This window comes from Pantoea sp. 22096 (assembly GCF_052045955.1).
In the GTDB taxonomy this organism is placed as follows: domain Bacteria; phylum Pseudomonadota; class Gammaproteobacteria; order Enterobacterales; family Enterobacteriaceae; genus Pantoea; species Pantoea alfalfae.
The window spans coordinates 1-55306 of sequence record NZ_JBQEPW010000006.1; the positions used below are offsets into that span (position 1 = coordinate 1).

General features: G+C 55.7%; 59 protein-coding genes (1 of these 59 cut by a window edge). 21 read left to right on the forward strand and 38 right to left on the reverse strand.

Going from position 1 to position 55306, the window contains the following annotated elements:
* The 9 genes from ACTJKZ_RS17270 to fkpA all read right to left on the reverse strand — a co-directional run.
* The coding region (locus tag ACTJKZ_RS17270) for an elongation factor Tu (protein WP_440829874.1) at nucleotides 1-731 on the reverse strand (731 nt) is incomplete at its 3' end.
* A gap of 68 nt (nucleotides 732-799) precedes the next feature.
* Nucleotides 800-2914 (reverse strand): elongation factor G, encoded by a 2115-nt coding sequence (fusA, locus tag ACTJKZ_RS17275; protein WP_033734130.1) that lies wholly within the window; start codon nucleotides 2912-2914, stop codon nucleotides 800-802.
* 90 nt (nucleotides 2915-3004) lie between these two features.
* Nucleotides 3005-3475, reverse strand: coding sequence for a 30S ribosomal protein S7 (gene rpsG / locus ACTJKZ_RS17280; RefSeq protein WP_009087603.1), 471 nt, complete (start codon nucleotides 3473-3475; stop codon nucleotides 3005-3007).
* Nucleotides 3476-3571: 96 nt separating this feature from the next.
* A complete protein-coding gene (rpsL, locus tag ACTJKZ_RS17285; protein WP_003852912.1) occupies nucleotides 3572-3946 on the reverse strand; it encodes a 30S ribosomal protein S12 in 375 nt (124 codons plus the stop codon).
* A 124-nt stretch (nucleotides 3947-4070) separates the two neighbouring features.
* On the reverse strand, nucleotides 4071-4358 hold the full coding sequence (gene tusB / locus ACTJKZ_RS17290) for a sulfurtransferase complex subunit TusB (RefSeq protein ID WP_161733620.1): 288 nt from the start codon (nucleotides 4356-4358) through the stop codon (nucleotides 4071-4073).
* A 9-nt stretch (nucleotides 4359-4367) separates the two neighbouring features.
* Nucleotides 4368-4727, reverse strand: a complete 360-nt coding sequence (gene tusC, locus ACTJKZ_RS17295) for a sulfurtransferase complex subunit TusC (protein ID WP_161733622.1) — start codon at nucleotides 4725-4727, stop codon at nucleotides 4368-4370.
* Entirely contained in the window at nucleotides 4727-5113 is a 387-nt protein-coding gene (gene tusD / locus ACTJKZ_RS17300; protein ID WP_161733624.1) for a sulfurtransferase complex subunit TusD, read from the reverse strand. The genes tusC and tusD overlap by 1 nt, the downstream gene beginning before the upstream one ends.
* Entirely contained in the window at nucleotides 5113-5835 is a 723-nt protein-coding gene (locus ACTJKZ_RS17305; protein WP_013359249.1) for a helix-turn-helix transcriptional regulator, read from the reverse strand. The genes tusD and ACTJKZ_RS17305 overlap by 1 nt, the downstream gene beginning before the upstream one ends.
* A gap of 166 nt (nucleotides 5836-6001) precedes the next feature.
* A complete protein-coding gene (fkpA, locus tag ACTJKZ_RS17310) occupies nucleotides 6002-6847 on the reverse strand; it encodes an FKBP-type peptidyl-prolyl cis-trans isomerase (RefSeq protein ID WP_061063525.1) in 846 nt (281 codons plus the stop codon).
* 269 nt (nucleotides 6848-7116) lie between these two features.
* On the opposite strand from fkpA, the gene ACTJKZ_RS17315 reads away from it, so the two are divergent.
* Complete coding sequence (locus tag ACTJKZ_RS17315; protein ID WP_161733626.1) at nucleotides 7117-7335, forward strand: SlyX family protein; 219 nt, start codon at nucleotides 7117-7119, stop codon at nucleotides 7333-7335.
* A 94-nt stretch (nucleotides 7336-7429) separates the two neighbouring features.
* Here ACTJKZ_RS17315 and slyD read toward each other — a convergent pair whose 3' ends face one another.
* The 4 genes from slyD to kefG form a co-directional block, all read right to left on the reverse strand.
* A complete protein-coding gene (gene slyD / locus ACTJKZ_RS17320; RefSeq protein WP_440829875.1) occupies nucleotides 7430-7990 on the reverse strand; it encodes a peptidylprolyl isomerase in 561 nt (186 codons plus the stop codon).
* 197 nt (nucleotides 7991-8187) lie between these two features.
* Nucleotides 8188-8382, reverse strand: coding sequence for a YheV family putative zinc ribbon protein (locus ACTJKZ_RS17325; protein WP_161733630.1), 195 nt, complete (start codon nucleotides 8380-8382; stop codon nucleotides 8188-8190).
* 23 nt (nucleotides 8383-8405) lie between these two features.
* Complete coding sequence (kefB, locus tag ACTJKZ_RS17330; RefSeq protein WP_161733632.1) at nucleotides 8406-10214, reverse strand: glutathione-regulated potassium-efflux system protein KefB; 1809 nt, start codon at nucleotides 10212-10214, stop codon at nucleotides 8406-8408.
* On the reverse strand, nucleotides 10215-10766 hold the full coding sequence (gene kefG, locus ACTJKZ_RS17335) for a glutathione-regulated potassium-efflux system ancillary protein KefG (RefSeq protein WP_033784144.1): 552 nt from the start codon (nucleotides 10764-10766) through the stop codon (nucleotides 10215-10217).
* Between the two features lie 112 nt (nucleotides 10767-10878).
* Here kefG and ACTJKZ_RS17340 point away from each other — a divergent pair, with 112 nt between their 5' ends.
* On the forward strand, nucleotides 10879-12783 hold the full coding sequence (locus ACTJKZ_RS17340) for an ABC transporter ATP-binding protein (RefSeq protein WP_161733634.1): 1905 nt from the start codon (nucleotides 10879-10881) through the stop codon (nucleotides 12781-12783).
* A 324-nt stretch (nucleotides 12784-13107) separates the two neighbouring features.
* Here the strand turns inward: ACTJKZ_RS17340 and tauD are convergent, their stop codons facing one another.
* Genes tauD through tauA form a run of 4 tightly spaced genes read right to left on the reverse strand, consistent with a single transcriptional unit; the run spans nucleotide 13108 to nucleotide 16522 of the window.
* Nucleotides 13108-13947, reverse strand: a complete 840-nt coding sequence (tauD, locus tag ACTJKZ_RS17345) for a taurine dioxygenase (protein WP_161733636.1) — start codon at nucleotides 13945-13947, stop codon at nucleotides 13108-13110.
* On the reverse strand, nucleotides 13944-14771 hold the full coding sequence (gene tauC / locus ACTJKZ_RS17350) for a taurine ABC transporter permease TauC (protein ID WP_161733638.1): 828 nt from the start codon (nucleotides 14769-14771) through the stop codon (nucleotides 13944-13946). Before tauC ends, tauD begins: the two co-directional genes overlap by 4 nt.
* The gene (gene tauB, locus ACTJKZ_RS17355; RefSeq protein ID WP_222924921.1) at nucleotides 14768-15535 is read right to left on the reverse strand and encodes a taurine ABC transporter ATP-binding subunit; all 768 of its coding nucleotides are present in this window, start codon (nucleotides 15533-15535) and stop codon (nucleotides 14768-14770) included. Before tauB ends, tauC begins: the two co-directional genes overlap by 4 nt.
* Before the next feature lie 9 nt (nucleotides 15536-15544).
* The gene (tauA, locus tag ACTJKZ_RS17360; protein ID WP_260059395.1) at nucleotides 15545-16522 is read right to left on the reverse strand and encodes a taurine ABC transporter substrate-binding protein; all 978 of its coding nucleotides are present in this window, start codon (nucleotides 16520-16522) and stop codon (nucleotides 15545-15547) included.
* 236 nt (nucleotides 16523-16758) lie between these two features.
* Between tauA and ACTJKZ_RS17365 the strand changes: the two genes are divergently transcribed.
* On the forward strand, nucleotides 16759-17739 hold the full coding sequence (locus ACTJKZ_RS17365; protein WP_161733644.1) for a LacI family DNA-binding transcriptional regulator: 981 nt from the start codon (nucleotides 16759-16761) through the stop codon (nucleotides 17737-17739).
* Nucleotide 17740: 1 nt separating this feature from the next.
* On the opposite strand, the gene ACTJKZ_RS17370 is transcribed toward ACTJKZ_RS17365, so the two are convergent.
* Nucleotides 17741-18343: a LysE family translocator gene (locus ACTJKZ_RS17370; protein WP_161733646.1), complete on the reverse strand. Its 603-nt coding sequence runs from the start codon at nucleotides 18341-18343 to the stop codon at nucleotides 17741-17743.
* A gap of 58 nt (nucleotides 18344-18401) precedes the next feature.
* On the opposite strand from ACTJKZ_RS17370, the gene ACTJKZ_RS17375 reads away from it, so the two are divergent.
* The 3 genes from ACTJKZ_RS17375 (at nucleotide 18402) to ACTJKZ_RS17385 (ending at nucleotide 20572) form a co-directional block, all read left to right on the forward strand.
* Nucleotides 18402-19418: a hydrolase gene (locus ACTJKZ_RS17375; protein WP_161733648.1), complete on the forward strand. Its 1017-nt coding sequence runs from the start codon at nucleotides 18402-18404 to the stop codon at nucleotides 19416-19418.
* A gap of 4 nt (nucleotides 19419-19422) precedes the next feature.
* Nucleotides 19423-19641, forward strand: coding sequence for a YheU family protein (locus ACTJKZ_RS17380; RefSeq protein WP_013359263.1), 219 nt, complete (start codon nucleotides 19423-19425; stop codon nucleotides 19639-19641).
* Between the two features lie 61 nt (nucleotides 19642-19702).
* Nucleotides 19703-20572, forward strand: a complete 870-nt coding sequence (locus tag ACTJKZ_RS17385) for a phosphoribulokinase (RefSeq protein WP_222924918.1) — start codon at nucleotides 19703-19705, stop codon at nucleotides 20570-20572.
* Nucleotides 20573-20939: 367 nt separating this feature from the next.
* Here ACTJKZ_RS17385 and ACTJKZ_RS17390 read toward each other — a convergent pair whose 3' ends face one another.
* Entirely contained in the window at nucleotides 20940-21344 is a 405-nt protein-coding gene (locus ACTJKZ_RS17390; RefSeq protein WP_010253071.1) for an OsmC family protein, read from the reverse strand.
* Nucleotides 21345-21647: 303 nt separating this feature from the next.
* Here ACTJKZ_RS17390 and crp point away from each other — a divergent pair, with 303 nt between their 5' ends.
* Nucleotides 21648-22280: a cAMP-activated global transcriptional regulator CRP gene (gene crp / locus ACTJKZ_RS17395; RefSeq protein WP_003852956.1), complete on the forward strand. Its 633-nt coding sequence runs from the start codon at nucleotides 21648-21650 to the stop codon at nucleotides 22278-22280.
* Between the two features lie 57 nt (nucleotides 22281-22337).
* Nucleotides 22338-24413, forward strand: a complete 2076-nt coding sequence (locus ACTJKZ_RS17400; protein ID WP_440829876.1) for a YccS/YhfK family putative transporter — start codon at nucleotides 22338-22340, stop codon at nucleotides 24411-24413.
* A gap of 1 nt (nucleotide 24414) precedes the next feature.
* On the opposite strand, the gene argD is transcribed toward ACTJKZ_RS17400, so the two are convergent.
* The 5 genes from argD to ppiA form a co-directional block, all read right to left on the reverse strand.
* Nucleotides 24415-25635 (reverse strand): bifunctional acetylornithine/succinyldiaminopimelate transaminase, encoded by a 1221-nt coding sequence (gene argD / locus ACTJKZ_RS17405; RefSeq protein WP_222924915.1) that lies wholly within the window; start codon nucleotides 25633-25635, stop codon nucleotides 24415-24417.
* 81 nt (nucleotides 25636-25716) lie between these two features.
* Nucleotides 25717-26292, reverse strand: coding sequence for an aminodeoxychorismate/anthranilate synthase component II (locus ACTJKZ_RS17410; protein ID WP_440829877.1), 576 nt, complete (start codon nucleotides 26290-26292; stop codon nucleotides 25717-25719).
* A gap of 41 nt (nucleotides 26293-26333) precedes the next feature.
* A complete protein-coding gene (locus tag ACTJKZ_RS17415) occupies nucleotides 26334-26927 on the reverse strand; it encodes a putative adenosine monophosphate-protein transferase Fic (RefSeq protein WP_253420234.1) in 594 nt (197 codons plus the stop codon).
* Entirely contained in the window at nucleotides 26917-27087 is a 171-nt protein-coding gene (locus ACTJKZ_RS17420; protein WP_090966735.1) for a YhfG family protein, read from the reverse strand. The genes ACTJKZ_RS17415 and ACTJKZ_RS17420 overlap by 11 nt, the downstream gene beginning before the upstream one ends.
* Before the next feature lie 99 nt (nucleotides 27088-27186).
* On the reverse strand, nucleotides 27187-27759 hold the full coding sequence (gene ppiA / locus ACTJKZ_RS17425; protein WP_150011056.1) for a peptidylprolyl isomerase A: 573 nt from the start codon (nucleotides 27757-27759) through the stop codon (nucleotides 27187-27189).
* Nucleotides 27760-28020: 261 nt separating this feature from the next.
* Between ppiA and tsgA the strand changes: the two genes are divergently transcribed.
* A complete protein-coding gene (gene tsgA, locus ACTJKZ_RS17430) occupies nucleotides 28021-29199 on the forward strand; it encodes an MFS transporter TsgA (protein ID WP_222924913.1) in 1179 nt (392 codons plus the stop codon).
* A 35-nt stretch (nucleotides 29200-29234) separates the two neighbouring features.
* On the opposite strand, the gene ACTJKZ_RS17435 is transcribed toward tsgA, so the two are convergent.
* Nucleotides 29235-30512 (reverse strand): cytosine deaminase, encoded by a 1278-nt coding sequence (locus ACTJKZ_RS17435; RefSeq protein WP_161733661.1) that lies wholly within the window; start codon nucleotides 30510-30512, stop codon nucleotides 29235-29237.
* A 221-nt stretch (nucleotides 30513-30733) separates the two neighbouring features.
* Between ACTJKZ_RS17435 and nirB the strand changes: the two genes are divergently transcribed.
* From nirB to cysG, 3 genes are read left to right on the forward strand one after another with little or no spacing between them, the layout of a single operon-like run.
* Entirely contained in the window at nucleotides 30734-33274 is a 2541-nt protein-coding gene (nirB, locus tag ACTJKZ_RS17440) for a nitrite reductase large subunit NirB (protein WP_440829878.1), read from the forward strand.
* Entirely contained in the window at nucleotides 33271-33597 is a 327-nt protein-coding gene (gene nirD, locus ACTJKZ_RS17445) for a nitrite reductase small subunit NirD (protein ID WP_159227114.1), read from the forward strand. Before nirB ends, nirD begins: the two co-directional genes overlap by 4 nt.
* Nucleotides 33598-33642: 45 nt before the next feature.
* Nucleotides 33643-35007, forward strand: coding sequence for a siroheme synthase CysG (cysG, locus tag ACTJKZ_RS17450; RefSeq protein ID WP_440829879.1), 1365 nt, complete (start codon nucleotides 33643-33645; stop codon nucleotides 35005-35007).
* A gap of 57 nt (nucleotides 35008-35064) precedes the next feature.
* Here cysG and trpS read toward each other — a convergent pair whose 3' ends face one another.
* The 7 genes from trpS to aroK form a co-directional block, all read right to left on the reverse strand.
* Nucleotides 35065-36066 (reverse strand): tryptophan--tRNA ligase, encoded by a 1002-nt coding sequence (gene trpS / locus ACTJKZ_RS17455; protein WP_013359276.1) that lies wholly within the window; start codon nucleotides 36064-36066, stop codon nucleotides 35065-35067.
* 16 nt (nucleotides 36067-36082) lie between these two features.
* Nucleotides 36083-36760, reverse strand: a complete 678-nt coding sequence (locus tag ACTJKZ_RS17460) for a phosphoglycolate phosphatase (RefSeq protein WP_061063545.1) — start codon at nucleotides 36758-36760, stop codon at nucleotides 36083-36085.
* Nucleotides 36744-37427: a ribulose-phosphate 3-epimerase gene (rpe, locus tag ACTJKZ_RS17465; protein WP_013359278.1), complete on the reverse strand. Its 684-nt coding sequence runs from the start codon at nucleotides 37425-37427 to the stop codon at nucleotides 36744-36746. The genes ACTJKZ_RS17460 and rpe overlap by 17 nt, the downstream gene beginning before the upstream one ends.
* A 67-nt stretch (nucleotides 37428-37494) precedes the next feature.
* On the reverse strand, nucleotides 37495-38310 hold the full coding sequence (dam, locus tag ACTJKZ_RS17470; protein WP_161733667.1) for an adenine-specific DNA-methyltransferase: 816 nt from the start codon (nucleotides 38308-38310) through the stop codon (nucleotides 37495-37497).
* 93 nt (nucleotides 38311-38403) lie between these two features.
* Nucleotides 38404-39456, reverse strand: a complete 1053-nt coding sequence (locus ACTJKZ_RS17475) for an SPOR domain-containing protein (RefSeq protein WP_161733669.1) — start codon at nucleotides 39454-39456, stop codon at nucleotides 38404-38406.
* A 72-nt stretch (nucleotides 39457-39528) separates the two neighbouring features.
* The gene (gene aroB / locus ACTJKZ_RS17480; protein WP_253420243.1) at nucleotides 39529-40617 is read right to left on the reverse strand and encodes a 3-dehydroquinate synthase; all 1089 of its coding nucleotides are present in this window, start codon (nucleotides 40615-40617) and stop codon (nucleotides 39529-39531) included.
* Nucleotides 40618-40655: 38 nt separating this feature from the next.
* On the reverse strand, nucleotides 40656-41177 hold the full coding sequence (aroK, locus tag ACTJKZ_RS17485) for a shikimate kinase AroK (protein WP_003852989.1): 522 nt from the start codon (nucleotides 41175-41177) through the stop codon (nucleotides 40656-40658).
* 97 nt (nucleotides 41178-41274) lie between these two features.
* Here aroK and ACTJKZ_RS17490 point away from each other — a divergent pair, with 97 nt between their 5' ends.
* A complete protein-coding gene (locus tag ACTJKZ_RS17490) occupies nucleotides 41275-41448 on the forward strand; it encodes a hypothetical protein (protein ID WP_223811662.1) in 174 nt (57 codons plus the stop codon).
* A 91-nt stretch (nucleotides 41449-41539) separates the two neighbouring features.
* Here ACTJKZ_RS17490 and hofQ read toward each other — a convergent pair whose 3' ends face one another.
* From hofQ to pilM, 5 genes are read right to left on the reverse strand one after another with little or no spacing between them, the layout of a single operon-like run.
* Nucleotides 41540-42811, reverse strand: coding sequence for a DNA uptake porin HofQ (gene hofQ, locus ACTJKZ_RS17495; RefSeq protein ID WP_222924908.1), 1272 nt, complete (start codon nucleotides 42809-42811; stop codon nucleotides 41540-41542).
* Nucleotides 42750-43133, reverse strand: a complete 384-nt coding sequence (locus ACTJKZ_RS17500; RefSeq protein ID WP_161733675.1) for a HofP DNA utilization family protein — start codon at nucleotides 43131-43133, stop codon at nucleotides 42750-42752. The genes hofQ and ACTJKZ_RS17500 overlap by 62 nt, the downstream gene beginning before the upstream one ends.
* Nucleotides 43123-43620 (reverse strand): HofO family protein, encoded by a 498-nt coding sequence (locus tag ACTJKZ_RS17505; RefSeq protein WP_440829880.1) that lies wholly within the window; start codon nucleotides 43618-43620, stop codon nucleotides 43123-43125. The genes ACTJKZ_RS17500 and ACTJKZ_RS17505 overlap by 11 nt, the downstream gene beginning before the upstream one ends.
* On the reverse strand, nucleotides 43613-44158 hold the full coding sequence (locus ACTJKZ_RS17510; protein WP_440829881.1) for a PilN domain-containing protein: 546 nt from the start codon (nucleotides 44156-44158) through the stop codon (nucleotides 43613-43615). The genes ACTJKZ_RS17505 and ACTJKZ_RS17510 overlap by 8 nt, the downstream gene beginning before the upstream one ends.
* Entirely contained in the window at nucleotides 44155-44961 is an 807-nt protein-coding gene (gene pilM, locus ACTJKZ_RS17515) for a type IV pilus biogenesis protein PilM (RefSeq protein ID WP_440829882.1), read from the reverse strand. Before pilM ends, ACTJKZ_RS17510 begins: the two co-directional genes overlap by 4 nt.
* Before the next feature lie 117 nt (nucleotides 44962-45078).
* On the opposite strand from pilM, the gene mrcA reads away from it, so the two are divergent.
* From mrcA to ACTJKZ_RS17535, 4 genes are all read left to right on the forward strand, one after another.
* A complete protein-coding gene (gene mrcA / locus ACTJKZ_RS17520; RefSeq protein ID WP_161733681.1) occupies nucleotides 45079-47628 on the forward strand; it encodes a peptidoglycan glycosyltransferase/peptidoglycan DD-transpeptidase MrcA in 2550 nt (849 codons plus the stop codon).
* Between the two features lie 486 nt (nucleotides 47629-48114).
* Entirely contained in the window at nucleotides 48115-48525 is a 411-nt protein-coding gene (locus ACTJKZ_RS17525) for a GNAT family N-acetyltransferase (RefSeq protein ID WP_161733683.1), read from the forward strand.
* A gap of 267 nt (nucleotides 48526-48792) precedes the next feature.
* A complete protein-coding gene (locus ACTJKZ_RS17530; protein WP_237566700.1) occupies nucleotides 48793-49239 on the forward strand; it encodes a helix-turn-helix transcriptional regulator in 447 nt (148 codons plus the stop codon).
* A 20-nt stretch (nucleotides 49240-49259) separates the two neighbouring features.
* The gene (locus ACTJKZ_RS17535) at nucleotides 49260-50558 is read left to right on the forward strand and encodes a cytosine permease (protein WP_161733687.1); all 1299 of its coding nucleotides are present in this window, start codon (nucleotides 49260-49262) and stop codon (nucleotides 50556-50558) included.
* Nucleotides 50559-50607: 49 nt separating this feature from the next.
* Here ACTJKZ_RS17535 and nudE read toward each other — a convergent pair whose 3' ends face one another.
* Nucleotides 50608-51171 carry an ADP compounds hydrolase NudE gene (gene nudE / locus ACTJKZ_RS17540; protein WP_440829883.1) on the reverse strand — a complete coding sequence of 188 codons (564 nt, stop codon included), beginning with the start codon at nucleotides 51169-51171 and terminating at the stop codon, nucleotides 50608-50610.
* Nucleotides 51172-51562: 391 nt separating this feature from the next.
* On the opposite strand from nudE, the gene ACTJKZ_RS17545 reads away from it, so the two are divergent.
* The 4 genes in view from ACTJKZ_RS17545 to hslO are tightly spaced (at most 56 nt apart) and all read left to right on the forward strand, a layout consistent with a single transcriptional unit that may run on beyond the window.
* The gene (locus ACTJKZ_RS17545; protein WP_440829884.1) at nucleotides 51563-53698 is read left to right on the forward strand and encodes an intracellular growth attenuator family protein; all 2136 of its coding nucleotides are present in this window, start codon (nucleotides 51563-51565) and stop codon (nucleotides 53696-53698) included.
* A gap of 56 nt (nucleotides 53699-53754) precedes the next feature.
* Complete coding sequence (yrfG, locus tag ACTJKZ_RS17550; RefSeq protein WP_440829885.1) at nucleotides 53755-54402, forward strand: GMP/IMP nucleotidase; 648 nt, start codon at nucleotides 53755-53757, stop codon at nucleotides 54400-54402.
* Nucleotides 54403-54415: 13 nt separating this feature from the next.
* Nucleotides 54416-54817, forward strand: a complete 402-nt coding sequence (gene hslR / locus ACTJKZ_RS17555) for a ribosome-associated heat shock protein Hsp15 (protein ID WP_033734209.1) — start codon at nucleotides 54416-54418, stop codon at nucleotides 54815-54817.
* 49 nt (nucleotides 54818-54866) lie between these two features.
* On the forward strand, nucleotides 54867-55306 hold the 5' portion of the coding sequence (gene hslO / locus ACTJKZ_RS17560) for an Hsp33 family molecular chaperone HslO (RefSeq protein WP_150011098.1). It continues 427 nt past the right edge of the window; the window shows 440 of its 867 coding nt (coding positions 1-440); its start codon is at nucleotides 54867-54869; its stop codon lies off the right edge, out of view.

The window sequence follows — 55306 nt, forward strand, 5'->3', positions numbered from 1 at the left end:
TCAACTTCGTCGCCGACTTTAACGATGCCGCGCTCAACACGACCGGTAACAACAGTACCACGGCCAGAGATTGAGAAGACGTCTTCGATTGGCAGCAGGAACGGCATGTCGATCGCACGCTGTGGTTCTGGGATGTAGTTGTCCAGATGCTCAGCCAGTTCGATGATTTTCGCTTCCCACTCAGCTTCGCCTTCCAACGCTTTCAGCGCAGAACCACGAACGATTGGGGTGTCGTCGCCTGGGAAGTCATATGCTGACAGCAGGTCACGAACTTCCATCTCTACCAGTTCCAGCAGCTCTTCATCATCAACCATGTCACATTTGTTCAGGAACACGATGATGTAAGGAACGCCAACCTGACGACCCAGCAGGATGTGCTCACGGGTCTGTGGCATCGGGCCATCAGTCGCAGCAACAACCAGGATCGCGCCGTCCATCTGCGCAGCACCGGTGATCATGTTTTTCACATAGTCGGCGTGGCCTGGGCAGTCAACGTGTGCGTAGTGACGAGTCGGGGTTTCATACTCAACGTGTGAAGTGTTGATGGTGATACCACGAGCTTTCTCTTCTGGTGCGTTATCGATCTGATCGAATGCACGAGCCTGGCCGCCGTAAGTTTTAGACAGTACGGTGGTAATAGCTGCAGTCAGGGTGGTTTTACCGTGGTCGACGTGACCGATGGTGCCCACGTTTACGTGCAGTTTGTTACGCTGAAATTGCTCTTTCGCCATGGCGATAATTCCTTACGTTGTGCCTTCACCATCTGGGTGAAGGCATCAGTTCAAATTTAAACCGTAGCTTATTTGCTACGAGCTTCAATAACGGCCTGCGCTACGTTGTTCGGCGCATCGTCATACTTCAGGAACTCCATGGAGTAAGAAGCACGACCTTTGGTCAGAGAACGCAGCTGAGTTGCGTATCCGAACATCTCAGACAACGGAACTTCAGCGTGAATCTGAACGCCAGTAGCGTTAGATTCCTGCCCTTTGAGCATACCACGACGACGACTAAGGTCACCGATGACATCGCCCGTGTTCTCTTCTGGCGTTTCAACTTCAACCTTCATGATAGGCTCAAGCAGAACAGGTGTCGCTTGTTTAAAGCCTTGTTTGAAGGCAATAGACGCGGCCAGTTTAAACGCCAGCTCTGAGGAGTCGACATCATGGTAAGAACCGAAGTGCAGACGCACGCCCAGATCCACCACCGGATAACCCGCCAGAGGGCCTGATTTCAGCTGCTCCTGGATACCTTTGTCAACCGCAGGGATGTATTCACCAGGAATCACACCACCTTTGATGTCGTTGACAAATTCATAGCCTTTCGGATTCGAACCTGGCTCCAGTGGGTACATGTCGATAACAACATGACCGTACTGACCACGACCACCAGACTGCTTGGCGTGTTTACCTTCAACATCGGTAACTTTGTTACGAATCGCTTCACGGTAAGCAACCTGTGGTTTACCCACGTTTGCTTCAACGTTGAACTCACGCTTCATGCGGTCAACGATGATGTCGAGGTGCAATTCACCCATACCCGCGATGATGGTCTGGTTAGATTCTTCATCAGTCCATACACGGAATGATGGGTCTTCTTTCGCCAGACGGCCCAGAGCCAGACCCATTTTTTCCTGGTCAGCTTTGGTTTTTGGTTCAACGGCGATAGAGATTACCGGCTCCGGGAATTCCATGCGCTCAAGGATGATGACGTTCTCTGGGTCACACAGGGTGTCACCAGTGGTCACATCTTTCAGGCCGATTGCAGCTGCGATATCACCCGCACGGACTTCTTTGATCTCTTCACGCTTGTTAGCGTGCATCTGAACGATACGGCCCAAACGCTCACGGTTTGACTTAACCGGGTTGAACACGGTGTCACCCGTATTAACAACACCAGAGTAAACGCGGAAGAAGGTCAGGTTACCTACAAACGGGTCAGTAGCGATTTTGAACGCCAGTGCAGCAAACGGCTCGTTGTCGTCTGAGTGACGAACAGCCGGCGTGTCTTTACCGTCGTCCAGCATACCGTTGATCGCGGTTACGTCAGTCGGTGCTGGCAGATATTCAACAACTGCATCCAGCATCGCCTGAACACCTTTGTTCTTAAATGCAGAACCACAGGTTACCAGGATGATTTCGTTGTTCAGAACACGCTTACGCAGAGAGGTTTTGATCTCTTCTTCAGTCAGTTCTTCACCACCGAAGAATTTCTCCATCAGCTCATCAGAGCCTTCAGCAGCGGCTTCAACCAGCTTTGCACGCCATTCTTCAGCCAGTTCCTGCATATCAGCTGGGATATCTTCGTAAACGAAGGTCACACCCTGATCTTCGTCGTTCCAGTTGATTGCTTTCATTTTCACCAGGTCAACAACACCGGTGAATTTCTCTTCTGCGCCAATAGCCAGCTGCAGAGGAACTGGAGTTGCGCCCAGACGAACTTCCATCTGGTTAACAACTTTCAGGAAGTTAGCACCCATGCGGTCCATTTTGTTAACGAACGCAATGCGTGGAACTTTATATTTGTTAGCCTGACGCCATACGGTCTCAGACTGTGGCTGAACGCCACCAACTGCACAGTAAACCATTACCGCGCCATCAAGCACACGCATAGAACGTTCAACTTCGATGGTGAAGTCAACGTGTCCTGGGGTGTCGATGATGTTGATGTGGTGTGGTTCAAACTGCTTGGCCATACCAGACCAGTAACAGGTGGTCGCAGCGGAAGTGATGGTAATACCACGTTCCTGTTCCTGCTCCATCCAGTCCATGGTTGCTGCGCCGTCATGTACTTCACCGATTTTGTGGTTTACACCGGTGTAGAACAGAACGCGTTCGGTAGTGGTAGTCTTACCGGCGTCGATGTGCGCACTGATACCGATGTTACGGTAGCGAGCAATGGGTGTTTTACGAGCCATTTGATTCCTCGGTTTTTCGGACGTTCAAAATTAGTCAACCCCAGCGGGTTGGCCCTCTGGGCGCCCGCTGGTTTAACAACTACGCGACTGTTACCAGCGGTAGTGTGCGAACGCCTTGTTGGCTTCAGCCATACGGTGAACGTCTTCACGTTTCTTAACTGCAGTACCTTTGTTCTCTGCAGCATCAGAAAGTTCGTTCGCCAGGCGAAGAGCCATTGATTTATCACCGCGTTTACGAGCAGCATCTACGATCCAGCGCATTGCCAGGGCATTACGACGAACCGGACGGACTTCAACTGGTACCTGATAAGTAGAACCACCAACGCGACGTGACTTAACTTCGACAGTCGGACGCACGTTTTCCAGCGCTACTTCAAAGGCTTCCAGGGAGTTTTTACCTGAACGCTGAGCCAGGGTCTCAAGCGCGGTATAAACGATTGATTCTGCAGTAGATTTTTTACCATCTACCATCAGGATATTTACAAATTTGGCCAGCAGCTCTGATCCGAACTTAGGATCTGGCAGAATTTTACGCTGACCAATGACGCGACGACGTGGCATGGAAATACTCCGTTGTTAATTCAGGATTGTCCAAAACTCTATGAGTTTATTATGACATTTAATTTAAAACGTTTGGCCTTACTTAACGGAGAACCATTAAGCCTTTGGCTTCTTCACGCCGTACTTGGAGCGAGCCTGCTTACGGTCTTTAACACCTGAGCAGTCCAGCGCGCCACGAACGGTGTGGTAACGCACACCTGGCAGGTCTTTTACACGACCGCCACGGATCAGGATCACGGAGTGTTCCTGCAGGTTATGACCTTCACCGCCGATGTAGGAGGTAACTTCAAAACCGTTGGTCAAACGCACACGGCAGACTTTACGCAGTGCGGAGTTTGGTTTCTTAGGAGTGGTGGTGTACACACGAGTACAAACGCCACGTTTTTGCGGGCAAGCTTCCAGCGCCGGCACGTTGCTCTTTGCAACTTTGCGGACGCGTGGTTTGCGAACCAGCTGGTTAACTGTTGCCATTAAATAGCTCCTGGATTTGCTTTTGCTTCGTAAACACGTAATAAATCGCCTCGTAGAATTACGAGGAGGCAGAATTTTAGGGCTGAGTCAAAGGGGTGTCAAGAAATAACCAGGTTTTAGCCGATTACCAGACCATTTGTTGCTGATGCCTGATCGTTAGCGTGACAAAGCCAGTATAGTCTATTGACTGCACACTGGTCGAAATTTGTCCAGCAAGACCGCGAGCCTGAACATCTTCATCCAGCACCCACAACGTGGCTTCACATTCTGACAGCCGCATCAGTGCGCGACTGCCCGCTAAGGCAGCCAGCACGCCATCCTGCAGCAGCAGCAGGTCATCACCCTCACCCGCGATTAAAAGCAGGGTTTCGAGGTCACAGTATGCGGGTGAATGCATTAAGGTGTGCAGCATTAACGTCTCTTAAAAAGTCAGAATGCGATCGTAGCTGGCCAGCGTCTGCCGCAGCTCCGGCGCGTCCAGTAGCGTAACATCCAGCAACCGGTCAGCGTCAACCGCTAATCCACGCGCTATCAGCGATGCCCGGCAGAGATAGCACTGTTCAATGTCATACAGCGTCAGCACGCCAAAGGTCGCGGCATAGTGACGACTCTTAATCGCCTCAGGCTGCTGGTGCAGATTGAGCTGCAGCACGCCATCACCAATAAAAAACAGGCCGATATCTTCACTGAGTGCACCCGTAGCCAGCGCGGCATCCAGCCCTTCGCGCCCTGCACTGCTGCCATGCGGCGCCTGGGTAAAGACAAATGCGACACGATTCATCAGAACTGCACCACGCGTTCACAGCTTAGCGCCGCTTCCGCCAGCGCACCCAGGCCACTCAGCGTAAAGCCTGGCTGCAGGTTACTGCCCGCCAGCTGGAGTCGGGCCGCTTCCTGCTGATCGCTGACGCCACGCCGCAGCGCAGCCGCTACACAGATGTTCAGTGCCACACCCTGCTCCTGATGTAATGCCTGCCACGCGCGCACCAGATCAAACTCATCACTGGCCGGTGCGGTCAGCTGATTAGCGTTCAACACGCCTTCGCGATAAAAGAAAACGCTGTCAAGCTGATGACCTGCCGTCAGCAGTGCACGGGCAAACAGATATGCACTGGTCGCCTGTTGCGTACCGTAAGCCGGGCCGGTGACCAGCAGGGTATAGCGCATTACCGATCCTGTCCCTGAAAGTCGCCATTTTTAAACTGGCGGATGTAGAGATAAACGGTGTGCTTCGAAATGTTCAGCCGATCGGCCACCTGGTTGATGGCATCTTTGATATCGAAGATTCCCTTCTCATACAGGTTGAGCACAATCTGGCGATTCTTGGCGTTGTTCGACACATTGCGATCAGCGCTGACTTCTTCAATGGTGAACTCCAGAGTCTGCATCACCAGATCATCGACCGAACTGGCAAAGTTGACGTTGGAGTCAACCTGCTGCATCTCGGGCGGCATAAAGGTCGACATGATCTGTGAGAACGGCACATCAAGATTCATGTTGATGCAAAGCAGGCCAATAACCCGTTGCTGACGGTTGCGAATCGCAATGGTGACTGACTTCATCAGCACGCCGCTTTTGGCACGCGTGAAATAGGCACGTGACACGTTGCTGTCCGCGCCATGCATATCATGCAGCATACGCAGGGCCAGGTCGGTAATCGGCGAACCGACTTTACGACCCGTGTGCTCACCATTGGCGATACGCACGGCCGAACACTTCAGATCTTCCAGCGAATGCAGGACGATTTCACAATGCGAGCCGATCAACATCGCCAGGCCATCCACGACAGCCTCGTACGATTTCAGAATATCGTAATCAGTTTCTTCGAACGGGCGCTGCTCCAGAAGATCGAAGTCGCTCAGTTCACCCGGATTGAATGGATTAGACATTGAAGAGTATCACCCTGAATGGCTGGAGCCTGTCACAGCGGCTTATGGGCAGACTCAATATTGGGATAATTAGGCAGGCATTAGTCTGGCAAATGTCGTCGGCTTATGCCAGAGGTTTGTCGTGAAGCTAAAATGAAACCGCCGCCCTGAGGCGGCGGTCAGCAGATTACTGCGCTTTTTCTGCAGCAGCAGGCGCAGGGGCCTGTGCTTTTTCATCTGCTTTAGGCGCGGGTTTGATATCAAGCAGTTCAACATCAAAGACCAGAGTGGAGTTAGCCGGAATGCCCGGAACGCCATTTTTGCCATAAGCCAGATTCGGTGGGATCACCAGCTTGATCTTGCCGCCTTTCTTCACGTGCTTCAGACCTTCAGTCCAGCCTGGGATAACACCGTCCAGACGGAACGAGAGTGGCTCGCCACGGGTATAAGAGTTGTCGAATTCATTACCGTCGATCAGCGTACCTTTGTAGTTCACCACGACAGTGTCGCTGTCTTTAGGTGCGTCGCCGGTACCCTCTTTCTCAACTTTATACAACAGGCCGCTTTCGGTTTTCTTCACGCCGCTCTCTTTAGCAAATTTGGTCGCGAAAGCGTCGCCCTTTTCGGCGTTCTCTTTCGCATCTTTTTCCATTTTCGCTGAGGCTGCGCCTTTCACGCGGCCTTCAAAGGATTGCAGCGTCTGCTCAATCTCTTCGTCAGACAGTTTGCTCTTGCCACCAAACGCATCCTGAACACCCGCAATAAGCTGCTGCTTATCCAGTTTGATGCCCAGTTTTTCCTGTTCCTTCAGGGAGTTGTCCATGTAGCGACCCAGTGAAGCACCCAGTGCGTAGGCAGACTGCTGGTCTTCATCTTTGAAAGCAGCATTCTTAGGTGCCTGAGGCGCGGACTGTGGCGCGGCAGCTGGTGCAGCCTGTGGCGCCGCAGCGGTGTCTGCTGCCATTGCCATTGATGCATTCAGCGCAACAGCCATGGTGGTAGCTAACAATGTGACTTTAAACAGTGATTTCATCCATTCTCCAAAACCGAAGCGTCTAACCTCGGGAAACATTGCGGACTTCAGGGCCCACACTATAACTTTACGTGGCAGTGTCGAACACTCCCACAATGTAATTACCCGGTCTACCTCCGACCTTTATAACATCGGGAAGTTTCATCAGAGATGATGCCGCGCTGGCTTTTTTCAAGCGCAACGCCTCCGGGCGTAAAAAAAACAGGTGATTCCTGGCCTTCAGGTCGTAGAATCACGCCCCGAGTCGCACCTTAACAGAGGAACAGGTCATGCAACAATCTGAGTGGGAACAGCGTCTGGAGACGTTAGAGAGCAAACTGGCCTTTCAGGAGATGACGATAGATCAGCTGAACAGCGCGGTGGTTCAGCATGAGCTGGAGATGAATAAGATGCGTGAGCAGATGCGCATCTTAACCGACAAGCTCAAAGCGAATGCGCCCTCGATCGTCGCCTCACAGTCTGAAGAGATCCCGCCCCCGCACTACTGATCGTGGGCTATCTGGCTCCGGTTAGCCGGTCAGAACCAGAGTGACAGCCAAAAGAAAGGCCACCCGGAGGTGGCCTTTAAAGCTCTGTTGAGAGTTAGTGGCTGCAGCCGCAACCGCCAGTACCACAACCGCCTTTACCGTGGTCGTGGTCGTGATCATGGCTGTGATCGTGGTCATGATGATGACCATCTGCACCGTGAACGTGGCCATGAGCCAGTTCTTCCGGTGTGGCTTCACGGATAGCGACCACTTCAACGTTGAAGTTCAGGTTCTGACCCGCCAGTATGTGGTTACCATCAACCACGACGTGATCGTCTTCCACTTCGGTGATTTCTACCGGTACCGGACCCTGATCGGTCTCTGCCAGGAAGCGCATGCCAACCTGAAGTTCATCAACGCCCATGAAGACGTCTTTAGGCACACGCTGCACCAGGTTGTCATCGTACTGACCGTAAGCATCGTTTGCCGGGATATGCACGTCAAACTTGTCGCCGGCAACGTGATCTTCCAGCGCATTTTCCAGACCAGAAATCAGGGAACCATGACCGTGCAGGTAGTCTAACGGTGCACTCACCGGTGACTCATCAACCAACACGCCGTCTTCTGTACGTACCTGATAGGCCAGGCTTACCACCAGGTCTTTTGCTACTTTCATGATATCTCCTAACCGTTGAGAGCTGAGATCCCGTCTCATTGGTCTATTTTTGCGTGCAATAACACCAACCAGAAAGGTTCGGGGTTGAGTGCAAGAGGGGTTTCACTTTCTCTTGCGACTTCAGCCTTAATGGCGTCAATTGTAACGGAATTCAATCCCGCTGTAAGTTTAAGCGTAAAAAAAGCTGCCCGATTACGCTATTCAGGATGGAAAATGCCGATAACCTGCTCATTGGTCCGAACCTGCTCGCGCGCCTGCTTATCTGCCTCACGCATCTGGTGACCACACTTTACGCACTCCACCACATCGACATTGTTTTCACGCCACATCGCCAGCGTGTCCTTCTCCTGGCAGTGCGGGCATGTCGCACCAGCAATAAAACGTTTACGCATTAGGTTCTGCCTGTTTAAAAAGGTTATTGATCATCGTCCCAGCCGTCGATCTGCCGCTTTTCGCGCTGCATTTCGCGCTGGAAGATATCTTCCAGTTCACGCCGCGCTTCACGGACGCGTGAGGCCTGCGCCGCGCTTTCAGAGAGCGTTGGCACCAGCTCGCGCAGCATCCGCATATCAAGTCGGCGAAAATGCTGCTGAGCACGGTGCGCCTGATGGGGATGCATCCCCAGCGACATCAATGTCTTACGGCCCAGCTCCAGCGCACTGGAGAAGGTCTCACGTGAGAACTGCGTGACGCCTGCCTGTAGCAGCTCATGCGCTTCCACACGGCCCCGGGCGCGCGCCTGAATCTGCAGGTGCGGAAAATGCTGCTGGCACAGATGCACGAGAGTCATCACATCTTCCGGCTCATTACAGGTGATTACAATCGACTGGGCGCTGGCTGCACCGGCGGCACGCAGTAACTCCAGCTCGGTGGCATCACCGTAATAGACCTTGTAGCCATATTTACGCATCAGACTCACCACACTGATATCGCGCTCCAGCACGGTAATGCGTGTGTTGTTCGCCATCAGCAGGCGGCCGATCACCTGACCGAAGCGACCAAAGCCCACCACAATCACCTGCGGCTGATCATCTTCGACAAAGTGTTTCTCTGCATTTTCGTCCGGCTCATTAAAGCGGCGTGCCAGCAGTCGGTCGATACCCTTCATCAGCAACGGCGTGGTCATCATCGACAGCGTCACCGTCACCAGCAGCATCGGCAGTTGATCGCCTGAGAAGAGCTTTGCCGACGAGGCCGCTGAAAAGAGGACAAAGGCAAACTCGCCGCCCTGACTCAGCACGCCCGCGAACTGCTGACGCTCGGAACTGCGCAGGCCATAAATGCGCGCCAGCAGATAGAGCACCAGCGTTTTCACTGCCACCAGCGTCACCACGCCCAGCAGGATGGTCACAATATGGGTATAGAGCACACCGAGGTTGAGCGCCATGCCCACCGAAATAAAGAACAGGCCCAGCAGCAGACCCTTAAACGGGTCGATAGCGACTTCCAGCTCATGCCGGTATTCACTTTCTGCCAGCAGGATCCCGGCAATAAAGGTGCCCAGCGCCATCGACAGCCCGAGCGCATCCATAAACAGCGCGGAACCCAGTACCAGCAGCAGCGACGCTGCGGTAAAGACTTCGCGCACGCCTGATGCCGCGATGTAACGGAAGATCGGCCGCAGCAGATAGCGTCCGCCCACCAGCATGCCGGCAAACGCCAGCACTTTCATGCCGACCTTCATCCAGTCTATGTGACCGCTGTCGGTGCCGGCCAGCAGCGGGATCAGCGCCAGTGCCGGGATGACCGCGATATCCTGAAACAGCAGCACCGAAAAGCCCAGTTGCCCCGCTTCGCTGCGGTTCATGCCCTTATCCATCATCAGCTGCAGCGCCATGGCGGTCGAAGACATCGCCAGACCAATCCCGCCGATGATTGCCGCCTGCCAGCTAAAGTTGGTCAGCCACAATAAGCCGCCCAGAATAGCCGCTGAGAAGATCACCTGCGCCGCGCCGACGCCAAAAATGGAGCGGCGCAGCGCCCACAGCTTTGCCGGGTTCAGCTCCAGCCCGATAATAAACATCAGGAAAACCACGCCGAGCTCAGAGAAGTGGAGAATCTCATCGACGTCGCTGATAAAGCCTAATCCCCACGGGCCGATGGCGATACCTGCCACCAGATAGCCCAGAACTGCACCAATACCGAGGCGAGCCGCCACCGGTACAATCAAGACCGCCGCGACCAGATAAATCACCCCGGCGGTCAGCAGCGTTTGCCCTTCCATCTATACCCCTCCATTCGGCAGCGGTGCTGCCAGCCAGTCGCCATAGGCGCGGGCATAATTTTTCATTAACTCCGGGCTCTGCCGACGCGCCCAGTAGACGATCATCGGTGGCATCCAGTGCATACGGCACATCTGCGCGGTCAGCTCAAAAGGACGCATAATGTCATTGAGCGAATAGCGGTTCAGACCCTGCTGTTTAAAGGCACTTTCCGGTTCCCCGGTCGTCACCACGCTGCGCCAGTACTTGCCTTCCAGCGCATTGCCATCCACACCATTGGCGAAACCGCGTGACAGAACGCGATCCAGCCACTCTTTCAGCAGCGCCGGACAGCTATAGGTATAGAGCGGATGCTGGAAAATGATGACGTCGTGTTCGCGCAGCAGCTGTTGTTCATAGTGAATATCGATAAAAAAATCCGGATAGGTCGCGTACAGATCGTGCACGGTGACGTGTTCCAGTGCCTGAGCCGGCTGTAGCAGAATCCGATTTGCGATCGAATCCTGTGATTCCGGATGAGCATAAAGCAGCAAAACTCTGGGTGGCTGCGACATCCTTTCCCTCCAAAGCGTCGTCATTGGTGCGGTTTTCCGCTACCATGCACGACGCAGCAAAATCTCATTATGTTGCCAGTAAATTAACATATTCTGACGATACGGCGCTTACATGATTGTCTTCTCAGCCTTACAAATTCGCCGCGGCATCCGCGTCCTGCTCGACAATGCCACCGCCACCATTAATCCCGGCCAGAAGGTCGGACTGGTGGGTAAAAACGGCTGTGGGAAATCCACGCTGCTGTCGCTGTTAAAAGGTGAAATCACCAGCGATGCCGGTACCGTCACGTTCCCCACACACTGGGCGCTGGCCTGGGTGAATCAGGAAACCCCTGCGCTGGATAAAGCCGCGCTGGAGTATGTGATTGATGGCGATCGCCAGTATCGCCAGCTTGAAGCAGAACTGGCGGAAGCCAATCTGCGTGACGATGGCAATGCCATTGCGCTGTTGCACGGTCAGTTGGACGCGGTGCAGGCGTGGAGCATCCATGCACGCGCCTCAAGCCTGCTACACGGTCTGGGCTTCAGTCAGGAACAATTGCAGCGTCCGGTCAGCGATTTCTCCGGTGGCTGGCGTATGCGCCTTAACCTGGCACAGGCGCTGATTTGCCGTTCCGATCTGCTGCTGCTGGATGAACCGACCAACCACCTCGATCTCGATGCGGTCATCTGGCTGGAACGCTGGCTGAAGAGTTATGAAGGCACGCTGATCCTGATCTCGCACGATCGTGACTTCCTCGATCCGGTCATCGACAAAATTATCCATATCGAACAGGAGTCGATGTTCGAATACACCGGCAACTACAGCTCCTTCGAGCGGCAGCGTGTCGCCAAACTGGCTCAGCAGCAGGCGCTGTATGAGAGTCAGCAGGAGAAAGTAGCGCATTTACACAGCTATATTGATCGCTTCCGCGCCCAGGCCACCAAAGCCAGGCAGGCGCAGAGCCGCATCAAGATGCTGGAGCGCATGGAGATGATCGCGCCGGCCCATGTCGACAACCCGTTCAGCTTCACCTTCCGCAAGCCGGAGAACCTGCCTAATCCGCTGATGAAAATGGAGAAGGTCACTGCGGGCTATGGCGACCGTATCATTCTCGACGCCATCAAACTCAACCTGGTGCCGGGATCGCGCATCGGCCTGCTGGGACGTAACGGCGCCGGTAAATCGACCCTGATCAAGCTTCTGGCGGGTGAGCTGGAAGCGATGGACGGCAAGATGGGGCTGGCGAAAGGGATCAAGCTCGGTTACTTCGCCCAGCATCAGCTGGAGTACCTGCGGGCTGATGAGTCGCCGCTGCAGCATCTGTCGCGCATAGCACCTAAAGTGCTGGAACAGCAACTGCGTGACTATCTGGGCGGCTTCGATTTCCGCGGCGATAAAGTCACTGAAAACACCGAACGCTTCTCCGGCGGTGAGAAAGCGCGACTGGTGCTGGCGCTGATTGTCTGGCAGCGCCCTAACCTGCTGCTGCTGGATGAACCGACCAACCACCTGGATCTCGATATGCGCCAGGCACTGACCGAAGCACTGATCGACTTCGAAGGTGCGCTGGTCGTGGTCTCGCACGACCGTCACCTGCTGCGCGCCACCACCGACGATCTCTATCTGGTTCATGATGGCAAAGTGGATGTGTTTGAGGGCGACCTTGATGATTATCAGCAGTGGCTGAGCGATCTGCAGAAACAGCAGGCGCAACAGGATGCCGCGCCGAAGCAGGATAACGGCAACAGCGCCCAGGCGCGTAAAGACCAGAAGCGCCGTGATGCCGAACTGCGGACCCAGACGCAGCCGTTACGCAAAGAGATAGAGAAGCTGGAAAAGCAGATGAGCAAATGGCAGAGCCAGCTGGCCGATGCTGAAGCGCAGCTCTCAGACAGTGCGATTTATGATCAGAGCCGTAAAGCGGACCTGACCGCCGCGCTGCAGCGTCAGGCGGAGAGTAAATCTGCGCTGGAAGAGGTTGAGATGGCATGGCTGGAAGCCCAGGAACAGCTCGAACAGATGATGGCCTCATAAAAACAATCTCCCCGTTCGCGAGGAGATTGAGATTGTTGACAAAGTCTGCCCCGGCCAGCGGTGAGATCGAGCATGCGAAGGGAAAACGCGCCGTTCGGAAAGTCGCTTAAACCCTCCATGGCCGCTCGGCCCGCGCGATTACGCACCTCATCCCTGAGGTGCGCCCGTAGCCGGGCCAACGCGTTGCGTTGTTCAAAAACGCCTGGCGTTTTTGTCCCAGGCGCGGGACGCTTGCCTCCTCTGTCCGTTCTCCCTGCGCTTTTAGCTAATGCGTTACTGGCAGGGCAACCCTGACTGGGTTTGTCAGCAGTCTGAGATTCTTATTTAACGGGGTTTATCCCCCAGCACGGTTGCCCGCTGCATGATCCGCCGGGCAGGATAGTAGTCGGCATTGGCGTAATGCTGCGTGACCCTATTATCCCAGATTGCCAGATCGTCTGGCTGCCAGCGCCAGCGCACCTGGAACTCCGGTTTAGTCGCATGCGCAAACAGGAAGCCCAGCAGCGCATCACTCTCCTTCTCGCTTAACTCCACAATCCGCGTGGTAAAACCCTCATTCACAAACAGCGCTTTTTTGCCGCTGACCGGATGCGTACGGATCACCGGATGCTGCACCGGTGGATGCTTAGCCACCGCCTGCTGCCAGCGCTGATGCTCCTCTTCGGTTTTGCGGTACTTGTACTCCTGAAATGACTTTTTGAAATCATGCTCGGCGTTTAACCCGGCCAGCAGTTGCTTAAAAGGTTCCGAAAGCGCCTCGTAAGCCGCAATGCCACTGGTCCAGAGCGTGTCACCGCCCGCTTCCGGCAACACTTTTGAGGCCAGTAAAGCGATAGCCGGTGGCGTGTCGATAAAGGTGACATCGGTGTGCCAGTTGTCGTTATCTGGCGGATTATCCCGATGCGTATCCAGCACGATTATCTCCTCAACGCCTTCTGCGTGGGGATAGACCGGATGGATATGCAGGTCGCCAAAGCGAATCGCCAGTGCGCGGTGCTGCTCCGGCGTCATCTTCTGGTCACGCAGAAACAGCACCTGATGACGCAGCAGGCCATGGTAAAGCTGTTCAAACTGCGCATCACTTAATGGCCGGGAAACATCCAGGTTAGAGACCTGCGCGCCGATATAGGGGCCAAGCGGGGTAAAACTGAGACGTTCATTCATGACTGTTCTCCACTCCAGGGCGTCAGACGGCGCTGTAACGCGCGGAGCCCGAGTTCTAAGCTAAAAGCGATAAAGGCGATCACTGCGATACCCGCCAGTACCACATCGGTGGCGAGAAACTCTCCCGCTGACTGCACCATGAAACCGAGGCCGCGCGTGGCGGCAATCAGCTCCGCTGCCACCAGCGTTGACCAGCCCACTCCCAGCCCGATGCGCAGACCGGTCAGAATCTCTGGCAGCGCGCCCGGCAGGATCACCCAGCGCAGCAGCTGCCAGCGGTTAGCCCCCAGCGAGCGAGCGGCGCGAATCCGTACCTGCTGCGTGTTACGCACCCCGGCCAGGGTAGAGAGTGTTACGGGCGCGAAGATCGCCAGATAGATCAGCAGGATTTTCGACGTCTCACCAATGCCGAACCAGATCACCATCAGCGGCAGATAGGCGAGTGGCGGAATCGGGCGATAGAGCTCGATCAGCGGATCGAGCAGGCCGCGAGCGACCGGGCTGAGGCCCATCAGAATCCCCACCGGAATACCGATAGCGGCAGCAGCCGTCAGCGCAATCAGCATCCGCGTCAGGCTGGCAGCCAGATGCTGCCACAGCGTGGCATCCATAAAGCCCTGCGCGCTGGCAATCACCAGCAGCTTGCTGAACACCTGCTGCGGCGACGGCAGGAACAGCGGAGCAATCAGGCCCAGCGCGGTGACGCCCCACCAGAGCAGTAACAGCAGAGAGAGGCTCAGCACGCTCAGCGTAAAGGCGGTTGAAAATGGCCAGCGCAGCCTGCGGCGCATCGGCAGAGACTTATCGTGGATTAACGCGCTCATGCAAACGCCTCCCGCTGATCAAACACCCGGCTCAGCACATATTCGCGCTGAGCGATAAACTGCGGATCGGATTTGATGCTGCGGCACGACTCTCCGGCGGCAAAACGGCGGCCAAATTCGGGCCGCAGCCGCTCCACGATGCGGCCCGGTCCAGGCGACAGCAGAATCAGTTCGCTGGCGAGGAAAATCGCCTCTTCTATATCGTGTGTAATCAGCAGGATCTGTTTACCGCTGTCGCGCCACAGCGTCAGCAGCAGTGTCTGCATCTGCTCACGGGTAAAAGCATCCAGTGCGCCAAACGGCTCATCCAGCAACAGCAGTTGCGGATCGGTGGCCAGCGCGCGCGCAATACCTACCCGTTGACGCTGACCGCCGGACAACTGCCAGATGGCGCGCTTTTCCGCCCCTTCCAGCCCGACCTGCCTGATAAGTTTCCGCGCTATGACCTCACGTGCCTGGCGCGGCATCCCCGCCAGTTGCAGTCCAAAGGAAACGTTATCCAGTACGTTGCGCCACGGCAGTAACCCTTCATGCTGAAACACCACGCCGCGCTCCGCGCCTGGCCCGATCACCGGCTGGTTATCCAGCGTGATGCTGCCCGACTCCACCGGCAGGAATCCGGCCACCAGATTCAGCAGCGTGGTTTTGCCACAGCCGGAGGGGCCGAGCACGACCAGCAATTCGTGGCTGTCCAGGTGCAGATTGATATCCTGCAACACCGGCTGTCCGGCATAACGGGCATTAAGGTGAGCGATACGCAGCATAGTGCCTCCTTATGGTTTAACTAATGGCGCGACGAAGCGGGAGGTTACATAACTGCTGTAGTCGTTATCTGCCTGCGGCACCCGGCCCTGCGCTTTCAGGAACTGCGCGGTATCGACGATCGCCTTATTGACCGGTTTACCCAGCTGCTCAACCTGCTGCTGCGCCGTCAGGTAGGTATTGCCCTTCACCAGACCGGGAACCTGCGCTTCCGGCACGCCACTGAGGCGTGAAAGTTTGCTGAGGTTATCGGGCTGCTTCAGCCAGCTGTCGGGACTGTTAAGATAGGCCTGCTGCGCATCGATCGCGCTGCGGGCAAAAGCGGTGACGATCTCGGGATGCTGTTCGGCAAAATCTTTGCGTACTACCCAGACGTCCAGCGTCGGCGAACCCCAGCTCCCCACTTCCGCAGAGTCGGTTAACACTTTGCCCTCTTTCTCCAGCTCATTGACTGCAGGGGCCCAGACATAGGCACCATCAATATCGCCACGCTGCCAGGCCGCGATAATCGCTGGCGGCTGCAGGTTTATCAGCTGCACCTGTGACGGCTTAATGCCCCAGTGTTTCAGTGCAGCCAGCAGGCTGTAGTGGGTGGTGGAGATGAACGGCACCGCGATGCGTTTGCCGATAAGATCTTTGGGAGTAGTAATGTTCTTTTTCACCACCAGCGCTTCAGAGTTACCCAGCTGAGAGGCGAGTAAGAATGCTTCAATCGGCAGCTTCTGCGCCGCCGCAACCGCTAACGGGCTGGAACCGATGTTGCCAATCTGCACGTCGCCGGAAGCCAGTGCGCGTAAGACGCCTGCGCCGCTGTCAAACTTACGCCAGTCAACGCTGGCCCCGCTCTCTTTCGCAAAACTGTTGTCAGCCTGCGCCACTTTCGCGGGTTCGGCGGAGGTCTGGTACGCCACGGTGACATTGACCGCATCAGCCTGAAACGCCAGCAGCGCCAGCGCTGCGGCTAAAAAAGTTAAACGTGTTGCTGCCATGATCCTTACCCCACCGTTTTTATCGTGGAGGCAGTGTCTATGGCCCCTATAGTTTCATAAAGGAATTAAAAATTATCCCTAATAGAAATAAGTTCTTAGATCACTATCTGCAAAACTAAGTCAAAAATCGCAAATGCTGAAAATAGCTAAAGTAAGCAAAAATGTCAGGCGCTCACATTGTCCCTGTGCTATTGATATGCGTTACCAATTTTTGCCTGTTAAGGTCTCTGTATCCGATGTCGATCGAGAAAGTCGCTCAGCTGGCTGGCGTCTCCAAAGCCACGGTATCGCGGGTTCTCAACGCGCATCCCGGCGTAAAGCCCGATACGCGTGAGAAAGTTCTGGCGGCAATCTCTGCCTGCGACTATCAGCCCAATCTGCTGGCGCGTCAGCTGCGTACGGCGCAAAGCAACATGCTGCTGGTGCTGATCTCGGATATCACTAACCCCTTCTGTTCACGCGTGGTTCAGGGCATTGAGGCCGAAGCGGAACTGCACGGCTATCATATCCTGCTCTGTAACTCCGCCTCGCAGCTTCAGCGCGAAGCCGCCTATCTGAGTTTGCTGACCGGCAAAGTGGTGGATGGTGTGATTACCATGGATGCGGCCTCCGGCTTACAGGATTTGCAGGCGCTGATCGCCGGAGCCCCCTGGGTGCAGTGCTGTGAATTTAATCCCGACATCCCCGCCTCCTCAGTCAGCATTGATCACCTTGAAGCGGCGCGTGACACCGTCCATTACCTCGCCGGTAAAGGGCGTAAACGCATCGGGCTGGTCAATGGCGACATGCGCTACCTCTACTCGCATCATCGTGAAAAAGGCTACCGGCAGGCGATTGAGGAGCTGGGGTATGCGTGGTCCGGCGTCTCTTATACCTGTGAGATCTCCCCTGAAGCAGGCAGTCAGGGGCTGCGGGAGTTGATGGCGCTGCCGGAACCGCCGGATGCGGTGTTTGCGGTATCAGATGTATTGGCGGTGGGCGTGGTACATGCGGCACTGGAAGCAGGTCTGCGCGTGCCGGAAGATCTGGCGGTCGTCGGGTTCGATGGCGTGCCGTTTACCCGCAGCCTGAATCCGCCGCTGACCACCATCGAGCAACCGATGAACCAGCTGGGCGCGCGCAGCGTGCAGCTGCTGCTGCAGAAGATCCGTAATCCGAATGCGCCGGTCATCCGTGAAGTGCTGCCCTGGACGCGCGTTGAACGCGCATCCAGCTGACTTAATGCCAGATTAACAGCACGCAGGCCGCAGTCAGTAGCCCCATAGCGAGGTTAAAGATTTTCCAGGCACGACGGCTGCGCAGAATGCGGCCGATCATCGCGCCAAATCCCATCCAGATCACGCCCGAGACGAGATTAACCAGAAACATACCGACGCTTATCGCCATCACCGAATGGCGATACGCATCACCGGCCAGACTGAAGCTGGCGACCGCGCCCAGTGCCATCAGCCAGGCCTTTGGATTGATCAGCTGCAGCAGCCCACCCTGCCAGAACGGCATCGGCGCATCCGGCGCCTGGTCAGTTTCCAGCTTTTCATAACTGGCGGTAGCGATTTTCCATGCCAGCCAGAGCAGATAGAGGCTACCGGCGATTTTCAGCACCAGGTGCAACGAAGGATAAAGCAGGATCAGACCGCCTACGCCAAAGGCCACCATCAGCAGCATCACCTGCATACCAATCATGATGCCGATCATCAGCGGAATGGTGCGCATAAAGCCAAAATTAGCGCCTGAGGCGGTGAGTAACATATTATTAGGCCCGGGCGTAATCGCCGCGACCCAAAGAAAGCCCAACATTGATAAAAAAAGACTGAGTTCCATGGCAATCGGGTACTCCTTACCCCTGCAAGAAAAAACTTATCGAAGCTAACAGTGAGATATGGAACAGACAAGCTTTTACCACATGAAATTTACCGGACCGGAAAACGAGCAGTTCACGCCGCCTGACAGCCTGCGTAACGCCCACCTGCAGACAATGCTGCCGCGCCTGCTGCGTCGCCGTGTCACGTTCGCGCCTTACTGGCAGCGACTCGATCTGCCGGATGGCGATTTTGTCGATCTCGCCTGGAGCGAAGATCCCCAACAGGCGCAGAATAAGCCGCGCGTCGTGCTGTTTCATGGGCTGGAGGGCAGCTTTCACAGCCCCTATATTCATGGCCTGATGGCGATCTGCCGCGCGCGCGGCTGGCTGGCGGTAGTGATGCATTTTCGCGGCTGCAGCGGCAAACCCAACCGGCTCAATCGCATCTATCATTCCGGCGAAACGGAAGATGCCCGCTTTTTTCTGCACTGGCTGCGTACCCGCTGGGGCCAGGTGCCGACCGTGGCCGTCGGTTTTTCGCTAGGCGGCAATATGCTGGGCTGCCTGCTGGGCCAGCAGGGCGCAGCTGCCGAAGTGGAGGCAGGCGTCATTGTCTCCGCCCCACTGCTGCTGGAGCCATGTAGCGTAAAACTGGAACATGGCTTTTCACGCTTCTATCAATACTATTTGCTGGCGCAGCTGAAGAAAAATGCCCGCCGCAAACTGCACGCCTGGCCGGATACGCTGCCGGTCAATCTGGCGCAGTTAAAAGCGCTGCGGCGACTGCGCGATTTTGATGATGCGATTACCGCCCGCGCCCACGGTTTTGTCGATGCGGCCGATTACTATCATCGGGCCAGCGCCATGCCCTGGCTCAAACGCGCAGAGAAACCGCTGCTAATCATCCACGCCAAAGACGATCCCTTTATGAGTGATGAGGTGATTCCGCACAGCAGCCAATTATCTGCCACTATTACTTATCAACTGACACCACACGGCGGCCACGTCGGTTTCGTCGGCGGGACGTTACGCCAGCCCGAAATGTGGCTGGAACAGCGCATCCCGCAGTGGATCGCCCCTTTTCTGGATACCTGATCTCGTGATTATTCCCTGGCAACAGGTCTCTCCTGAGACCCTTGAAAATCTGATTGAAACCTTTGTGCTGCGTGAAGGCACTGACTATGGCGAGCATGAACGTAGCCTGCTGGACAAGGTGGCTGATGTGCGACGCCAGCTGGAAACCGGTGAAGTGGTGCTGGTGTGGTCGGAACTGCATGAATCGGTCAATATCATGCCGCGTAAAGAATTTCGTGGCTGATGCACCCGGCACCCTTTCATGATAACAATGCTCATCGTCCGACCTCACAGGGAGCTTTTCTATGTCTGCACGTCATCCCATTATCGCGGTGACCGGTTCCAGCGGCGCAGGAACCACCACCACCAGCCTGGCGTTCCGCAAAATTTTTCAGCAGCTTGACCTGCATGCGGCGGAGCTGGAAGGTGACAGTTTTCACCGCTTTACCCGCCCTGAAATGGATATGGCGATTCGTAAGGCACGCGATCTGGGACGTCATGTCAGCTACTTCGGCCCGGAAGCCAATGACTTTGGCCTGCTGGAGCAGAGCTTTAAAGAGTATGGTCTCAGCGGGGAGGGGCAGTCGCGTAAATATCTGCACACTTACGATGAGGCGGTGCCGTGGAATCAGGTGCCCGGCACTTTTACACCCTGGCAGCCGCTACCGCAGAACACCGATATTCTTTTTTATGAAGGATTGCATGGCGGTGTGGTGACAGCGCAGCACAACGTGGCGGAACAGGTCGATCTGCTGGTGGGCGTGGTACCGATTGTTAACCTGGAGTGGATTCAGAAGCTGGTACGCGACACTGGCGAGCGCGGTCATTCACGTGAAGCCGTAATGGATTCCGTGGTGCGCTCAATGGAAGATTACATCAACTACATCACACCGCAGTTTTCACGCACCCATATCAACTTTCAGCGCGTTCCAACCATCGATACCTCCAACCCGTTCGCAGCCCGCGCCATTCCGTCACTGGATGAGAGTTTTGTGGTGATCCACTTTCAGGCGCTGGAAGATATCGACTTCCCCTACCTGCTGGCAATGCTGCAGGGCTCGTTTATCTCGCACATCAATACGCTGGTGGTGCCCGGCGGCAAAATGGGTCTGGCGATGGAGTTGATCATGGGTCCGCTGGTGAAGCGGCTGATGGAAGGTAAGCGGATAGAGTAAGAGGTCAAAAGGGCCTTTCCAGACTAATGCCAATGCAGGATCAATCTGACAGCAGCGAAAATGCTTAACACGCAGGGAACCGGGTCAGAAAAGGAAAGCGTCCCGCGCCAGGGACGGCGCGGGACGAGCGGCCAGGGATTGGCTTAAGCGACTTTCCGATCTGACCCGGTTCCCAGCGCAGGCACAGTATCAACGCGGATTCCCTATGCAGGCACAATCTGACAGCGGACCGACAAAAACCGCTCTGACCCTGTTCACAACGCAGGCACAATCTCAAAGCGGATTTCCGGACCAGGCACAGTCTTAAAGCAACCTGCATCAGATACTGGAAGTGAAGTTAGCAGGTCTGCAATAACCCCTGCGGCTACTAAAGTTCGATCACTTCATAGCTATGTGTAATGTTGACGCCTTTACCCAGCATGATGGCCACCGAGCAATATTTTTCAGCCGAAAGATCGACCGCGCGTGAGACCGCTTTATCCTGGAGCGCTTTGCCACTCACGATAAAATGCAGGTTGATGTGCGTAAAGATTCGCGGCGCCTCTTCACGACGTTCTGAGGTCAGTTTTACTTCACAATCAGCCACATCGTTGCGGCCTTTTTGCAGAATTGATACCACGTCAATCGCGCTGCATCCACCTGCCGCCATCAGCACCATTTCCATTGGGCTGGGCGCTTTATCACCTGAATTGCCATCCATCAGTATCTGATGGCCGGATGAGGATTCTCCAAGGAATGTCAGCCCTTCTACCCATTTCACTCTTGCCTGCATGATTTTTGCTCCGGAATACGCTGTTTTGTCGCCAGAGTACGCTTTCGCCTGGTAAACAGCAATCCAGAGAAATCCGCCTGTAGCTGAAGCGAGACAACAGAAGACAGTCGGCAAAAGCTGTGCTACAAACAGTGCTGAAAATATTTTTCGTCACCCGATGGCGAAGCCGGGAAGAATGATGCGCACTGCGCCTGATGCGGCCCGAATAATTTCCTGAAAAGGAAACGCTTGAAGCTTTCACCGCCTGACAGGGAAAACTGCCCCCTGTATTTTGGGCACGATTACAACAGAGGATAATAGCGAATGGTTCTCGGCAAACCGCAAACAGACCCTACACTCGAATGGTTCCTGTCCCATTGCCATATTCACAAGTATCCATCCAAAAGTACGCTGATTCACCAAGGTGAAAAAGCAGAAACGCTTTACTACATCGTGAAAGGTTCCGTCGCGGTTCTGATTAAAGATGAAGAAGGCAAAGAGATGATTCTTTCCTACCTGAATCAGGGCGATTTTATTGGTGAGCTTGGCCTGTTCGAAGAAGGTCAGGAACGCAGCGCCTGGGTACGTGCGAAAAGCGCGTGCGAAGTGGCGGAGATTTCTTACAAGAAATTCCGTCAGCTGATCCAGGTTAACCCCGATATCCTGATGCGACTCTCATCGCAGATGGCGCGTCGCCTGCAGGTGACGTCTGAAAAAGTGGGTAACCTCGCTTTCCTCGACGTTACCGGCCGCATTGCACAGACTCTGCTTAACCTGGCGAAGCAGCCAGATGCCATGACGCATCCCGACGGCATGCAAATTAAAATCACTCGTCAGGAAATTGGTCAGATTGTGGGTTGTTCACGTGAAACCGTGGGCCGTATTTTGAAGATGCTGGAAGATCAGAACCTGATCTCCGCACACGGCAAAACCATCGTCGTTTACGGCACCCGCTAATTCCTGTCATCCACGGCGTGATGGCAACATCACGCCGTTATTGTTTGTGTTGGGCCGATGTGGCGTCGAATCATTTACCATCCTGAAGTCAATTATGCCTTGCGGCAAACGCTGGTGCTCTGTCTGCCGGTGGCGCTGGGCTGGCTGGCTGGCGACCTGCAAAAAGGTCTGCTGTTCTCATTAGTGCCCGCCTGCTGCAATATCGCCGGTCTCGATACGCCGCATAAACGCTTTTTCAAACGTCTGATTGTGGGCGGTAGCCTGTTTGCCCTCGGCAGCTTTCTGATCCAGTGGCTCACCCTGCATGCGATTCCACTGCCGCTGATCCTCTTCGCTATGCCTTTGCTGCTCGGCGTCACGGGTGAGATCAGCCCGCTGCATGGCCGTCTGCTGCCCGGCACCCTGATTGCCGCCATCTTTACCCTGAGCCTGATTGGCCGCATGCCCATCTATGTCACCCCGCTGCTCTATATCGGCGGCACGCTGTGGTACGGGCTGTTTAACTGGTTCTGGTTCTGGCTGTGGAAAGAGCAGCCAATGCGCGAAAGCCTGAGCCTGATCTACCGCGAGCTGGCTAACTACTGCGACGCGAAATACACCCTGCTGACGCAGCTGACCGATCCGGAAAAGGCGCTGCCGCCACTGCTGGCCCGTCAGCAGAAAGTGGTCGATCTGATTAACACCTGTTATCAGCAGATGCATATGCTGTCGGCAAGCCGCGATCACAGCCATAAAAGGCTGACGCGCGCTTTCCAGGTGGCCCTCGATCTGCAGGAGCATATCTCGGTCAGCCTGCATCGGCCGGAAGAAGTCCAGAAGCTGGTGGAGCAAAGCCATGCTGAAGCGGTGATCCGCTGGAATGCCAAAACCATCTCGGCCCGGCTGCGGGTGCTGGCAGATAACATTCTTTATCACCAGTTACCCGACCGCTTTGCGATGGATAAACAGCTCGGCGCACTGGAGAAAATTGCCCATCAGCATCCCGATAATCCGGTGGGTAACTTCTGCCTTTATCACTTCAACCGCATTGCGCGGGTGCTACGCACCCAGAAACCGCTTTACCAGCGCGATCTGATGGCAGACCGCCAGCGCCGCCTGCCGCTGTTACCGGCGCTGCGCAGTTATCTCTCGTTTCGCTCGTCGTCGCTGCGCACGGCGGGTCGCTTTGCGGTGATGCTGATGCTGGGCAGCGCGCTGGCGCTGTTCTTCAACATCCCTAAACCCTACTGGATCCTGATGACCATTATGTTCGTCAGCCAGAACGGCTACAGCGCCACCCGTGTCCGCATTCAGCACCGGGCGCTGGGCACCTTTGCCGGCCTGGTCATCGCGGCCGCTACGCTGCGGCTCGCGGTACCGGAGTCACTGGTGCTGCTGATCATGCTGGCGATAACCTTTATCAGCTATCGCTTTACCCGCCAGTTCTATGGCTGGTCGATGATTGGCTTTACGGTCACGGCAGTTTACTCGCTGCAACTGCTGTCACTGAATGGCGCGCAGTTTCTGCTGCCGCGATTGATGGATACGCTGATGGGCTGTCTGATCGCCTTTGGTGGGATGCTGTGGCTGTGGCCGCAGTGGCAGAGCGGCTTACTACGGCAGAACGCCCACGACGCGCTGGAAACCTATCAGGATGCGCTGCGGCTGTTACTGGGCGACGAACAGTCGCCAGAGAAACTGGCTTATCAGCGCGTGAAGGTTAATCAGGCGCACAATGCGCTGTTTAACTCACTGAATCAGGCAATGCAGGAACCCGCGTTCAACTCCCGTTACCTGAGTGATATGCGGCTCTGGGTCACCCACAGTCAGTTTATTGTCGAGCATATCAATGCGATAACGATTCTGGCGCGCGAGCACACTATGCTGACCGCCTCGCTGGCTCAACGCTATCTGCAATCCTGCGAAATTGCGCTGCAGCGGTGTCAGCAGCGGCTGGAATATGATGGTGAAAGCTCACAGGTGAATCTGCTGGATGACCTGGAAAACATCAGTGAGGGACCGATTACTGTGGTGGAGCAGCATGTGCGGCGCATTCTCGATCATCTGAGCGTGATGTACACCATTTCATCGCTGGCGTGGAACCAGCGACCGCAACATGGCCGCTGGCTGATCAGACGCTTACGTAAAAACTAAGCTAGCCGTTAAGCACTTTGCCGACGGCGGTGGCGAAGCGGCTCATGCCCTCTTCAATGTCGGCCGGTTCGATGATCAGCGACGGGGCAAAACGCATCACATCGGTGCCAGCTACCAGCACCATCACACCTTCAGCGGCGGCGGCATTCAGAATGTCGCGCGACCTGCCGGCATGCTGAGGTTTCAGTGCCGCGCCAATCAGCAGACCTTTGCCGCGAATGTCACTGAACAGGTCATACTTCGCGTCAATAGCCTGCAGCGCCGTGACAAAGTGCTGGCGACGCATCTCTACGCCCGCCAGCACCTCCGGCGTGTTGATAATATCCAGCGCGGTTTCGGCAATGGCACAGGCGAGCGGGTTGCCGCCATAGGTGGTGCCATGCACGCCCGGTGCCATGGTTGAAGCAATCTCGTTGGTGGTCAGCATGGCGCTGACCGGGAAACCGCCGCCCAGCGCTTTGGCTGAAGTCAGGATATCGGGCTGGACGCCATAATGCTCATAGGCGAACAGCTTGCCGCTGCGTCCCATGCCGCTCTGCACTTCGTCCAGTACCAGCAGCGCCTGATGCTGATCGCAAAGCGCACGCAGTCCCTGCATAAATTCCTGCGTCGCAGGCATGACGCCGCCCTCACCCTGAATCGGTTCAACCACAATGGCGCAGGTGTGATCGTCAATGACCGCTTTTACAGCATCCAGGTCATTGAACGGCACGTGGACAATATCCGCCGGTTTCGGACCGAATCCGTCAGAATATTTTGGCTGGCCGCCGACCGTAACGGTAAACAGCGTCCGGCCATGAAAAGCATTATGAAACGCGATGATTTTACTTTTGAACGGACTGTGACGTTTGCAGGCATAGTAGCGCGCCAGCTTAAACGCAGCTTCATTGGCTTCGGCACCGGAGTTGGCGAAGAAGACGCGATCGGCAAAGGTCGCCTGAATGAGCTTACTGGCGAGACGCAGTGCCGGTTCGTTGGTAAAGACATTGCTGGTGTGCCACAGCGTCTCGCCCTGGCTTTTCAGTGTTTCCACCAGCGCAGGATGGCAGTGTCCAAGTGCGGTAACAGCAATACCACCCGAGAAGTCGATATACTCTTTGCCCTGCTGATCCCATACGCGACTGCCCTTGCCTTTTACCGGCACGAACTGCGCAGGTGCATAAACAGGCAAAATAACGTTATCGAACGTCTCCCGCGTGACCGCAATTTTTTCGGCTGCCATTAGTAACCCCATCTGAATGATTGTCGTACTGAATTGAAATAATAATCACAAAATATGCATAAAAAATCACTCAAAGGCAACTTATTGCGTAAGGAAATTGCGCAGCAGCTGATGTCCCTGCTCGCTGAGAATGCTTTCGGGATGGAACTGCACGCCTTCCAGCGCCAGGGTTTTATGGCGAAACCCCATAATTTCGTCAGGCTCGCCGTCACGTACCGTCCAGGCCGTTACCTCGAATGCGTCGGGCAGAGAGTCGCGCTGCACAATCAGCGAGTGATAACGGGTCACGGTAAGGGGATTATTGAGATTGCGGAACACGCCCTGGCCGGTGTGCTGAATCTCGGAGGTTTTGCCGTGCATCACCTGACGGGCTCGCACGACCTGCGCGCCATAGGCCTGCGCGATCGCCTGATGGCCCAGGCAGACACCCAGCACCGGCACGTTACCGGCGAAATGCCGAATCGCCGCCAGCGAGATGCCCGACTCTGACGGCGTGCAGGGGCCAGGAGAGATCACCAGATGGGTCAGCGGTAACGCTGCCATCTGCTCCAGGGTGATGGCATCATTGCGCACCACCTGAACCTGCGCGCCCAGCTCGCAGAAATATTGATAAAGATTCCAGGTAAAGGAGTCGTAATTGTCGATAAGCAGCAGCATGACGCGTCCAGAATGATAAACCGCGCCGCTATTCTACGCGGTTAAGCCGCCTCACTCACCACTTTCGCAAACACCTGCTCCAGCGGCGTCAGATCGCCGGCTACACCCGCCTGATTAGCAGCTTTCCAGCTCTCCGCGTCCGTCTCTTCCCACGACAGCAGATAACCGGCATGCAGCGCCAGCTGTTCAAAGAAAATCCGCTGTGCCCGGCCATTTCCATGACGGAAAGGATGCAGCATATTGATTTCGCAGTAGTAGTGGGCGATGCGCTGAATAAACGCGTCGCGCGGCAACTCAGCGAGTCCTTTCTCCTCTTCCAGCGCAGCCATCAGCGCGTTGCCTTCCTTTTCGATATATTCAAAATGGCAGAACGGCGTTTCATCTCGCCAGATATCGATGGTGCGCAGTTCGCCGGCCCAGCTGTAAACGTCCTGGAACAGCGTGCGATGGATCTGGCGCAGGTAAGGCAATCCGGCATTACGCGGTCCCAGTTCCAGGGTGGCGGCACGCGCTGCACTGAAGCTCAGCTCCGCCTTACGCAGTTGGGCGGCATCATGAATATCGGGCAGGTTTTTCAGCACGTTGTCGTGCTGCCACAGGTAGGGATCCTGGGTCACTGCGGTATTAGAGTCCATATTGCCTCCTCAGTGACGCCAGACGCGCGGCTGCATCATCGCTGTTTACGCTGGTTTCATTCGATGAGAAGCCTTCCAGCCGACAGCTGGCCTGATAGCTGGCGCTACGCCGCTGTTGCCACAGAGTGACCTTCTGTTTTTCGGTGAGTTTGTTCGCCATACCGCCTCCTGCTCAGGTTTTTGCCCTAAGTATAAGAGCAAATTCTGGCTTTGCCGGAAGCGGCAGGCGGTCGCCATCCGCAGATGGCGACAAAAAGCGTTAAGGCAGGACTTTGGCGGAGAGGATAACTACCGGTTTGGACGGCACATTCTGGTACGGACCCACATCTTTGGTCGGAACCTGAGAAATTTTTTCAACCACATCCTGACCTTTCACAATCTTACCAAATACGGCATAGCCGAAATCGCGCTGGCCGTGGTCGAGGAACGCATTATCCGCGACGTTGAGGAAGAACTGGCTGGTGGCACTGTCTTTATCGGCGGTACGCGCCATAGAGATGGTACCGCGCAGGTTACGCAGTCCATTGTCCGCTTCGTTTTTAATTGGCGCGTTGGTCTGCTTCTGCTGCATATCCGTGGTGAAACCACCACCCTGCACCATAAAGCCCGGGATCACGCGATGAAAAATAGTGTTGTTGTAAAAACCGTTGTTGACGTAATCAACGAAGTTTTTCACAGAAACCGGCGCTTTCTGGTTATTCAGTTCGAGTTCGATATTGCCGGCGGAGGTGGTGAGCAGAACGTGGGTGTCACCTTTTGCGGCCAGCGCCTGGGCGGAAACGGTAGAGAGCGCTAACAGGGTGATGGCCGCTGTTAAAGTACGTTTAAACATGAAAGATTCCTTACCTGGGAGAGCGGGCACAAAAACGTGATTGATTGTAAAGACACTCTATTCCATGAGCCAGCGTTTTACTTATATTTACGCTGTTGCGGCAAATGCACTGAGCAAACGTTAAACAACCCTAATTGCGTGATTAAAATCACACAACACATGAAATCTAGATCTGTAGTTTCACTGCTTGTTTATTAAGATCACAGTTCCGTTTACACTTTCTGACACTTTTTGGCACCCGGTTCTCAACAGGTTCAGAACATGACAAACCGTAATCGTATTGGCCTTACCTGGATAAGCTTCTTCTCCTACGCGCTGACCGGCGCGCTGGTGATCGTTACCGGCATGGTAATGGGCGATATCGCAAAAGATTTCCAGATTCCCATCTCCAGCATGAGTAATACCTTCACCTTCCTCAACAGCGGCATCCTGGCGGCGGTTTTCCTGAACGCCTGGCTGATGGTGATTGTGCCACTGAAGCGCCAGCTGATTTTCGGCTTCGTCCTGATGGTGCTGGCGATAATCGGGCTGATGACCAGCCGCGATCTCACCATCTTCTCGCTCTGTATGTTTGTGCTGGGTGTGGTCAGCGGCATCACCATGTCGATCGGTACCTTCCTGATCACTCACCTGTATGAAGGCCGTCAGCGCGGTTCACGCCTGCTGTTTACCGACTCCTTCTTCAGCATGGCGGGCACGCTGTTTCCGGTGCTGGCAGGCATTCTGCTGGCGCGTCAGCTGCCGTGGTACTGGGTCTATGTCTGCATCGGCGTTATCTACGTCGCCATTTTCGTCATGACGCTGTTTGTGGAGTTCCCGGTACTGCGTAAGCCTGAAAACAGCCCGACGGTTGAGAAAGAGAAATGGGGTGTGGGCGTGCTGCTGCTGGCTGTCGCGGCACTCTGCTATATTCTGGGCCAGCTCGGCTTTATCTCCTGGGTGCCGGAATATGCCACCAAAGTCATGGGCATGAATATCAATGACGCCGGACAACTGGTGGGCAGCTTCTGGACGGCGTATATGGTGGGTATGTGGGCCTTCAGCTTCCTGCTGCGCTTCTTCGATCTGCAACGCATTCTGATGGTGCTGGCGGGTCTGGCGACCGTACTGATGTACTGGTTCGTCAGCAGCAACGATGCCAGCATGCTGAAATGGATCATCATGATTCTTGGCTTCAGCTCAAGTGCTATCTACACCACCATCATCACCCTGGGTTCATTGCAGACCAGAGTGGCGTCACCGAAGCTGGTGAACTTCATTCTGACCTGCGGCACCGTCGGCACCATGCTGACCTTTGTGGTCACGGCGCCTATCGTTGAGAAAAGTGGTGTGCATACCGCACTGGCGACGGCGAACGCGCTCTACGCCGTGGTATTTGTAATGTGTGCCCTGCTCGGCTTTGTCAGCCGTCATCGTACTCACGGTCACGTCACGCATTAATCCTTCAGGGCGGCGAGCGATCGCCGCCCTGCTCGTTAACGCCGGAAGTTTACGCGCTCCCGTTCCCGCCAGTAAATCTCGCTTTCTGCAGGCTTCGTCTCCGCCACGACCACACCGCGACGCAGTGAATAGCGCACCGGGACCTGCCTTCTTACCGCATCAAAACCGCTCTCTGCTGGCAGTATAATCAGACTGGCCTCGTTGCCGCTCTGAATGCCATAGCCTGCAAGCTGCATCGTCTTCGCACTGTTGTGCGTAATCAGATCCAGACCGGCATCAATCTGCTCATAGCCCATCAGCTGACAGACATGTAATCCCATATGCAGCACCTGCAGCATGTTGGCGGTCCCCAGCGGATACCAGGGATCAAACACATCGTCGTGGCCGAAGCAGACGTTAATCTCGGCCTCCAGCATCTCTTTTACCCGCGTAATGCCGCGCCGCCTGGGATAGGTATCGAAGCGGCCCTGCAGGTGAATATTGACCAGCGGATTGGCGACAAAGTTAATGCCCGACAGCTTCAGCAGCCGGAAAAGTCGTGAGGCGTACGCGCCATTGTAAGAGTGCATCGCGGTGGTATGACTGGCCGTCACGCGTGCGCCGTTGCCGTCGCGATGGGCCAGCGCCGCCACGGTTTCCACAAAGCGCGACTGTTCATCATCGATCTCATCGCAGTGAACATCGATCAGCCGGTCATAGCGGTCAGCCAGCGCAAAAGTTTTATGCAGCGACTCGACGCCATATTCGCGGGTGAATTCGTAGTGCGGTATGGCGCCGACGACATCCGCGCCCAGCCGCAAGGCTTCTTCCAGCAATGCTTCGCCGTTGGGATAGGAGAGAATGCCCTCCTGGGGAAACGCCACTATCTGAATCGTGATCCAGGGCGCCATCTCCGCTTTCAGCTCCAGCATCGCTTTCAGCGCCGTCAGTGAGGGGTCTGACACGTCAACATGAGTGCGCACAAACTGAATGCCGTTGGCGATCTGCCACTTCAGCGTCTGCAACGCCCGCTGTTTCACATCTTCGTGGCTGAGCAGCGCCTTGCGCTCAGCCCAGCGTTCAATCCCCTCAAACAGCGTGCCAGACTGATTCCATGCCGGTTCACCCGCCGTCTGGGTGGTATCCAGATGAATATGCGGCTCAATAAAGGGCGCGCAGGCTAAGCCGCCCTCGCCGTCCAGCGATTGTCCCACCGGAGAAGGCTGCTGCGGCTGGGCTGAGATGCGGGCAATTTTTCCGTCGGCGATTTCGATTTGCCACAACCCTTCCCGCCAGGGCAAACGCACATTATTGATCCACTTGGGTGACAGCATGGCTGATTCCTTATCCGATTAACCTGTATGGTTAAAACTAACACGATTCATACCCTCAGCAGCAATGCAGGATATTCAGCAGGTTAGCCGTATCCGATAAACCAAATTAAAATCAACTACATACCTCTTAATAGGTATATGGCGTTGTGGTTGATACATATCAATAAGCGTCAGAAAGGGCGCGCTATTGTAGCCGCAGATATCGCAAATTTGAGGCAAAAATGAGCAAGCACAATGTCGTCGTTATCGGTAACGGCATGGTCGGCCACCGCTTCATAGAAGAGTTACTTGAGAAAGCGGAACCCGACCAGTTTTCGCTGACCGTCTTTTGTGAAGAACCCCGCGTCGCCTACGACCGTGTCCATCTGTCCGCTTACTTCTCCCATCACACCGCCGAAGAGCTGTCGCTGGTTCGTGAAGGCTATTACGACAAACATCAGGTCAATCTGCTGCTGGGTGAGCGCGCTCTCACCATTAACCGTGATGAAAAGCTCATCCACTCCAGCACCGGTCGCGCGGTTCACTACGACACGCTGATTTTTGCCACCGGCTCTTATCCATGGATCCCGCCGATTAACGGTGCCGAAGGTAGCGACTGCTTTGTCTACCGCACCATCGAAGATCTCAATGCCATTGAAGCCTGCTCACGCCGCAGCAAACGCGGTGCGGTGATTGGCGGCGGTCTGCTGGGACTGGAAGCGGCGGGCGCACTGAAAAATCTGGGTATTGAAACTCACGTTATTGAATTTGCGCCGGTGCTGATGGCAGAACAGCTCGATCAGCAAGGCGGGGAACAGTTGCGTCGTAAGATTGAGCAGATGGGCGTGCGGGTCCACACCGGCAAAAACACCCAACAGATTGTGCATCACGAGCACGGCGGCAAAACGCTGCAGTTCGCCGACGGCAGTGCGCTGGAGGTCGATTTCATTGTCTTCTCCACCGGCATTCGCCCGCAGGACAAACTGGCAAAACAGTGTGGATTAACCCTGGGTCCGCGTGGCGGCATCGCCATTGATGACCAGTGCCGCACCAGCGATCCCGCCATTTACGCCATCGGTGAGTGTGCCGCCTGGCAGAATCGCGTCTATGGCCTGGTGGCGCCGGGGTATAAAATGGCGCAGGTCGCCAGCGACCATCTGCTGGGCCGCGACAATGCGTTTACCGGTGCGGACATGAGCGCCAAACTCAAGCTGCTGGGTGTCGATGTCGGTGGGATTGGCGATGCGCGCGGTACCACGCCAGGTGCACGCAGTGTGGTCTGGCTGGATGAAAGCAAATCGGTCTACAAACGCCTGATTATCAGCGAAGATCAGAAAACTCTGCTGGGTGCGGTGCTGGTGGGCGACACCAGCGACTATGGCAACCTGCTGCAACTGGTGCTGAATGGTATTACGCTGCCGGATAACCCGGAAGCACTGATTCTGCCAGCGGGCAGCGGGGATAAACCGGCCATCGGCGTCGATTCCCTGCCTGACAACGCGCAAATCTGCTCCTGCTTCGACGTCAGCAAAGGCAACATCATCAAAGCGGTTCAGGGTGGCTGTCACACCGTGGCCGCGCTGAAAAGCAGCACCCGAGCCGGTACGGGCTGCGGCGGCTGTATTCCCCTTATTACCCAGGTACTTAACAGCGAACTCAGCCGTCAGGGCATTGAGGTCAATAACCACCTTTGTGCCCACTTCGCCTGGTCACGCCAGGAGCTTTATCACCTGATTCAGGTGGAAGAGATCAAAACCTTTGATGAACTGCTGGTCCGCTATGGTCAGGGTTACGGCTGTGAAATATGCAAGCCTGCGGTGGGGTCTCTGCTCGCCTCCTGCTGGAACGAATACGTACTCAAGCCGCATCACGCGCCGTTGCAGGACAGCAACGACCTCTATCTGGGTAATATCCAGAAAGATGGCACCTATTCGGTGATCCCGCGCTCGCCCGGCGGTGAAATCACGCCGCACGGACTGAAGGTGATTGGCGAGATCGCCGAACGCTATCAGCTCTATACCAAAATCACCGGCTCGCAGCGCATCGGCTTGTTTGGCGCGCAGAAAGACGATCTGCCCGCTATCTGGTCACAGCTGATCGAGGCCGGATTTGAAACCGGTCAGGCCTACGCTAAAGCACTGCGTATGGCGAAAACCTGCGTCGGCAGCGCCTGGTGCCGTTACGGCGTGGGCGACAGCCTCGGCTTCGGCGTAATGCTGGAGAACCGCTATAAAGGCATCCGCACACCGCACAAAATGAAGTTTGGTGTCTCCGGTTGCACCCGTGAATGCGCAGAAGCCCAGGGCAAAGATGTCGGCATTATCGCTACCGAAAAAGGCTGGAATCTCTACGTCTGCGGCAACGGCGGCATGAAACCGCGTCATGGCGATCTGCTGGCGGCCGATCTCGATCAGCAGACGCTGATCAGCTATCTCGACCGCTTCATGATGTTCTATATCCGCACCGCCGACCGTTTGCAGCGCACCTCGCTATGGCTGGAGAGTCTGGAGGGTGGCATCGACTATCTGCGTAGCGTGATCGTGGATGACAAACTCGGCCTTAACAGCCAGATGGAACAGCAGCTCGCCGCGCTGCGCGCCAGCGTTTGCTGTGAATGGCAGGCGACGCTGGAAGATGAGAACCAGCTGACGCGCTTTGCCCACTTTATCAACTCGCCGCAGCGCGATCCCGCTGTACAACAGGTAGCAGAGCGCGACCAGCATCGCCCGGCGCGCCCCGAAGAACGCATTGCCGTGACACTGATTGAGGAGACCGAATCATGAGCCAGTGGAATCCGGTGTGCCCGCTGACGCAGATCCTGCCCGCCACGGGCGTCTGCGCGCTGGTCAAAGGTCAGCAGGTGGCTATCTTCCGTCCACGCAACGATGAGCAGCTTTATGCCATCAGCAATATCGATCCGTTTGCCGATGCCAGCGTGCTGTCACGCGGCATTATTGCCGAACATCAGGATGCGCTCTGGGTGGCCAGCCCGCTGAAGAAACAGCATTTCCGCCTCAGCGATGGCTACTGCATGGAGGACGAAACGCGCTCCGTGGCGGCATGGCCGGTGCGGGTCAATGCCGGACAGGTTGAAGTTTGCCTGTAACGCCCCTCAACAGCCCGCCTGCGCGGGCTTTTTTAAGGACCTCTGATGGACTACTTCCCCTTGTTCTGCCGCCTGCAGGGCCGTCGCTGCCTGCTGGTCGGCGCGGGTGACGTGGCTGAGCGGAAAGCGCGCCTGCTGCTGGAGGCCGGTGCCGAGCTGTGGGTCGGTGCCCGTGAGTTCTCCCCCACCTTCCAGGAATGGGCGCAGCAGAAAGCCATCACGCTGCTGCCAGGGCCTTTCGATCCCGGGTGGCTCACCGGCTGCTGGCTGGTGGTCGCCGCCACCAGTGATGACGCGGTCAATCAGCAGGTGGCAGAAGCGGCCGAAACACAGCAGATCTTCTGCAATCTGGTGGATGCGCCGCAGGAGGCCAGCGCGATTATGCCGTCGATTATCGACCGCTCCCCGCTGATGGTTGCCGTCTCTTCTGGCGGACGCGCGCCGGTGCTGGCGCGTCTGTTGCGGGAGAAGCTGGAGGCGATACTGCCGCAGCATCTCGGCCAGCTGGCGCAGCGGGCCGGCGGCCTGCGTGCACGGGTGAAAAAGCAATTCGGCTCCATCAATGCCCGCCGTCACTTCTGGGAGCGCTACTTTAACAGCGAACGGCTGGCCCAGACGCTGGCTAACGGCGACGGTGAACGCGCGGAACAGATTACCGACGCGCTTTTTAGCGCAGACCTCTCGCAACAGGGTGACGTGGCGCTGGTGGGTGCCGGTCCGGGCGATGCCGGATTACTCACCCTCAAAGGTTTACAGCTGATCCAGCAGGCGGATGTCATCGTCTATGACCGGCTGGTTTCCGATGAGATCCTGAATCTGGTGCGCCGTGATGCCGAACGCATTTTTGTCGGGAAACGCGCCGGACATCACTGCGTACCGCAGGATGCGATCAATCAGCTGCTCTGCGAACAGGCGCTACGCGGAAAACGGGTGGTGCGGCTGAAAGGCGGCGATCCCTTTATCTTTGGTCGCGGCGGTGAAGAGCTGGAAGCGCTGGCACAGCTGAAGATTCCGTTCAGCGTGGTGCCGGGGATCACCGCGGCATCGGGTTGTGCGGCCTACAGCGGTATTCCGCTGACCCACCGCGATCATGCACAGAGCGTCAGACTGGTTACCGGGCATCTGCAGAAATCCGGCACGCTCGCCTGGCAGATGCTGGCGGCAGAGCAGCAGACGCTGGTCTTTTATATGGGGCTGGCCCAGGCCGGAGAAATTCAGCAGCAGCTGATAAAACATGGAATGCGCAGTGATATGCCGGTAGCACTGGTGGAAAACGGCACCAGCACGCGTCAGCGCGTGGTCACCGGGAGACTGGACGAACTGGAAGCGTTAGCCGCTCAGGTGATCAGTCCCAGCCTGATGATTATCGGTAGCGTAGTGAGTCTGCGCGACAGCCTGCGCTGGTTCTGAATCGGCAAATAAAAACGGCGGGCATAACGCCCGCCGTTCTGTTTGTCCGCTCAGCCATTACGGCATCGCGACAAAGCCTACCGCTTCATAAACCTTCTTCAGCGTTTCCTGCGCCTGTGCGCGTGCTTTAGCCGCACCATCACGCATCACCTGCTCCAGCAGTGCTTCATCGTTGCGGAAGCTGTGATAACGCTCCTGCAGCTCAGAAAGCATGCCTGACACCGCATCGGCTACTGCGCCTTTCAGGTGGCCATACATCTTGCCTTCGAACTCCTGCTCCAGCTCGGCGATGGTTTTACCGGTCACGCCCGACAGAATATCCAGCAGGTTAGAGACGCCCGCTTTCTCTTTGATGTCGTAGCGCACCACTGGCGGCTCTTCAGAGTCAGTAACGGCGCGTTTGATCTTCTTCACGACCGCTTTTGGATCTTCCAGCAGGCCGATAACGTTGTTGCGGTTGTCGTCAGACTTGGACATTTTTTTGGTCGGCTCCAGCAGCGACATCACGCGCGCGCCAGACTTCGGAATGAACGGCTCTGGTACCCTGAAGATATCGCCATAGATCGCATTGAAGCGATGTGCGATATCGCGGCTCAGCTCCAGATGCTGCTTCTGATCTTCACCGACCGGCACCTGATTGGTCTGATAGAGCAGAATGTCAGCCGCCATCAGAACCGGGTAGTCGAACAGACCGGCGTTGATGTTCTCTTCGTAACGTGCTGATTTGTCCTTGAACTGCGTCATACGGCTCAGTTCACCGAAATAGGCGTAGCAGTTCAGGATCCAGCTCAGCTGCGTGTGCTCTGGCACATGCGACTGAACAAAGATGGTGCTTTTTTGCGGGTCGATACCACAGGCCAGATAGAGCGCCAGCGTATCCAGCGTCGCTTTACGCAGTGCAGCAGGATCCTGACGCACGGTGATCGCGTGCAGATCAACAATGCAGTAAATGCAGTGGAAATCATCCTGCATCTGCACCCACTGACGCAGCGCTCCCATATAGTTGCCAATGGTCAGTTCGCCGGACGGCTGTGCGCCGCTGAAAACGATGGGTTTCATACTTAAGTCCTGATATTTACAGCCCCAGTGTGGGCAAAAGTTCGTCGAAAGAGTCGAGGGTTAAATCGGGCTGGCTGGTTGCAATCGGCTCGCCATAGTTATAGCCAAAGGTCATACCGACGTTGGGCACGCCCGCCGCCTGCGCCGCCTGGATATCATTGCGTGAGTCGCCAACAAACAGCAACTCGTTCGGCAGGACGCCGAAGGTGCCCAGCACCATAAAGATCGCTGCAGGGTGCGGTTTTTTAACCGGCACATCGTCGCCACCGATAATCAGCGAAAATGCATCGGCAATGCCAAGCGATTCAAGCAGCGGTGCCACAAACGGCGTCGGCTTGTTGGTCACAATCGCCATCGGCAGCCCGGAAGCTTTTAAGGCATCCAGCGTCTGCTTCACCTGTGGGAACAGCGTGCTGCCCGCATCCACAGTGTCGGCATAGTGGCGGTCAAACAGCGCGCGTGCATCGCGCTGCTCTTCCGGCTGCGGCTCACGGCCCAGCGCAAAGGTCAGCGCACGGGCCATCATGATATCGGCACCGTTGCCAATCCAGGTTGAGACGCGCTCAAGGCCCGCCTGCGGCAGGCGGAGATCGTTCAGCGTGCGGTCGATCGCATCGGCAAGGCCTGGCGCGCTATCCACCAGCGTGCCATCAAGATCAAACGCCAGCGCACGAATATCAGTGAAATGAGCCATTGGCTTTCTCCAGTTCATTGCGCATATCATCGATCACTTTTTTATAGTCAGGATGACCGAAGATGGCAGAACCCGCGACAAACATATCGGCACCGGCAGCCGCAATCTCGCGGATATTGTCGATCTTCACGCCGCCATCCACTTCAAGACGAATGTTGTAGCCGCTCTGATCGATACGTCGGCGTGCTTCCCGCAGTTTATCCAGGGTGCCGGGAATAAATGACTGCCCGCCAAAACCAGGGTTCACGGACATCAGCAGAATGATATCCAGCTTATCCATGACGTAATCGAGGTAGCTCAGCGGGGTCGCCGGATTAAAGACCATACCCGCTTTACAGCCATGCTCCTTGATCAGTTGCAGAGTACGGTCAACGTGTTCGCTGGCTTCGGGATGAAAGGTAATATAGGTGGCACCGGCTTTGGCAAACTCCGGGATCAGCGCATCCACTGGTTTCACCATCAGATGCACGTCGATAGGCGCAGTGATGCCATAGTCGCGCAGTGCTTTCAGCACCATCGGACCCATGGTCAGATTAGGGACGTAGTGGTTGTCCATTACGTCGAAGTGAACCACGTCACCTCCGGCCGCCAGCGCTTTGGCTGTGTCTTCGCCCAGGCGGGCAAAGTCCGCCGACAGGATTGAAGGGGCCAGCAAATATTGTTTCATCCGATTCTCCCACTGTTGTGCGCCAGCCCTGCGGCTGGCGTAATGCGTTGGTCGCGGACGAAACAGACTAGCGATAAAGTGCCAGCAGTTCGTCGACCTTGGTGCGACCGGCTATGCTCCGGCTGATAGAACGCCGGGCTTTGACCACATGTAACACTGCATCCTGATACCATAAACGTGTCAGCGCAGTGTCGTGGTTAGAAATCAGTACCGGAATCCGGTGCTCCGACGCAGCCAGCTGTGCCGCTAACGCCGCCAGATTCTCCTGCTCACGCAGGCTGAAGCTGTTGGTGTGATAAGCCGTAAAATTGGCCGTGGCCGACAGCGGTGCATAAGGCGGATCGCAATAGACCACCGAGCCTTTACCGGCACTGGTCAGGGTAACATCGTACGATTCACAGACAAACGTCGCTTTTTGCGCACGCTCGGCAAACCACAACAATTCGGCTTCAGGAAAGTAGGGTTTGCGATAGCGGCCAAACGGCACGTTGAACTCACCACGCAGGTTATAGCGGCAGAGGCCGTTGTAACAGTGACGGTTCAGATAGAGGAACAGCAGCGCGCGCTGGTAGGCGTCGGTGCTGCTATTAAATTCGGTGCGCCGCTGGTAATAACAGATTTCGTTGTTACCCTCCGGCGTAAACAGCAGCTGCGCGTCACGGATGAAATCCGCCGTGCGCGTTTTGACAATATTGTAGAGATTAATCAGGTCACTGTTGATATCAGCCAGATGGTAGCGATCAAACTCAGTGTTCAGAAACACCGAACCTGCGCCAACAAATGGCTCAACCAGACAGTCGCCTTGCGGCAGATGACGATGGATCTCTTCTACTAAGGGAAATTTTCCCCCTGCCCATTTCAGGAAAGCGCGATTTTTTTTCATGCTGTCGTGGTTATTACATCTTATTGTGAGGCTGTGGCTGGACCGACAGCAGATCTGCGCTTAAAACGGGGCCAGAGCCTGGCCCCACATCCGCTATTGGCTGGCTTCTTTCTTCACCTGGCTGACTGGTTTTACCCACGGGTTCTTCGCACGCACGTCTGCAGGCAGCGATGCTACAGCGCGTTTGGCATCGGCCGGTGTGGCATAGGAGCCACTCACCAGCACGTACCACGACTGACCGTTACGGGTGGTTTTGTAGACGTGATATCCACTCAGATTCTGTTGCTTAGCCCAGGCATTCAGGCTTTCCGGCTTTGATGCACCGCTCAGCTGCAGAGTATAACTGCCCCCTGGCAGTGATTTGCTGGCTGAATTGCTGCCCGCTGCCGTGGTAGCTGGCGCAGAACTCACTGGCGTACGCGCTGGCGTGGTATGCGTTTTGCTGTCACGGGTTACTGGCTTCGACGCTGTTTTATGCGATGAATCGTGCGCCGGACGAGCAGCCGTATTTGATTTGTTCGGTGTCTGACGGACTGAAGGTGCCGTGACAGGATTGGCAGCCGTTCCGGCATTGCCGCTGACCGTTGCTGGCGCCGTTGGCAGTGAACTGCCGTTCTGCGTGCCCATCGCGGCACTGTCAACCTGCTGCTGCTGATTAGTCAGCGCGCTGTTCAGATCGCCCGGCAGCGTGACACGCTGCTGATTTGCGGGTGCCTCAACCGGTGCGGCCTGCGTAGGCGTTGAAGCCACAGGCGGCATCGAGATGTCGCGCTGCGGATTAGAGGCAGCATCACCGCTGGTCGCCGCGTTATTTTCGCTGGTGGCGGGGGTAGTCTGCGCATCTGACGGAGGAGTCTGTCCACCGGACATGGAAGAGGAGCCGCCCAGGTCAATATTCTTTTCGCTGCCGGAACCGCCATTGGCGGCAGGGGTTGTGCCCGCCGTGGCCGGTTTTTTCTCATCCGGGCCATTCAGCGCCGAACCAATCCCCAGCACCAGTAACAGCAGAACCAGGATCCCGACACCCATCATGATACGCTGGCGCGAAACCGGTGTTTTGGCCGCAGTAGACGACTTACGAGGGCGCGAGGGACGGCGGTCGCTGGCGTCAGGTTTTAACTCGTCTTCCGGTTTAAACTCATCCATTTTGGCTCCTCCGTAAAGCGGCATTCCGCACTGCGCACCCTGCGCGCCGCGTCACCACTCAACTGCTTAATCTCAGGGTTGCTGACAATCGTTAATTGCAGCCAGCACCATATCATGTGCCACGCCACCACGCACTTCAGAGCGGCCAATCGACAGCGGGAGTATCAGCCGCAGTTCGCCCGCCAGAACTTTTTTATCGCGCATCATGTGTGGCAGATACATCTCTGCACTCATCGCCTGCGGCCCATGCACCGGCAAACCGGCACGCTGGAACAGGGCAATAATGCGGTCGGTCTCCTGCGGCTGGAACTGTCCCAGACGTTCAGCCGTACGTGCTGCCATCACCATGCCCGCCGCAATCGCTTCACCGTGCAGCCAGTTGCCGTAGCCCATGTGCGCTTCAATCGCATGACCAAAAGTATGGCCCAGATTAAGCAATGCCCGCTGACCGTTTTCACGCTCATCGGCCGCTACAACCTCTGCTTTCAGTTCACAGCAGCGACGAATGCAGTACGACAGCGCCTGTTCATCCAGTGCCAACAGCGCATCAAGATTCTGCTCCAGCCACTCGAAGAACGCACCGTCGAGGATGATGCCGTACTTTATGACTTCCGCCAGACCAGACGCCAGTTCGCGCGCGGGCAGCGTCTTCAGACAGGCCGTATCAATCACCACCGAGGCGGGTTGATAAAACGCGCCGATCATGTTTTTGCCCAGCGGATGGTTAACGGCCGTTTTGCCGCCAACCGAAGAATCAACCTGCGACAGTAAGGTGGTCGGTACCTGAATAAAGCGTACGCCACGCTGATAACTGGCCGCAGCAAAACCGGTAAGATCGCCAATGACGCCGCCGCCTAAGGCGACAAGCGTTGTATCACGACCGTGAGGCTTTTGCAGGAGCGCAGTAAAGACCTGATCCATCACGGTCAGCGTCTTATATTGCTCGCCATCGGGTAAGATCACCTGATCCACTTTTACACCTGCCGCCGTCAGCCGTGCTGTCAGCTGGTCAAGATAGAGCGGAGCCAGCGTCTGGTTTGTCACCACCATGGCGTTTTCGCCCGCGGTCAGCGGCCAAAAAGAAGCCGGATCGTTAAACAGTCCGGCGGCGATAGTGATGGGGTAACTGCGTTCCCCCAGTGAGACGGTGATCTTCTCCATGATGCCCGATACCTGTTAAAAAGCCTTCGAACGTTGGATCAACTTTTTTCCAACATGTGGATAATCTGATTCGCCACCACTTTCGCACTCTGATCATCTGTGCGAATGGTGACATCGGCGATCTCTTCGTAGAGCGGGTTGCGTTCGCCAGCCAGCGCTTCAAGCACTTCGCGCGGCGGTGAATCCACCTGCAGCAACGGACGTTTTTTGTCACGTTGGGTGCGCGCCAGTTGCTTCTCGATGGTGGTTTCAAGATAAACCACAACACCGCGGGCGGAGAGACGATTACGCGTTTCCCGGGATTTGACGGAACCACCGCCTGTCGCCAGGACGATGCCTTGCTTCTCGGTCAGTTCGTTAATGATTTTTTCTTCGCGATCGCGAAAGCCAGCTTCGCCTTCGACATCAAAAACCCAGCCCACATCCGCTCCGGTGCGTCGCTCAATTTCCTGATCGGAATCGAAGAACTCCATGTTGAGTTGCTGAGCCAACTGACGGCCAATAGTGCTTTTGCCGGCACCCATCGGCCCAACCAGAAAGATATTGCGTTTCTCTGCCATTTTGTCGGTATTACTAAGAATTCGTTAATGATACCCCGCGTTCAGCATTTGCTGGCGGGACAGGAACTGAGACCTCATGAGCGTTAGCAAGAGTCAGATGAAAAATTATCTCAACACTCAAGGCTGTTTGGCAACCGATTATATTGCCTTCAGCACATCCATTTCTGAATTGGCCTGTGTTCGCGAAACTGTAACGCGCCAGCGCTGCGTCTTTACAACGCTGCTTACAGAGGAGTTTTCTGATCTGTTTGCCGGGATTTACCCTGCATAGACGGTTACACCGTATTGAAAATCGCTAAACCTTGTAAGCTAATTCCTCTCCTGCGTCAACGCAGATGGCCTTAAGGGACGCATTTTCCGTTTTATCCAGCCGTAAGCGCTGCTTCCCTGACCAATCGCGGCGTTATGAAGATCACCAGCTCTCTTTTTTTGCGCTGCTCTGATTGCTGACGAAACAACCCGCCAATCAGCGGCACCTTTCCCAGCAGCGGCACCTTATTCTCTCCGTGACTGCGCTGCTGCTGAAAGATACCCCCTAACGCCAGTGTTTGCCCGTCACTGACCGTGACCTGCGTCTCAATTTCCTGTTTATCAATGGATAATATGTCGCTGTCGCCGGTTCTGATGCTGCGACCCGGCATGTTCTGACTGATATGGATCTTCAGCTGGATGCGGCCATGCCCGGAAATCGTCGGTGTCACCTCCATGCCCAGCACCGCTTCTTTGAACTCAATACTGGTGGCTCCGCTGTTTCCCGCCGACACTTCATAAGGAATCTCAGTGCCCTGCTTAATCGACGCGGTCTGTTGATGTGAGGTAAAGAGGCGTGGACTGGCGATGATTTCAATCTGGTTCTCCTGCTCCAGCGCACTTAATTCCAGGTCCAGAAGCTGACCGCCGATGCGCGCCAGTGCCATACCCACGCTGACGCCGGGCGAACTGACCGCCAGCGGAATATCCAGCCGGGGATGATGCAGGATGTCAGTCACGGCGGCGTCACCCGCCTGCAATCCCCACTTCACACCCAGCTCCTGCAGATGCTCTTCGCTGATGGTGACGATATGCGCCGATAGCTCGATCTGCTCCAGTGGCAGGTCCAGCGCCCGTATCCAGCGCTCCGTCTCTTTCAACGCTGCCGCCGTATCGCGCAGTAACAGGGCATTGGTGCGTTTATCGACCGTTACGCTGCCGCGCTCACTCATCAGCGACTGCCGCTCACTCAGCAGACTGGCATGCACCTCACTGGCGCTGGCGTAACGCAATATCACGGCGCGCTGCTGCAAAGGCTCCTGCAGCAACCGGGCCTGCTGCTCAGCCTGCCGTGTCTGCTGCTGTTCCTGTTGCCAGCTTTCCGGATAGACCAGCAGGACATTACCCTGTTCTATCAGCGTCAGCTTTGCCATGCGCGCCACCAGCTCCAGCGCCTGATGCCACGGCAGGTTATCGAGCCGCAGCGATAACGCCCCTTCAACTTCTGGCGCAATCATCAGGTTGATCTGCTGATAGTCAGCCAGCGCCTGCAAAATACGCGCTACCGGCGCGTTATCAAACGTCAGGCTGAGAGGCTCCTCATCAGCGGCGTAAACCGGCAGCAGGCAGTTTATGAGCAGCAGCAGAGTGGCTATCCTTTTCATGCGAACGTCCTTTTAAATAAAACGAAGTCTGTTGAGCAGTGCAGCTATTCGATACCGTTAAGGAGATGCTGCGGCGGGTCATATCAGCGAGTTGCCAGGGCGGCAGGGGAAATGGCTTGCCTGTACGGACTGCGACGCTCTCTCCCTGCGGGTTCAGTAGCCAGGCATGAAAATGCGTCTTACGGCCAATAATCCCCTGCAGACGCCAGCCGGTAAGCGGCTCTGCAGGCGCCTCACAAACTGATCCGGCAACAGGACGGAACGGATCACGCGCCAGCACACCGCCACAGCACAGCAGTAAAATCAGCAGGTTATGGCGCATCGTCAGGCTCCAGCCAGAGTTGGGCCACCAGTTGCTGCGGCTGCGCCAGCAGCTGGAAATGCACCGGAAACACCAGGGAAGTATCGGCAAGCTCAGCAAAAAGTGACTGAAACGCCGGCCACTGCAGATGCAGGGTCAGCGTGCGTGAAGGAGAATCCGGCTGCCACTCTTCGAGCTGATGACGTCGTGCCGCCAGGATCGCTTCCACTGCCCGGCCCGATGCGCCCGGTGCAGATCTCGTGAGCGGCATCGACTGCAGCTGCGCCTGCAACTGTGCATTATCGGGATTCTGATGCCACTGCTGCTGGCGTTGCTGAAGGATACGGTTCAACTGCAACAGTGTCTGCTGTTCAGCGATCAGCGCCTGCTGCTGTGGCCGCAACCATAATACCCATGAGATCAGTAGCAGGCCGGATGAGAGGGCGGCGAGCATGCCGTAGCGTGGAAGTGCAGCCATCTGCCACCAGCGATCCCACCACTCATTCATCAGCCACCTCCTGCACCTCTGCCCGCAGTGAAAAGCGATAATGACTATCAGCCTGACGCTTAACGCTGCCCTGCCTCACCTGACCAAACAGAACGACGGTGGTTAACTGCTCACGGAACTGCCGAACCGCCGCCATATCCTGCGCCAGCCCCTCCAGCGTGAGACGATTGTCGCGCTTCTCCAGCCGGGTCAGCCAGGCGGTGTCAGGCAATAACGCGGGTAAATCGATCCAGAACTGATGCCATGCAGCAAGTTGTGCAGCCTGCTGGCGCTGCTTCGACTGCTGTTTTTGCACTACCGCGAGCTGCGCCAGTAACGTCTTCTGCTGCGCCAGCTGCACGTCCAGATTTTGCAGTGCCTGCTGCTGCATCCTGCTCGTCTGGGCCACCTGCTCACGCACCTGATAGATGCGCCAGCTTTGCTGGATGATTCCCACCAGAACAGCACTCAGCATCAGTGACAGCACGACAAGGCTCTGTCGCCGCTGCTGTTGCTGACGGCACTGCCGCCACGGCAGCAGATTCACGGCGACCATCATTTATCTCCGTCGCGCAGCGCCAGCCCGGTCGCCAGCGCAAAGGCACCCGGAATTTCCGGTAACGGCGGCTGTTTATAACGGAACAGATCAAAGGGGGAAAACGCGCGGGCGTCAGCGGGCAGCGCAGAATTATCGGCTGAGCACCAGGCGACAGAAGGGGCGTCGGGGAAGGCCTGTTGCTGCAGTGCCGCAAGCGAAGTGGCTTCGCCGTTCTCAGCCGCGGTATGCACATCGCTCCAGAGCCAGCGGTTATCCTGCTGCAGGACCAGCACCGCGCCATCCTGCAACGCAGCCTGGCGGGCTAACCGCCTGAGCGCTTCGGTAGTCAGTTCAAACACCTGCGGCTTTAATCCCGCCTGCAGCAGTGGCGCTGCCCACTGGTCTATAATCTCCAGCCGGGCCGCCGTGACGCAGAGCTGGCCGCTCTGTGCATCCATGCGGTAATCCAGCGCCAGCGCAGCAGGCTCCAGTGGAAAGAGACGGCGCGCAGCCGCCTGCACGTAGTGCCCCAGCGCAGGCTCATTGAGCGACTGAACAGGCAGCGGGAGCTGGCGCTGCAGGACCAGCCGGGTGGGCAGCGCGACCCGCAGCGAGTAACGACGCGGCAACCGATGACGCCAGGCCGTTAAGGCTGCCAGTAATTCAGGCGAAGATTGCAGCACGCCGTTTCTTAACGTATCTTGCGGCAGCCGCTGCTGCCACCAGTGGCGTAGCTGCCAGCCATCACGATGAGGCTGGAGGGCCAGGGCACAAATCTGCCTATTCTGAATATCCAGCCCAATTTGCCAGGTATGAAAAGCCATGTGCGCGATCTCCTTATCGTCCGGGAAAGATGGACATATCAAAGCGTCTGGCTTGCCTTTATACTACCGCGCGGTTGTTTATAAACTGCTCAAACGACAAGAGATGGGAAATTCCAGGTGAAGTTCGTAAAGTATTTATTGATCCTTGCAGTGTGTTGCATCCTGTTGGGAGCTGGCTCGATTTATGGTTTATACAAATACATAGAGCCACAGCTGCCCGACGTAAACACGCTGAAAGATGTGCGTCTGCAAACCCCGATGCAGGTTTACAGCGCCGATGGCGATTTAATCGCCCAGTATGGCGAAATGCGCCGTATCCCTTTGACTCTGCAGCAAGTGCCACCTGTGATGGTGAAAGCGTTTATTGCGACCGAAGACAGCCGTTTCTATGAGCACCATGGTGTTGACCCGGTGGGTATTTTCCGTGCGGCCAGCATTGCGCTGGTTTCCGGTCACGCCTCACAAGGTGCCAGTACTATCACTCAGCAGCTGGCCCGTAACTTCTTCCTGAGCCCGGAACGCACCCTGATGCGTAAAATAAAGGAAGCGTTCCTGGCGATCCGCATTGAGCAACTGCTGAACAAAGATGAAATTCTTGAGCTTTACCTGAATAAGATCTACCTCGGCTACCGTGCTTATGGCGTCGGTGCCGCCGCACAGGTCTATTTTGGTAAGCCGGTTGACCAGCTGTCGCTGAGTGAGATGGCGATGATTGCCGGTCTGCCAAAAGCGCCATCCACCTTTAACCCGCTGTACTCGCCGAGCCGCGCCCTGTCGCGCCGTAACGTGGTACTGGCGCGTATGCTGGATCAGCATTACATCACGCAGCAGCAGTATGACGAGGCACGGAATACGCCGCTGGTGGCGAAGTATCACGGTCCGGAAATCGCCTTCTCTGCACCCTATCTCAGCGAGATGGTGCGTCAGGAGATGGTGAAACGCTACGGCGACAATGCCTATACTGACGGTTACAAGGTTTACACCACTGTCACCCGCCGTCTGCAGGAAGCCGCTCAGACCTCGGTGCGCAATAACGTCATGGCTTACGATATGCGTCATGGCTATCGCGGCCCGACCAGCGTGCTGTGGAAAGTGGGTGAACCTGCCTGGGATCAGACAAAGATTGAGAAGGCGCTGAAGACGCTGCCGGTCTATGGACCGTTGCATCCGGCCGTGGTCACAGAAGCACGCAGCGATGAAGCGACCGTAATGCTGAAAGATGGCAGCAATGTGTCGCTGGCACTGGCTGGTGTGCGCTGGGCACGTCCTTATAAGTCTGACACCGTACAGGGCCCGACGCCGAAAAGCGTGACGCAGGTCCTGCAGGCTGGCCAGCAGATCTGGGTGCGAAAAGTGGGTGATGACTGGTGGCTGGGCCAGGTGCCGGATGTGAACTCGGCGCTGGTCTCGCTGGATCCAAATGATGGTGCGGTGCGCGCGCTGGTCGGCGGTTTCGCCTTTAACCAGAGCATGTTTAACCGTGCGACCCAGGCGCTGCGCCAGGTCGGTTCTAACATCAAGCCTTTCCTCTATACTGCCGCCATGGATCGCGGGCTGACGCTCGCCTCCATCCTTAACGATGTGCCGATTTCCCGCTGGGATGCGGGTGCCGGGGCTGACTGGCGTCCAAAGAACTCCCCGCCGACATATGATGGTCCGATTCGTCTGCGTCAGGGACTCGGTCAGTCGAAAAACGTCGTCATGGTACGTGCGATGCGTGCGATGGGTGTGGACTACGCCGCAGAGTATCTGCAGCGCTTTGGTTTCCCGGCTCAGAACATTGTGCACACCGAGTCGCTGGCATTAGGTGCGGCCTCATTCACACCGTTACAGGTGGTGCGCGGCTACTCCGTGATGGCGAATGGCGGCTTCCTGGTCGATCCTTACTTCATTACTAAAATTGAGAACGAACAGGGCGGCACCGTATTTGAAGAGAAACCGAAGATCGCCTGTCCACAGTGCAATCTGCCGGTCATCTACGGTGAGACCAAAAAAGCGCTGGCGTTAAATGAAGAGAGCGTCGAGAACGTTGCCGCCTCAAATAACAACCAGAATCAGGCCGTTCCTCAGCCTGAACTGGAGCAGGTTCCGGCGCAGGCACAGCAGGGTGAGCAGCAATATGCGCCGCACGTGATTAATACCCCACTCACCTTCCTGATTAAGAGCGCGCTGAACAGTAATATCTTTGGCGAACCGGGCTGGATGGGAACTGGCTGGCGTGCCGGGCGTGACCTCAAGCGTAATGATATCGGCGGTAAAACCGGTACCACCAACAGCTCGAAAGATGCCTGGTTCTCGGGTTACGGCCCTGGCGTGGTGACTTCAGTCTGGATTGGTTTTGATGATGCGCGCCGCAATCTGGGCCGCAGCACGCTCTCCGGTGCCATTCCCGATCAGATTTCGGGCTATGAAGGCGGCGCTAAGAGCGCACAACCGGCATGGGATGAGTACATGAAGAGTGCGCTGGATGGTGTACCGGTACAGCCGTTAACGCCGCCGGATGGTGTGGTCACTGTGACGATCGATCGCAGCACCGGCAAGCTGGCCAATGGCGGTGGCAACACCCGTCAGGAGTACTTCATCAATGGCACCCAGCCAACCGAATATTCGGTGCATGATGTGGGGACTACCATTATGGATAACGGTGAGAGTCACGAGCTGTTCTGATGTGATATCTGCAATGTGAAATATCTGAGGCTGGTCACCTGACGTGATCAGCCTTTTTTATTGGCCCGCTTATCATGATGAAACACGCGATGCTTTTCGTGCCTGAGCGACTCAGTCAACTGGGATGGGAAAAAAAGAAAGGTAAAGCCGGAGAGAGATCATCATCTGTTGCTGAGGAAAATGCCGATCACCCTGAGCGATCGGCATTAAATCAGTCAGATAATATAAAGCAATGTGTATGAAGTGATTCAGAAAGTGAACCTAAAAAAGAATATCGTTATTATATCGCTATGATTAGCTTAGTCTTCCCTGGTGCCAGCAAATATAATTATTGGCATGTCCGCTGAACAACGATAACCAGTTTAATATTTATTGCGCCCAATAACAGGAGGGATATTAACTCTTGCGCATCGCTTACCATCATGATAAGAATGGAAAGTTCGAAAACCTCTATTTTGATTTAATCACCTATGGATACTTTTATATATGGAAATTAAAGTGGGCCATACGCAAGACCCCGAAACTGAAGAATATATTATTCAGCGACTCTGGCAGCATAATGGACGCTTTGCTGACATCAATATGAAAACGCTGAATGTTATCCTGTATGACGAACAGAAAAATATCCAGGGTGGCCTGTTAGCCCATACCTGGTGTGGCACGCTGGATATTCATTATTTATGGATAGAGGATGCCTGGCGCCTGCATGGCTCCGGACGTCAGCTGATGCAGGCCGCGGAAGAGGAAGCGCGCAATCGCGGCTGCCATATGGCCGTTGTTGACACGTTAAGTTTCCAGGCACGGGGTTTTTACGAAAAACTGGGCTATCGCGTCTATGGCGAACAGGATGGCTATGCGCAGCGCTATGCCCGTTATTATCTGGCAAAAAGATTATAATCTGAATGCTTTCAGCGAGGCGCTATGGACAGCCCATACCGTAGTATTGATGAATTCATTTCTGCATTCGCCACCACCATGGATTTATTACCGACACCCTGGGGGTTTAAGAATGCCGCATCGCAGCATCTTTATATGAATGAAGCTGCAAAAAAGTATACCGCTACGCCGAAAGGTTATTTATTTGAGGGAAAAAGAGACAGTGAGTTTCCCACCCCCTGGAGTGATTGCGCCGATGAATTCTGCGAGCACGATCAACAGGTAAAATTGAATAACAGTCGCGTGGCCGTGATTGAAACCCACTACTGGTATGGCAACAACTACCTCACCCCTTTTATCAGCGAAAAATACCCTGTTTTCGACGATCAAAATCAGTGGCTGGGCTGTATCTGGAATGCACGTCCGGTGGATAACCTTACGGCAATGAGCTTTATCGATCCCAGAAAATCCTCTGTACTGACGACGCGCCTGGAACACGCCCTGTTTACCCCCGCCGAGCTGGATGTCATTTTCCTGCTGCTACGACGCTTCAGCGCGAAAGAGATCGCCCGCATCTATAACCTCAGCGCAAAAACTATCGGTAACCGCATCACCATGCTTTATCAAAAAGCGGGTGTGCATTCGCTACAACAATTTGAGAACTACTGTCGTGCGGAGTCACTGGAGAATTATCTGCCAGAGCGGTTTCTCCGCACAGGCATTATTTATATATAAACCGGTAAGGAAACCCTGTTGTGAGTAAATTTGATGATTATCCTCTGAGCCCTGTTCCTGCAAATAAAAGGCTCTCACTGCTGAGCGTCGCTATTGTGCATATGGGCATGCTGACTGCGCTGGATCAGTTTATGCTTGGCGCGGTTCTGGGCAACAGTATGACGCCAGGCGAGGCGTTTACCGCCATCACGCTGGCCAGCCTGCTATTTGGCGTGCTGACCTTCGCGCTCGGCTATGCAGGAATGCGCGAGGGATTGCCGGGCAGTCTGCTGGCTCGCTGGTGTGGTTTTGGTCGCCACGGCTCAGTGTTCATTGGTCTGCTGGTCGCGGTCAGTCTGCTGGGCTGGTTCGGCATTCAGAATGCCGTTTTCGCCCGATCGCTGAGCTATGCCCTGAACGGCACACTCAGCTTCTCAGAGTCGGCAGCACTTTCAGGGGCCGTGTTGACGTTACTGGTTACCTTTGGCTTTAAGGCGCTGCGCTTTACCGCACGCATTGCGGTTCCACTCTTCATCGCACTGATCGGCTGGATTTTCTGGCACGCGTTCCACGGCCAGCCTGGCCAGCACACACCGCCGGTTATCGCCAGCCAGGCCATTACCGTGAGCGCCGCCATTACCATGGTAATTGGCGGTGCAATCCTGGCCAGTCTGATGACGCCCGACCTGACGCGTTTCTCACGTAACGGTAAAGATGTCTTCGCCATTACGCTGCTGACCATTCTGGCGGGAGAATATGGGATTAATGGGCTGGCCATTCTGATTGCCAGAGAACTGAAGACCTCAGACATCATCGCGATCATTACGCAAACTACCAGCTCACTGGGTTTGCTGGTTGTGGTCTTTTCTACCCTGCGCATTAACGACCTGAATCTCTATTCGTCAACGCTGGGCATCGCCAATGCGATTGAAGGCTTAACCGGCTATAAGCCGCGTTATCCTGTGATTACGCTGCTGCTCGGTATGCTCGGCACACTCTGTTCAATTCTTGGGATTCTTGATCGTTTTGTCGATTTTCTGGAACTTCTGGGGGTCATCTTCCCGCCGGTACTGGGCGTGATGATCATTGACTACTATGTGCTGAAAACTGACCGCCAGACGCTGGCGCTGAGCCGCAACAGCAATTCCTTACCGGCAACGTCTCAGCTTATCGGCTGGCCCGCGCTCATAGCCAGTGCAGCGGGCGGAGCCACCGGACTGTTGGTTGAGCGCGGCGTACCGGTACTTAATTCGATTCTCGTGGCATGCGTGGTTTATCTGTTAACCGCCCCCCTGTTGAAGCCTGCATCAGCCATACAGGAAAATGCAAGAGCAGAATAAAATCGAAACGCGCCTGCTGACAGGCGCGTTTCCTTACTTATGCGCTCGCTCAGTAACTCAGCCGCCCCTGCTTCACCAGCCATTCGCGCGCCATAAACAGCGCACTGACATTACGTGCCTCGCGGAAATCGGGTTCATCCAGCAGCGACATCATATCGCTCAGCGGCCAGCGGTGGACAATCAGCGGCTCCGGCTCATCGCCTTCCAGCTTTTCAGCGTAGAGACCTTCCGCTATCACAATATTCATCTTACTGGAAAAATAGGAGGGGGCCATCGTGAGCTTGCCCAGCGTGGTCAGCTGTTCGGCACCAAAACCCACCTCTTCTTTGAGTTCACGCACCGCCGCTTCATTCACGGTTTCACCTGCATCGATCAGCCCTTTCGGAAAACCCAGCTCATAGGTTTCCAGTCCGACGGCATACTCCTGAATCAGGATCAGATGGTCATCAATAATCGGCACAATCATCACCGCTTCACGCTCAGAGGGCTTCATCCGCTCATAAACGCGATGCGCCCCATTGCTGAAAGCCAGATCGACCGACTCAATAGTGAATAACCGTGAACGCGCCACGGCGGTGATATTGAGGATGTCAGGTTTTTTTGGAATTTTCATATCAGCCTCAAATTATTCTGCGCCGGCTATCTGGAGCGAATTAGCATACCTAACCACAGGCAATTGTGCGACAGTCAGACAGTGTCGTTATCGTTGCATAGATTACAGCGATTGAATAACAGCCTTTGGTTATCAGTTAAGACTAAATTTGCATTAGTCAATATGCTGCGATAAGTTTCAGATAATACCGATATTTAATCCAGTCTGTGCCAGTTACCATTCGGACAAGGCAGGGTTTAAAAAATGCCAGTCAGATATACGCTGGCACTATTTCATCGGGTGCCTGACTCCTCAGGGTTATATAATCTTCCGGAATGCCTCTTTTATAGTGAGCATAACCGGAGGCGAAAGTTTAAAGTGAAGGCAGCATTTTGGCTGAATTGAGCAGAGCATGAGCACAATCTTTATGATCCTGGCCATAGTGCTGACCTGTTCAATCCTGGCAGGTATTGGGTTCTGGTACGCTATGCGGCATCGCCCGCCGTTGGCGAAACCGCTGCCATTCATCAGTCCGCCCTGCCGTAAACTTTCTGCCCAGGAGCGTGAGGCGGTCGATAAATATGTCGCCGCGCTTGAAAAGCAGCCCCGTACCACACTGACTACGGATAAGCGCAGCGCGTCTGAACGTCTGACACTGACGGCGCAGAGCAACAATGTCTATCCGGTTACCCGCGCCATTACACGCTATGGCCTCTCTACTGACGATCCCCATAAATGGCGCTACTACCTGGATGAAGTTGAAGTTCATCTGCCGCCGCTGTGGGAACAGTACATCACTGACGAAAACTACGTTGAGTTAATCCGCACCCAGTCCATTCCGCTGGTGATCTCACTGAATGGCCACTCGCTGGTGGATTACGCCGTCGACCAGCAATCGCTGCCGACACTGATGCGCCCTGTGTCGACTAACGCCTCTATCCGCAAAGCAGAAACGGAAAACGTCGAACTGCTGCAGGTGCGTAAAGAGACAGCGGAAGAATATCGCCTCTCGCGGCCAGACGGCACGCGTGAAGCGGTGATGATCTCCCTTGCCTTCTTACTCTTCTTCTTCAGCCTGTTAGTGCCCACCACACTGATGATCTGGCTGGTCCTGACCGGCGCAGTCACGATCGCGGCTAGTCTGTGGCTGCTCTATCGCATTCCGGGTGAGCGCGGACTGCGTGATATCCACTGCCTGCGCGGCGCGCCAAAGCGCTGGGGCCTGTTCAGTGAGTCGAACCAGGAGCAGAGCAACATCACACTGGGGATTATTGACCTCGCCTATCCTCCGCACTGGCAGCCTTATGTGGCACACGATCTCGGTCAGGTGACCGATGTGGAAATCTACCTCAATCGTCAGGTCGTGCGTCAGGGACGTTTCCTGTCGCTGCAGGATGAAGTCAAAAATTTCCCTATCCAGCGCTGGCGAAAAAACGTGGTGCTGGCCTGTGGTTCGCTGATGGTGCTGACCATGCTGGTCACCTGGATCCCGCTTGGTATGCCGATTAAGCTCAGTCTGGCCTGGGCCAGAGGCACCGACAGTCTGGAGGTCAGCAGCGTCGATAAACTCAGCAGCGTGCCGCTGAATATTGGCGACAACCTCAAAGTGAGTGGCACCGGCATGTGTTCCGTGCCAGACAACTACCAGAGCAACCGCAGTTACGCCTATATGCCGTTTGACTGCTCGGCGGTCTACTGGAATAACGCCACGCCATTGCCGCAGCCACAATCGGACATCATCGACAAAGCCGCGGCGCTGCTGGATACCACCACAAAGCAGCTGCATCCGGAAACCAATACCGATCCCAAACTCAATCCACAACTGGCCTCCGCGATTCAGAAGTCAGGCATGATCCTGCTGGATGATTTTTCCGATCTGGTGATGAAAACGCAGGATCTCTGCAATCAGCCGCAAGACTGTATGCGCCTGAAAAATGCGCTGGTGAACCTGGGCAATGCCAAAGACTGGGAAGCGCTGATGCGCCGGGCAGATTCCGGCCAGCTAAACGGCATGAATGTCCTGCTGCGGCCGGTCAGTGCGGAAGCCCTGGAAAATCTGGTCAATACCGCTACCTCGACCTTCTTTTTCCGCGAAACACGCCGGGCGGCAGAAAACCTTAATAGCCCGCCACCTGGGGGATTCCTGATCGTCAGCGACGAGGGTCGCCAGTTGGTCAATCAGCCGCAGCCTTCCGTATCGCTGTTTGATCTCGATCCCCCCTCCCAGTGGCGCGAGCTGCAACGTATTTCCGCCATGCTGCTGCACACGCCGTTCAGCGCAAGCGGCATCATTACTGGCATTTCGACCGATGCCAACGGCACACGTCACATCATGCTGCACAATGAACCGGATGCTATGGCGCAGTGGCGCTATCTCGGCACCGTATTGCTGCTGCTGGTGCTGCTGGCCTGCAGCGTAATCAACGGACTGCTGGCGCTGCGCCGCATGCACCGTAATCGCCAGCGCATGATCGATATCCAGCAATACTACGACAAGTGTTTCAACCATAACCTCGGCACTTTGCAGAGCGTGCGCTCGATATTCTGAGCCCTGCCCTTCTGTGCTACCCTGTCGCCCGGTTTTTTACAGGGTCTGACACTACGATGCTCAACTGGTCTGAGATTGATACCGTGCTGCTCGACATGGATGGCACGCTGCTGGATCTGGCATTCGATCGCTATTTCTGGCTGGAGCATGTCCCTGAACAGCTCAGCCAGCAACGCGACATCAGCCGGGCAGAAGCCGACGCGATCATCGCGGAAAAGTATCAGGCCGCTGCCCATACGCTAAACTGGTATTGTCTGGATTACTGGGCAGAGGCGCTGTCGCTGGACATCCGTGCCATGACCTGGGCGATGCGCAGCCGGATCGCACTGCGTGACGATACGCTGCCTTTTTTGCAGGCCCTGCGTCGCGCCGGAAAGTCCACGATTCTGCTGACCAATGCGCATCCTTACAATCTGGACGTCAAACTGGCGCAGACAGGTTTAGCGCCGCACCTTGATTTATTACTTTCCACCCATACCTTTGGGTATCCGAAAGAAGACCCGCGTTTATGGCACGCGGTACAACAGCACACCGGCTTTTCTGCGCCGCGCACGCTGTTTATCGACGATAGCGAAGTGATTCTGGATGCTGCGAAGCTATGGGGCATCGGTGAGTGCTTAGGCGTGAAGAACCCCGATTCGGGTCGTCCTGAGCAAATCTTTCAGCGTCACCGCGCCACGGACGATTACCGGACGCTGATCTGAGTCAGGAGCAGCAATGAAAGAGAAAAGCAGCGAAGAGGTCCGCCTCGACAAGTGGCTGTGGGCCGCGCGCTTCTACAAAACCCGGGCAATGGCGCGGGAAATGATTGAAGGCGGCAAGGTGCATTACAACGGCCAGCGTAGCAAACCCGGCAAAGTGGTAGAGCTGAATGCGGAACTGACACTGCGTCAGGGCAATGATGAACGCACCGTAGTAGTGGCTGGCATCACCGCGCAGCGCCGTCCCGCCAGCGAGGCCCAGCAGCTCTATCGCGAAACCGATGCCAGCATTGAAAAACGCGAAAAAATGGCGCAGGCGCGCAAGATGAATGCGCTGACTATGCCGCATCCCGATCGGCGACCAGACAAAAAAGAGCGTCGCGATTTGATGAAGTTTAAATTATCGGGCGATGAATAACGCCGTCTTCGCTGACGCACCATCGCCCCGTCCCAGTGAGAGAAAAAATATGTCAGTCCAGGATCAACTGCACCGTTATCTGTTTGAAAATGCCGCCGTGCGCGGCGAGCTGGTGAACGTCTCTGACACCTGGCGTGAAACCGTGAAGAACCACGACTATCCGGCACCGGTTAAAACGCTGCTGGGTGAGATGCTGGTCGCCACCAGCCTGCTGACCGCCACGCTGAAGTTCGATGGCGAAATCACCGTGCAGTTGCAGGGTGACGGTCCGCTGTCGCTGGCAGTGATCAACGGTAACAATAATCAGGAGCTGCGCGGCGTTGCACGTATCAAAGGCGACATCCCGGATGACAGCACCCTGAAAAGCATGGTCGGCAATGGTTATCTGGTGATCACCATCTCCCCTGAAAAGGGTGAACGTTATCAGGGCGTGGTCGGGCTGGAAGGTGACACTCTGGCGGCGTGCCTGGAAGATTACTTTATGCGCTC

What these genes read in the sequence shown, in the direction of transcription:
- fusA (WP_033734130.1), bottom strand. Translation starts at nt 2,914, where the DNA reads ATGGCTCGTAAAACACCCATTGCTCGCTACCGTAACATCGGTATCAGT.
- rpsG (WP_009087603.1), bottom strand. Translation starts at nt 3,475, where the DNA reads ATGCCACGTCGTCGCGTCATTGGTCAGCGTAAAATTCTGCCAGATCCT.
- rpsL (WP_003852912.1), bottom strand. Translation starts at nt 3,946, where the DNA reads ATGGCAACAGTTAACCAGCTGGTTCGCAAACCACGCGTCCGCAAAGTT.
- tusB (WP_161733620.1), bottom strand. Translation starts at nt 4,358, where the DNA reads ATGCTGCACACCTTAATGCATTCACCCGCATACTGTGACCTCGAAACC.
- tusC (WP_161733622.1), bottom strand. Translation starts at nt 4,727, where the DNA reads ATGAATCGTGTCGCATTTGTCTTTACCCAGGCGCCGCATGGCAGCAGT.
- tusD (WP_161733624.1), bottom strand. Translation starts at nt 5,113, where the DNA reads ATGCGCTATACCCTGCTGGTCACCGGCCCGGCTTACGGTACGCAACAG.
- ACTJKZ_RS17305 (WP_013359249.1), bottom strand. Translation starts at nt 5,835, where the DNA reads ATGTCTAATCCATTCAATCCGGGTGAACTGAGCGACTTCGATCTTCTG.
- fkpA (WP_061063525.1), bottom strand. Translation starts at nt 6,847, where the DNA reads ATGAAATCACTGTTTAAAGTCACATTGTTAGCTACCACCATGGCTGTT.
- ACTJKZ_RS17315 (WP_161733626.1), top strand. Translation starts at nt 7,117, where the DNA reads ATGCAACAATCTGAGTGGGAACAGCGTCTGGAGACGTTAGAGAGCAAA.
- slyD (WP_440829875.1), bottom strand. Translation starts at nt 7,990, where the DNA reads ATGAAAGTAGCAAAAGACCTGGTGGTAAGCCTGGCCTATCAGGTACGT.
- ACTJKZ_RS17325 (WP_161733630.1), bottom strand. Translation starts at nt 8,382, where the DNA reads ATGCGTAAACGTTTTATTGCTGGTGCGACATGCCCGCACTGCCAGGAG.
- kefB (WP_161733632.1), bottom strand. Translation starts at nt 10,214, where the DNA reads ATGGAAGGGCAAACGCTGCTGACCGCCGGGGTGATTTATCTGGTCGCG.
- kefG (WP_033784144.1), bottom strand. Translation starts at nt 10,766, where the DNA reads ATGTCGCAGCCACCCAGAGTTTTGCTGCTTTATGCTCATCCGGAATCA.
- ACTJKZ_RS17340 (WP_161733634.1), top strand. Translation starts at nt 10,879, where the DNA reads ATGATTGTCTTCTCAGCCTTACAAATTCGCCGCGGCATCCGCGTCCTG.
- tauD (WP_161733636.1), bottom strand. Translation starts at nt 13,947, where the DNA reads ATGAATGAACGTCTCAGTTTTACCCCGCTTGGCCCCTATATCGGCGCG.
- tauC (WP_161733638.1), bottom strand. Translation starts at nt 14,771, where the DNA reads ATGAGCGCGTTAATCCACGATAAGTCTCTGCCGATGCGCCGCAGGCTG.
- tauB (WP_222924921.1), bottom strand. Translation starts at nt 15,535, where the DNA reads ATGCTGCGTATCGCTCACCTTAATGCCCGTTATGCCGGACAGCCGGTG.
- tauA (WP_260059395.1), bottom strand. Translation starts at nt 16,522, where the DNA reads ATGGCAGCAACACGTTTAACTTTTTTAGCCGCAGCGCTGGCGCTGCTG.
- ACTJKZ_RS17365 (WP_161733644.1), top strand. Translation starts at nt 16,759, where the DNA reads ATGTCGATCGAGAAAGTCGCTCAGCTGGCTGGCGTCTCCAAAGCCACG.
- ACTJKZ_RS17370 (WP_161733646.1), bottom strand. Translation starts at nt 18,343, where the DNA reads ATGGAACTCAGTCTTTTTTTATCAATGTTGGGCTTTCTTTGGGTCGCG.
- ACTJKZ_RS17375 (WP_161733648.1), top strand. Translation starts at nt 18,402, where the DNA reads ATGGAACAGACAAGCTTTTACCACATGAAATTTACCGGACCGGAAAAC.
- ACTJKZ_RS17385 (WP_222924918.1), top strand. Translation starts at nt 19,703, where the DNA reads ATGTCTGCACGTCATCCCATTATCGCGGTGACCGGTTCCAGCGGCGCA.
- ACTJKZ_RS17390 (WP_010253071.1), bottom strand. Translation starts at nt 21,344, where the DNA reads ATGCAGGCAAGAGTGAAATGGGTAGAAGGGCTGACATTCCTTGGAGAA.
- crp (WP_003852956.1), top strand. Translation starts at nt 21,648, where the DNA reads ATGGTTCTCGGCAAACCGCAAACAGACCCTACACTCGAATGGTTCCTG.
- ACTJKZ_RS17400 (WP_440829876.1), top strand. Translation starts at nt 22,338, where the DNA reads ATGTGGCGTCGAATCATTTACCATCCTGAAGTCAATTATGCCTTGCGG.
- argD (WP_222924915.1), bottom strand. Translation starts at nt 25,635, where the DNA reads ATGGCAGCCGAAAAAATTGCGGTCACGCGGGAGACGTTCGATAACGTT.
- ACTJKZ_RS17410 (WP_440829877.1), bottom strand. Translation starts at nt 26,292, where the DNA reads ATGCTGCTGCTTATCGACAATTACGACTCCTTTACCTGGAATCTTTAT.
- ACTJKZ_RS17415 (WP_253420234.1), bottom strand. Translation starts at nt 26,927, where the DNA reads ATGGACTCTAATACCGCAGTGACCCAGGATCCCTACCTGTGGCAGCAC.
- ACTJKZ_RS17420 (WP_090966735.1), bottom strand. Translation starts at nt 27,087, where the DNA reads ATGGCGAACAAACTCACCGAAAAACAGAAGGTCACTCTGTGGCAACAG.
- ppiA (WP_150011056.1), bottom strand. Translation starts at nt 27,759, where the DNA reads ATGTTTAAACGTACTTTAACAGCGGCCATCACCCTGTTAGCGCTCTCT.
- tsgA (WP_222924913.1), top strand. Translation starts at nt 28,021, where the DNA reads ATGACAAACCGTAATCGTATTGGCCTTACCTGGATAAGCTTCTTCTCC.
- ACTJKZ_RS17435 (WP_161733661.1), bottom strand. Translation starts at nt 30,512, where the DNA reads ATGCTGTCACCCAAGTGGATCAATAATGTGCGTTTGCCCTGGCGGGAA.
- nirB (WP_440829878.1), top strand. Translation starts at nt 30,734, where the DNA reads ATGAGCAAGCACAATGTCGTCGTTATCGGTAACGGCATGGTCGGCCAC.
- nirD (WP_159227114.1), top strand. Translation starts at nt 33,271, where the DNA reads ATGAGCCAGTGGAATCCGGTGTGCCCGCTGACGCAGATCCTGCCCGCC.
- cysG (WP_440829879.1), top strand. Translation starts at nt 33,643, where the DNA reads ATGGACTACTTCCCCTTGTTCTGCCGCCTGCAGGGCCGTCGCTGCCTG.
- trpS (WP_013359276.1), bottom strand. Translation starts at nt 36,066, where the DNA reads ATGAAACCCATCGTTTTCAGCGGCGCACAGCCGTCCGGCGAACTGACC.
- ACTJKZ_RS17460 (WP_061063545.1), bottom strand. Translation starts at nt 36,760, where the DNA reads ATGGCTCATTTCACTGATATTCGTGCGCTGGCGTTTGATCTTGATGGC.
- rpe (WP_013359278.1), bottom strand. Translation starts at nt 37,427, where the DNA reads ATGAAACAATATTTGCTGGCCCCTTCAATCCTGTCGGCGGACTTTGCC.
- dam (WP_161733667.1), bottom strand. Translation starts at nt 38,310, where the DNA reads ATGAAAAAAAATCGCGCTTTCCTGAAATGGGCAGGGGGAAAATTTCCC.
- ACTJKZ_RS17475 (WP_161733669.1), bottom strand. Translation starts at nt 39,456, where the DNA reads ATGGATGAGTTTAAACCGGAAGACGAGTTAAAACCTGACGCCAGCGAC.
- aroB (WP_253420243.1), bottom strand. Translation starts at nt 40,617, where the DNA reads ATGGAGAAGATCACCGTCTCACTGGGGGAACGCAGTTACCCCATCACT.
- aroK (WP_003852989.1), bottom strand. Translation starts at nt 41,177, where the DNA reads ATGGCAGAGAAACGCAATATCTTTCTGGTTGGGCCGATGGGTGCCGGC.
- ACTJKZ_RS17490 (WP_223811662.1), top strand. Translation starts at nt 41,275, where the DNA reads ATGAAAAATTATCTCAACACTCAAGGCTGTTTGGCAACCGATTATATT.
- hofQ (WP_222924908.1), bottom strand. Translation starts at nt 42,811, where the DNA reads ATGAAAAGGATAGCCACTCTGCTGCTGCTCATAAACTGCCTGCTGCCG.
- ACTJKZ_RS17500 (WP_161733675.1), bottom strand. Translation starts at nt 43,133, where the DNA reads ATGCGCCATAACCTGCTGATTTTACTGCTGTGCTGTGGCGGTGTGCTG.
- ACTJKZ_RS17505 (WP_440829880.1), bottom strand. Translation starts at nt 43,620, where the DNA reads ATGAATGAGTGGTGGGATCGCTGGTGGCAGATGGCTGCACTTCCACGC.
- ACTJKZ_RS17510 (WP_440829881.1), bottom strand. Translation starts at nt 44,158, where the DNA reads ATGATGGTCGCCGTGAATCTGCTGCCGTGGCGGCAGTGCCGTCAGCAA.
- pilM (WP_440829882.1), bottom strand. Translation starts at nt 44,961, where the DNA reads ATGGCTTTTCATACCTGGCAAATTGGGCTGGATATTCAGAATAGGCAG.
- ACTJKZ_RS17525 (WP_161733683.1), top strand. Translation starts at nt 48,115, where the DNA reads ATGGAAATTAAAGTGGGCCATACGCAAGACCCCGAAACTGAAGAATAT.
- nudE (WP_440829883.1), bottom strand. Translation starts at nt 51,171, where the DNA reads ATGAAAATTCCAAAAAAACCTGACATCCTCAATATCACCGCCGTGGCG.
- ACTJKZ_RS17545 (WP_440829884.1), top strand. Translation starts at nt 51,563, where the DNA reads ATGAGCACAATCTTTATGATCCTGGCCATAGTGCTGACCTGTTCAATC.
- yrfG (WP_440829885.1), top strand. Translation starts at nt 53,755, where the DNA reads ATGCTCAACTGGTCTGAGATTGATACCGTGCTGCTCGACATGGATGGC.
- hslR (WP_033734209.1), top strand. Translation starts at nt 54,416, where the DNA reads ATGAAAGAGAAAAGCAGCGAAGAGGTCCGCCTCGACAAGTGGCTGTGG.